This is a genomic window from Gemmatimonadaceae bacterium, assembly GCA_035533015.1.
In the GTDB taxonomy this organism is placed as follows: Bacteria; Gemmatimonadota; Gemmatimonadetes; order Gemmatimonadales; family Gemmatimonadaceae; genus JAGWRI01.
The window spans coordinates 1-56,875 of record DATLUQ010000062.1; the positions used below are offsets into that span (position 1 = coordinate 1).

At 68.0% G+C, this 56,875-nt stretch carries 53 protein-coding genes (1 of these 53 cut by a window edge); 25 read left to right on the forward strand and 28 right to left on the reverse strand.

Annotation, left to right across the window (positions count from 1 at the left end; translation table 11 throughout):
• Positions 1-260 (forward strand): hypothetical protein (locus VNF92_13120; GenBank protein HVA58816.1); only part of this gene is annotated, 260 nt, incomplete at its 5' end.
• Between the two features lie 180 nt (positions 261-440).
• Positions 441-2,900 carry an ADOP family duplicated permease gene (locus VNF92_13125; protein HVA58817.1) on the forward strand — a complete coding sequence of 820 codons (2,460 nt, stop codon included), beginning with the start codon at positions 441-443 and terminating at the stop codon, positions 2,898-2,900.
• A gap of 45 nt (positions 2,901-2,945) precedes the next feature.
• Here the strand turns inward: VNF92_13125 and VNF92_13130 are convergent, their stop codons facing one another.
• Together VNF92_13130 and VNF92_13135 are read right to left on the reverse strand one after the other, a co-directional pair.
• On the reverse strand, positions 2,946-6,110 hold the full coding sequence (locus VNF92_13130) for a glycosyl hydrolase (protein HVA58818.1): 3,165 nt from the start codon (positions 6,108-6,110) through the stop codon (positions 2,946-2,948).
• A gap of 191 nt (positions 6,111-6,301) precedes the next feature.
• A complete protein-coding gene (locus VNF92_13135) occupies positions 6,302-8,017 on the reverse strand; it encodes a carboxypeptidase-like regulatory domain-containing protein (GenBank protein HVA58819.1) in 1,716 nt (571 codons plus the stop codon).
• Positions 8,018-8,212: 195 nt separating this feature from the next.
• On the opposite strand from VNF92_13135, the gene VNF92_13140 reads away from it, so the two are divergent.
• Positions 8,213-9,619, forward strand: a complete 1,407-nt coding sequence (locus VNF92_13140) for an amidohydrolase family protein (GenBank protein HVA58820.1) — start codon at positions 8,213-8,215, stop codon at positions 9,617-9,619.
• Positions 9,620-9,824: 205 nt separating this feature from the next.
• Here VNF92_13140 and VNF92_13145 read toward each other — a convergent pair whose 3' ends face one another.
• The 6 genes from VNF92_13145 to VNF92_13170 all read right to left on the reverse strand — a co-directional run bounded on the left by VNF92_13145 (position 9,825) and on the right by VNF92_13170 (position 14,373).
• Entirely contained in the window at positions 9,825-11,051 is a 1,227-nt protein-coding gene (locus tag VNF92_13145) for a GGDEF domain-containing protein (protein ID HVA58821.1), read from the reverse strand.
• Between the two features lie 99 nt (positions 11,052-11,150).
• Positions 11,151-11,954, reverse strand: coding sequence for a DUF1080 domain-containing protein (locus VNF92_13150; protein HVA58822.1), 804 nt, complete (start codon positions 11,952-11,954; stop codon positions 11,151-11,153).
• Between the two features lie 65 nt (positions 11,955-12,019).
• On the reverse strand, positions 12,020-12,253 hold the full coding sequence (locus tag VNF92_13155) for a thioredoxin family protein (protein HVA58823.1): 234 nt from the start codon (positions 12,251-12,253) through the stop codon (positions 12,020-12,022).
• Between the two features lie 20 nt (positions 12,254-12,273).
• On the reverse strand, positions 12,274-13,317 hold the full coding sequence (locus tag VNF92_13160) for a permease (GenBank protein HVA58824.1): 1,044 nt from the start codon (positions 13,315-13,317) through the stop codon (positions 12,274-12,276).
• The gene (locus tag VNF92_13165; GenBank protein HVA58825.1) at positions 13,308-13,631 is read right to left on the reverse strand and encodes a metalloregulator ArsR/SmtB family transcription factor; all 324 of its coding nucleotides are present in this window, start codon (positions 13,629-13,631) and stop codon (positions 13,308-13,310) included. The genes VNF92_13160 and VNF92_13165 overlap by 10 nt, the downstream gene beginning before the upstream one ends.
• 166 nt (positions 13,632-13,797) lie before the next feature.
• A complete protein-coding gene (locus VNF92_13170; protein ID HVA58826.1) occupies positions 13,798-14,373 on the reverse strand; it encodes a hypothetical protein in 576 nt (191 codons plus the stop codon).
• 305 nt (positions 14,374-14,678) lie between these two features.
• Between VNF92_13170 and VNF92_13175 the strand changes: the two genes are divergently transcribed.
• From VNF92_13175 to VNF92_13190, 4 genes are read left to right on the forward strand one after another with little or no spacing between them, the layout of a single operon-like run.
• Positions 14,679-15,245 carry a TlpA disulfide reductase family protein gene (locus tag VNF92_13175; GenBank protein ID HVA58827.1) on the forward strand — a complete coding sequence of 189 codons (567 nt, stop codon included), beginning with the start codon at positions 14,679-14,681 and terminating at the stop codon, positions 15,243-15,245.
• Positions 15,245-15,973: a cytochrome c biogenesis protein CcdA gene (locus tag VNF92_13180; protein HVA58828.1), complete on the forward strand. Its 729-nt coding sequence runs from the start codon at positions 15,245-15,247 to the stop codon at positions 15,971-15,973. The genes VNF92_13175 and VNF92_13180 overlap by 1 nt, the downstream gene beginning before the upstream one ends.
• Before the next feature lie 10 nt (positions 15,974-15,983).
• Positions 15,984-16,883 carry an alpha/beta hydrolase gene (locus tag VNF92_13185; protein HVA58829.1) on the forward strand — a complete coding sequence of 300 codons (900 nt, stop codon included), beginning with the start codon at positions 15,984-15,986 and terminating at the stop codon, positions 16,881-16,883.
• Positions 16,884-16,911: 28 nt separating this feature from the next.
• Complete coding sequence (locus VNF92_13190) at positions 16,912-17,448, forward strand: matrixin family metalloprotease (GenBank protein ID HVA58830.1); 537 nt, start codon at positions 16,912-16,914, stop codon at positions 17,446-17,448.
• Here the strand turns inward: VNF92_13190 and VNF92_13195 are convergent.
• Genes VNF92_13195 through VNF92_13205 form a run of 3 tightly spaced genes read right to left on the reverse strand, consistent with a single transcriptional unit; the run spans position 17,429 to position 19,870 of the window.
• Positions 17,429-18,580, reverse strand: coding sequence for a PDZ domain-containing protein (locus tag VNF92_13195; protein ID HVA58831.1), 1,152 nt, complete (start codon positions 18,578-18,580; stop codon positions 17,429-17,431). The two genes, VNF92_13190 and VNF92_13195, sit on opposite strands and share 20 nt — an antisense overlap.
• Before the next feature lie 20 nt (positions 18,581-18,600).
• Positions 18,601-19,314 carry a hypothetical protein gene (locus tag VNF92_13200; protein HVA58832.1) on the reverse strand — a complete coding sequence of 238 codons (714 nt, stop codon included), beginning with the start codon at positions 19,312-19,314 and terminating at the stop codon, positions 18,601-18,603.
• Complete coding sequence (locus VNF92_13205; GenBank protein HVA58833.1) at positions 19,295-19,870, reverse strand: sigma-70 family RNA polymerase sigma factor; 576 nt, start codon at positions 19,868-19,870, stop codon at positions 19,295-19,297. Before VNF92_13205 ends, VNF92_13200 begins: the two co-directional genes overlap by 20 nt.
• Before the next feature lie 230 nt (positions 19,871-20,100).
• On the opposite strand from VNF92_13205, the gene VNF92_13210 reads away from it, so the two are divergent.
• Positions 20,101-21,501, forward strand: coding sequence for a serine hydrolase (locus VNF92_13210; protein HVA58834.1), 1,401 nt, complete (start codon positions 20,101-20,103; stop codon positions 21,499-21,501).
• A 75-nt stretch (positions 21,502-21,576) separates the two neighbouring features.
• The gene (locus VNF92_13215; GenBank protein ID HVA58835.1) at positions 21,577-21,924 is read left to right on the forward strand and encodes a metal-sulfur cluster assembly factor; all 348 of its coding nucleotides are present in this window, start codon (positions 21,577-21,579) and stop codon (positions 21,922-21,924) included.
• Between the two features lie 41 nt (positions 21,925-21,965).
• On the opposite strand, the gene VNF92_13220 is transcribed toward VNF92_13215, so the two are convergent.
• The gene (locus VNF92_13220) at positions 21,966-23,150 is read right to left on the reverse strand and encodes an HRDC domain-containing protein (GenBank protein HVA58836.1); all 1,185 of its coding nucleotides are present in this window, start codon (positions 23,148-23,150) and stop codon (positions 21,966-21,968) included.
• Between the two features lie 177 nt (positions 23,151-23,327).
• Between VNF92_13220 and VNF92_13225 the strand changes: the two genes are divergently transcribed.
• On the forward strand, positions 23,328-23,954 hold the full coding sequence (locus tag VNF92_13225; GenBank protein HVA58837.1) for an isoprenylcysteine carboxylmethyltransferase family protein: 627 nt from the start codon (positions 23,328-23,330) through the stop codon (positions 23,952-23,954).
• Positions 23,955-24,016: 62 nt separating this feature from the next.
• Here VNF92_13225 and VNF92_13230 read toward each other — a convergent pair whose 3' ends face one another.
• Positions 24,017-24,280, reverse strand: a complete 264-nt coding sequence (locus VNF92_13230) for a ferredoxin family protein (protein ID HVA58838.1) — start codon at positions 24,278-24,280, stop codon at positions 24,017-24,019.
• Between the two features lie 106 nt (positions 24,281-24,386).
• Here VNF92_13230 and VNF92_13235 point away from each other — a divergent pair, with 106 nt between their 5' ends.
• A complete protein-coding gene (locus VNF92_13235) occupies positions 24,387-24,869 on the forward strand; it encodes a (2Fe-2S)-binding protein (protein ID HVA58839.1) in 483 nt (160 codons plus the stop codon).
• Entirely contained in the window at positions 24,859-27,231 is a 2,373-nt protein-coding gene (locus tag VNF92_13240) for a xanthine dehydrogenase family protein molybdopterin-binding subunit (GenBank protein ID HVA58840.1), read from the forward strand. The genes VNF92_13235 and VNF92_13240 overlap by 11 nt, the downstream gene beginning before the upstream one ends.
• On the opposite strand, the gene VNF92_13245 is transcribed toward VNF92_13240, so the two are convergent.
• Positions 27,191-27,502, reverse strand: coding sequence for a YhbY family RNA-binding protein (locus VNF92_13245; GenBank protein HVA58841.1), 312 nt, complete (start codon positions 27,500-27,502; stop codon positions 27,191-27,193). The genes VNF92_13240 and VNF92_13245 overlap by 41 nt on opposite strands.
• A 45-nt stretch (positions 27,503-27,547) precedes the next feature.
• Positions 27,548-28,225, reverse strand: coding sequence for a M23 family metallopeptidase (locus tag VNF92_13250; protein ID HVA58842.1), 678 nt, complete (start codon positions 28,223-28,225; stop codon positions 27,548-27,550).
• A 155-nt stretch (positions 28,226-28,380) separates the two neighbouring features.
• Between VNF92_13250 and VNF92_13255 the strand changes: the two genes are divergently transcribed.
• Positions 28,381-28,557, forward strand: coding sequence for a hypothetical protein (locus VNF92_13255; protein ID HVA58843.1), 177 nt, complete (start codon positions 28,381-28,383; stop codon positions 28,555-28,557).
• A 67-nt stretch (positions 28,558-28,624) separates the two neighbouring features.
• Here VNF92_13255 and VNF92_13260 read toward each other — a convergent pair whose 3' ends face one another.
• Positions 28,625-29,188 (reverse strand): thioredoxin family protein, encoded by a 564-nt coding sequence (locus VNF92_13260; GenBank protein ID HVA58844.1) that lies wholly within the window; start codon positions 29,186-29,188, stop codon positions 28,625-28,627.
• A 114-nt stretch (positions 29,189-29,302) separates the two neighbouring features.
• On the opposite strand from VNF92_13260, the gene VNF92_13265 reads away from it, so the two are divergent.
• The 8 genes from VNF92_13265 to VNF92_13300 all read left to right on the forward strand — a co-directional run bounded on the left by VNF92_13265 (position 29,303) and on the right by VNF92_13300 (position 36,734).
• The gene (locus tag VNF92_13265) at positions 29,303-30,265 is read left to right on the forward strand and encodes an FAD binding domain-containing protein (protein ID HVA58845.1); all 963 of its coding nucleotides are present in this window, start codon (positions 29,303-29,305) and stop codon (positions 30,263-30,265) included.
• 39 nt (positions 30,266-30,304) lie between these two features.
• Positions 30,305-30,838, forward strand: a complete 534-nt coding sequence (locus VNF92_13270) for an FHA domain-containing protein (protein HVA58846.1) — start codon at positions 30,305-30,307, stop codon at positions 30,836-30,838.
• A 203-nt stretch (positions 30,839-31,041) separates the two neighbouring features.
• Positions 31,042-32,475 carry a Fe-S cluster assembly protein SufB gene (gene sufB, locus VNF92_13275; protein ID HVA58847.1) on the forward strand — a complete coding sequence of 478 codons (1,434 nt, stop codon included), beginning with the start codon at positions 31,042-31,044 and terminating at the stop codon, positions 32,473-32,475.
• A 115-nt stretch (positions 32,476-32,590) separates the two neighbouring features.
• The gene (gene sufC / locus VNF92_13280; GenBank protein ID HVA58848.1) at positions 32,591-33,355 is read left to right on the forward strand and encodes a Fe-S cluster assembly ATPase SufC; all 765 of its coding nucleotides are present in this window, start codon (positions 32,591-32,593) and stop codon (positions 33,353-33,355) included.
• Positions 33,352-34,665: a Fe-S cluster assembly protein SufD gene (sufD, locus tag VNF92_13285; GenBank protein HVA58849.1), complete on the forward strand. Its 1,314-nt coding sequence runs from the start codon at positions 33,352-33,354 to the stop codon at positions 34,663-34,665. The genes sufC and sufD overlap by 4 nt, the downstream gene beginning before the upstream one ends.
• A 25-nt stretch (positions 34,666-34,690) precedes the next feature.
• Entirely contained in the window at positions 34,691-35,152 is a 462-nt protein-coding gene (locus VNF92_13290) for an SUF system NifU family Fe-S cluster assembly protein (GenBank protein HVA58850.1), read from the forward strand.
• Positions 35,149-35,493, forward strand: a complete 345-nt coding sequence (locus VNF92_13295) for a Rieske (2Fe-2S) protein (GenBank protein ID HVA58851.1) — start codon at positions 35,149-35,151, stop codon at positions 35,491-35,493. Before VNF92_13290 ends, VNF92_13295 begins: the two co-directional genes overlap by 4 nt.
• Positions 35,490-36,734: a SufS family cysteine desulfurase gene (locus VNF92_13300; GenBank protein HVA58852.1), complete on the forward strand. Its 1,245-nt coding sequence runs from the start codon at positions 35,490-35,492 to the stop codon at positions 36,732-36,734. Before VNF92_13295 ends, VNF92_13300 begins: the two co-directional genes overlap by 4 nt.
• Before the next feature lie 15 nt (positions 36,735-36,749).
• Here the strand turns inward: VNF92_13300 and VNF92_13305 are convergent, their stop codons facing one another.
• From VNF92_13305 to VNF92_13315, 3 genes are read right to left on the reverse strand one after another with little or no spacing between them, the layout of a single operon-like run.
• Positions 36,750-37,793, reverse strand: a complete 1,044-nt coding sequence (locus tag VNF92_13305; GenBank protein ID HVA58853.1) for an ABC transporter ATP-binding protein — start codon at positions 37,791-37,793, stop codon at positions 36,750-36,752.
• Positions 37,790-38,605, reverse strand: a complete 816-nt coding sequence (locus VNF92_13310) for an ABC transporter permease (protein HVA58854.1) — start codon at positions 38,603-38,605, stop codon at positions 37,790-37,792. Before VNF92_13310 ends, VNF92_13305 begins: the two co-directional genes overlap by 4 nt.
• Positions 38,592-39,548: an extracellular solute-binding protein gene (locus VNF92_13315; GenBank protein ID HVA58855.1), complete on the reverse strand. Its 957-nt coding sequence runs from the start codon at positions 39,546-39,548 to the stop codon at positions 38,592-38,594. The genes VNF92_13310 and VNF92_13315 overlap by 14 nt, the downstream gene beginning before the upstream one ends.
• 77 nt (positions 39,549-39,625) lie before the next feature.
• Here VNF92_13315 and VNF92_13320 point away from each other — a divergent pair, with 77 nt between their 5' ends.
• A complete protein-coding gene (locus VNF92_13320) occupies positions 39,626-40,591 on the forward strand; it encodes an ATP-binding cassette domain-containing protein (protein HVA58856.1) in 966 nt (321 codons plus the stop codon).
• Complete coding sequence (locus VNF92_13325) at positions 40,584-41,876, forward strand: ABC transporter permease (protein ID HVA58857.1); 1,293 nt, start codon at positions 40,584-40,586, stop codon at positions 41,874-41,876. The genes VNF92_13320 and VNF92_13325 overlap by 8 nt, the downstream gene beginning before the upstream one ends.
• Here the strand turns inward: VNF92_13325 and VNF92_13330 are convergent, their stop codons facing one another.
• Entirely contained in the window at positions 41,877-43,199 is a 1,323-nt protein-coding gene (locus VNF92_13330; protein HVA58858.1) for an MFS transporter, read from the reverse strand.
• Between the two features lie 143 nt (positions 43,200-43,342).
• Here VNF92_13330 and VNF92_13335 point away from each other — a divergent pair, with 143 nt between their 5' ends.
• Complete coding sequence (locus VNF92_13335) at positions 43,343-45,262, forward strand: ABC transporter ATP-binding protein (protein HVA58859.1); 1,920 nt, start codon at positions 43,343-43,345, stop codon at positions 45,260-45,262.
• Positions 45,263-45,417: 155 nt separating this feature from the next.
• On the forward strand, positions 45,418-49,200 hold the full coding sequence (locus VNF92_13340) for a carboxypeptidase-like regulatory domain-containing protein (protein HVA58860.1): 3,783 nt from the start codon (positions 45,418-45,420) through the stop codon (positions 49,198-49,200).
• 73 nt (positions 49,201-49,273) lie between these two features.
• On the opposite strand, the gene VNF92_13345 is transcribed toward VNF92_13340, so the two are convergent.
• The 8 genes from VNF92_13345 to VNF92_13380 all read right to left on the reverse strand — a co-directional run.
• Positions 49,274-49,720 (reverse strand): BrxA/BrxB family bacilliredoxin, encoded by a 447-nt coding sequence (locus tag VNF92_13345; protein ID HVA58861.1) that lies wholly within the window; start codon positions 49,718-49,720, stop codon positions 49,274-49,276.
• 12 nt (positions 49,721-49,732) lie between these two features.
• Positions 49,733-50,095, reverse strand: coding sequence for a co-chaperone GroES family protein (locus VNF92_13350; GenBank protein ID HVA58862.1), 363 nt, complete (start codon positions 50,093-50,095; stop codon positions 49,733-49,735).
• 29 nt (positions 50,096-50,124) lie between these two features.
• Positions 50,125-51,243: an aminotransferase class I/II-fold pyridoxal phosphate-dependent enzyme gene (locus VNF92_13355; protein HVA58863.1), complete on the reverse strand. Its 1,119-nt coding sequence runs from the start codon at positions 51,241-51,243 to the stop codon at positions 50,125-50,127.
• A gap of 10 nt (positions 51,244-51,253) precedes the next feature.
• Complete coding sequence (locus VNF92_13360; protein ID HVA58864.1) at positions 51,254-51,775, reverse strand: hypothetical protein; 522 nt, start codon at positions 51,773-51,775, stop codon at positions 51,254-51,256.
• 75 nt (positions 51,776-51,850) lie between these two features.
• A complete protein-coding gene (locus tag VNF92_13365) occupies positions 51,851-54,358 on the reverse strand; it encodes an ATP-binding protein (protein ID HVA58865.1) in 2,508 nt (835 codons plus the stop codon).
• A 42-nt stretch (positions 54,359-54,400) separates the two neighbouring features.
• Positions 54,401-55,477 carry an SRPBCC family protein gene (locus VNF92_13370; protein ID HVA58866.1) on the reverse strand — a complete coding sequence of 359 codons (1,077 nt, stop codon included), beginning with the start codon at positions 55,475-55,477 and terminating at the stop codon, positions 54,401-54,403.
• 21 nt (positions 55,478-55,498) lie between these two features.
• Positions 55,499-56,365, reverse strand: coding sequence for a signal peptidase I (lepB, locus tag VNF92_13375; GenBank protein HVA58867.1), 867 nt, complete (start codon positions 56,363-56,365; stop codon positions 55,499-55,501).
• 204 nt (positions 56,366-56,569) lie between these two features.
• Positions 56,570-56,875 carry the 3' portion of an SWIB/MDM2 domain-containing protein gene (locus VNF92_13380; GenBank protein ID HVA58868.1) on the reverse strand. The gene runs 63 nt beyond the window's last position, so only the last 306 of its 369 coding nucleotides appear in the window; its start codon lies off the right edge, out of view; it ends in the stop codon at positions 56,570-56,572.

Sequence of the window (56,875 nt, forward strand, 5' to 3'; positions counted from 1 at the left end):
AGTTTTGTCGGCACAACTCCCAGGAGGCGTGCCCGTTCAACTGTAAGCGCGCGCGCGACGCGACCGAGCCGCGCTTCCAGCCCCGCGCGGCGACCTGGGACAAGGATGCGGCGACGCTCGCGCGTGAGAAGGTCGCGATGAGCGAAGATCGATTCCGCACCGCGCTCAAGAGCTCGCCGGTGAAGCGCGCGATGGTGGAGGGCCTCAGGCGCAACGCGGCGGTCCTACTCGAAGGCACGGCGTCGGCCGTCTCGAGCTGACCGGTCGCGAGGCTGCTCCGCCGAGACGCGGCAAACCACCCGCGCCTCTCCGCTGTCGAACCCTCGGCACCAGACCGCCGCCGCCGCCCGCACATCGGGTCGCGTCGCATGCACGGAAGCGAAACCGTCCGGCGGCCGCGCGCGTACTGACGCCCAGAGCCAACAGAGGACTCGAGGAGCATGAGAAAGATGCGCCGGATGGCCCCCTTTCACATGGTGGTGGTAGTCATGTTGGCGGTGGGCGTGGGAGCCACCACGGCCATCTTCTCGGTGGTGAACGGGGTGCTGCTGCGACCGCTTCCCCTTCCCAACCCACAGCAGCTGGTGCTGGTGGGCGAGCGCGCGCCGCAAATCCCACAGCTGTCGGAGAAATACCAGCTCTTGAATACGCCATCGGCATTTCTCGCCTGGCGGGAACAGGCAAGCGAATTCGAGGCGATGGCGGCGCTGCAGAGCACCTCGGTCACCCTCGTCGGACAGGGAGTGCCGCAAGTCCTGGATGGTGTGCGAGTAACGCCGAATTTCTTCGACGTGCTCGAGACCAAGCCGGAACTCGGACGGTTCTTCGCCCCCGCTGACGCCGCCGACAGCAGCCGCCCGATGGTCATCACGGACGCGCTGTGGCGGTCGGCGTTCAACGGCGACCCGCGCGTGATCGGGCGGACAGTGGGCGCGCCGGGAGGTGAAGCGCGCGTGATCGGCGTGTTGCCGGCCAACTTCCGCATCGGGGGCAGCGAACTCGGGCCGATGGCGGCCGGCAAGCCGACCCAGTTCTTCCTTCCCTTCGAGTTCGGGCCCGACATCGGCGGTGACCTGACATCCGTCTGGTCGAACTTCAACTTCACGGTGATCGGGCGCATGAAGTCCGGGGTAACCGCCGGACAAGCGCTGGCGCAGCTCAACGCGATTCAGGCCCGCCTGGCGGCCGACGCGCCGGACAAGGCGCCGAATATGACCCTGCAGGCGACGATTACGCCGGTGCTCGATTACGCCACGCACGGCTCGCGACAGGAGTTGTGGCTGCTGCTGGGCGCGGTGGGCGCGGTGTTGCTGATCATCAGCGTCAACCTGGGCGGACTCTGGGTGAGCCGGGTGGTCGACCGGCGGCGCGATTGGGCGATCCGTATCGCGCTCGGCGCCCAACCCGGACGGCTGGCGCGCCAGGTGTTGGGCGAGGGACTCACCCTCGGACTCATCGGGGGCGCGCTCGGGATGGCGTGCGCCGCGGCCGGCTTGCAGGGGCTGCTGGCACTGGCCCCAGACGACATTCCCCGCCTCGACCAGGTACACGCGGATTGGCGGGTGTTGGCGGTGGGCCTCCTGCTCTCGGCGGGCGCCGGAATGCTGACCGGACTCGTTCCGGCACTGCGGGTGGGGCGCGGCGATCCGCAGGACACGCTCAAGGCCGGGAGCGCGGCGACCACGGCCGGGCCGGCGGGCGTGCGCTCGCGGCAGGGATTGATCGCGCTGCAGGCGGCACTTTCTACTTTGCTAATAGCCGCGGCCGGACTCCTGGGCGTCAGCCTGTACAGGTTGATGACCAGGCCCGCGGGATTCTCCACCGAACAGGCGGTCGAAGCCCGGGTGGTGGTCAGCAGCTATGGCGACGCGGGACGCGACCGGATTCTGCAGCAGATCACGACGGCCGTGGGGGCGATCCCGGGCGTGCGGGCCGCGGGACTCACGTCGCACCTGCCGCTGCAGGGCGAGACGTGGATCGACGGGGCGGGCGCGCCGGGAAAGGCGTATCCGACGGCGCAGCAGCCGAGCGTGAACGTGCGCTTCGTCGGCGGGGATTACTTCTCGACGATGCGCATTCCGCTGATTGCGGGGCGCAATTTCCGCGAGAGCGATCGGCCCTCCGGATGGCCGCCGAAGAGCCGGGCCGACGAGGAGAAGATGCACGAGGGTGTGATCATTTCGGAGGCCACCGCGCGGCTGATCTGGCCGGGACGCGACCCGCGCTCCCTCGTGGGGCAGCCGATCGCGTTCAACGGGCTGACGCCGACAATCGTGGGCGTGGCTGCCGATGCACTCGACGGGACATTGACGTCGGCCGCCCCGGCGGTAGTCTATCAGCCGTATTGGAACTGGGACCCCGGGGCCTTTTCGTTGGTGCTGCGCGCCGCGCTGCCGTTGAGCGCGATCGCAACGCCCCTGCGCCAAGCAGTCTGGAAACTAGCGCCGAACGCGGCGATTCCGGAGATCGAGCCGCTGGGATCGCTGCGGGCCGCCGCGACGGCGCCGCAGCGCTATCAGTTCACGCTATTGATGACGTTCGCGGGCCTGGCCCTGCTCCTGGCGGCGATCGGGGTGTACGCGCTCGTGGCACACAGCGTGGCGCAGCGCAAGAAGGAACTGGCGATCCGGCTCGCGTTGGGCGCGCCGGCTGGCGCCATTCGCGGGCTCATTGCCGGACAGGCCCTGGCGCCCGTAGGGCTGGGAGCGCTGGCGGGGTTGGCCGCGGCGTTGGCCGGCGGGCGCCTGCTGCGGAGTCTGCTCTACGGGGTCGGCGCACACGACCCGGTATCGCTCGGCGCGGCCGCGGGCGTGGTGCTGCTCGCCGCCGCGCTGGCCTGTCTGCTGCCGGCGTGGCGGGCGACGCGGGTCGACCCCGTGCTGGCGATGCGCGCGGACTAGCTTCTCGGCCCCGCCGGTCGGCGGAGAGCTGCGCCGGTTCGCCATCTACTGCGCCACCCCGAGTTTCGCCATCGCCGCGCGCAGCTTGGCCTCGCCCGCCTGCGCCTCCTGCGCCATGACGTGGTAGACGGCCGCTTCGGCGGCGTTCGGCGCGGCATACGCCATGTCGATTTGCCCGGCGAGAAGCCCGAGGTGGGTGCGCAGCTTCGGCTCGAAGACGAGGTCGCCCTCGCTGGAAGTGATTTTCAGTTGGACGAGCGAATCAATCGCGCCGGTAAGCGGGGTGAGCGCCGTCGAATCGCGGCCGGCCCTGGCCAGGCTGTCGCGCACGGTGATCGCCCGGTTGAGCGCGGTGTCGAGCGAGTCGAGCGTCGCGTGAATCTGCAGCTGGAGCGCCAGACGCTGCGCGAGCGCGTCGGGCCCCACGTGAATCCGCGGATCGAGCGACACCTCGAACGGCGCCGTCAGCTTCTCGCCGCCGTAGGCGAGCACGACCCGATAGCTGCCCGGCACCACGACCGGGCCGTCGACGTTGTTGTCGACATCGGCGTCCTCCGGCGCGTTGAATCCTTTCACCTCCGCTGCGTCGGCATAGCGTAAGTCCCACTGAAAGTGGTTCATGCCTGGTTGGATCGCGGTGAGATGCTTGAGGGCGTCGGCCCGCTGCTCGCTCGTTGACTCCGAATCCTCGGCGGCCTTCGACTTCTTCGTTTCGGACGTGTCTTTGAGGTGCAGGTGGAACTCGCGGATCAGGGCCCCGGACGAATCGGTGAACGAGAGCTCGACCGGCGTCGAACCGTCATAGGTCTTGGGAATCTGGAAGAAGATCCGCGCGCCGAACGCCGGATTTTCACCGGCGTCGTGCGGCGCGCCCTCGTCTCCAGGCCCGCCGTATGCGTGGCTCAGCCAGGCACGCTCCGGCGTGAACAGCGCCGCGCGGTCGGCGGGCGGCGCGGCGCGTCCGGTCATCTGCTCCAGCAACGTCAGATTGTCGAGAATCCAGAACGCACGCCCGTGGGTCGCGATCGCGACGTCGCCCTGCCGCGTGTCGATGGCGATGCCCCGCACCTGTACCGGGGGAAGATTGAGCGAGAGCGGCCGCCAGCTCGCCGCGCCGTCGAGGCTCACGTACACCGTGGTCTTGGTGCCGAGGAAGAAGAGGTTCGAGTCGGCGGGATCCTGACGGATCACGAACCCGTACGCGTCCTTGGGCAGCCCGGCCGTGATCGGCGTCCAGTGCCGCCCGAAATCAGTGGTCTTGAATAGGTACGGCGTGAAGTCGTCCCACATGTAGCGCTGCGCGGCCAGATACGCCGTGCCGCGGTCGACGTGCGAGGGCTCGACGGAGCTGATGTCGCACCACGTGGGAAGCGCGGGCGGCGTGACGTTCGTCCAGTGCGCACCGCCGTCCGTGGTCACGTGGACGAGGCCATCGGAGGAGCCGGCCCAGATCACGCTGTCGTCGCGCGGGGAGACGGCCAGCGCCGACACCGACGGATATACCTCCGCGCCCGACTGATCGATGTCGATCGGGCCGCCGCTCGGTGCCTCCGTCGCGGGATCGTTCCGCGTGAGGTCGGGGCTGATCGTCTTCCACGTGGCGCCATGGTCGTCGCTGCGCATCACGTACTGCGACCCGACCAGGAGCTCATCCGGATTGTTGGGCGAAAAAAGAATGGGATGCGTCCAGGCCCAGCGGTACTTGAGCTCGGCCGAGGACGCGGCGTCCTGATAGTAGGGCCAGGGGCTGATGCTCTTGAACTCGCCGATCGCCCGATCGTACGTCATGAACAGACTGTAATAATCGGCCCCGTACGTGATGTCCGGCCTTCCGGGCTGGGGCACGCTCGGCGTGCTCTCCCCGCCCGCCGACATCTTCCAATCGCTCAGCGAGATCTCGCCGTTGGGCGACGCGCTCGGCCCTTCCGTGGAGCCCTCGTCCTGCTGCGCCCCGTAGAGGTGGAACGGAAACCGGCCGTCGATGTTGACGTCGTAGAACTGCCCGGTCGGCTGGTTGTCCTCCGTGCTCCAGGTCTTGCCACCATCGGTCGAGACCGTGGCCCCGCCGTCGTTCCCCTCGAGCAGGATGTTCGGATCGCTGGGGTTGATCCACACCGTGTGGTTGTCGCCGTGCGGGGGGCTGAGAGCGGTGAACGTCTTGGCGCTGTCACGCGACACATAGAGCGCGTCGACCTCCGGCATGTACACGGTGTTCGCATCCGTAGGGTCGACGAAGATCGCCATGTAGTAGAACGCGCGCTGGCGGAGCTTCCACTCCGTGTTCACGCGCGTCCAGCTGTTGCCGCCGTCGTCCGACCGAAAGACGCCGCCGTCCTTGGCCTGAATGGTCGCGTAGACGACGTTGGGCGCGCTGGCGGCAACCGCGATCCCGATCTTGCCCAGCAGCCCGCTTGGCAACCCGGGATTGCGCGAGATGTTCGTCCAGTGCTCGCCCCCGTCGTTGGACTTGTAGATGCCGCTGCCCGCGCCGCCGCTCGAGAGGGACCAGGGCGTCCGGTAGGCCTGCCAAGTCGCCGCGTAGAGCACGTCGGGCGCACCGGGCTGCATGACCAGATTCACCACCCCCGTGCTGTCGTTCACGAACAGCACCCGCTGCCAGGTCTTGCCGGCATCGTTCGTCTTGAAGACGCCGCGGTTGGGACCGGGAACGAATACGTGGCCCAACGAAGAGGCATAGACCACGTCGGGATTCCTGGGGTCGACGATCAGGTTGCTGATGGTGTGCGTGTCCTCAAGGCCCGCGGCATGCCACGTCTTCCCCCCGTCCGCCGAGCGGAAGACACCGTCCCCGGTGATCATGTCGCCGCGGATGTCGCTCTCGCCCGTCCCCACGTAGATCACGTCCGGGTTGGACGGCGCCACCGCGATGGCTCCGATGCTGTTGCTCGAGCCCGGCAGCGTGCTGTCGGAGATGTTCCTCCACACGTTGCCGTAGTCGGTGCTCTTCCAGACGCCGCCGTCCACAGCTCCCATGTAGAAGAGGTTCGCCTTGCCCGGCACGCCGGCGACGGCGACCACCCGGCCGCCCACGTAGGGCCCCACGCTGCGCCAACGCAGTGCGCTGACGGGCGCGGAGATCTTTGTACCCTGGGCGTGCGCGCCCGCAGGGAGTGCGACCGCGGTGAACGTCACGATGATCGCGCGAACGATCCCTCGGCGCGACCAGCGAACAGCAGAGCGGCGTCTCATGATTCGGCCTCATTCCAGGAGAGAGCGGACGCGACGTTTGTTTGGCCGCGAGGGGTCGGCGAAGAGTGTCCGCGATGCATAGGGTCTGGGACCTGGGAAGGTGGAGATCGGCGTGTGACGGGGCAAGGCGAACGGAACCGCGGCGCCGCGCGGTGTCGCCGGGGCACATCTCCCACGCGGTGCGGCGGCGGTTACTTCGCGTGCGGCGCCGCCAACTGGACGGTCGCGAGCGCGACCGAATTCGCCTTGGGCACCGTGACCGTGGTCGTGAGTTGCGGGCTCAGCGCACTCCCCACGACGAGCGCCACCGGTTCGCCCCGGGGCGGATCGCACACCGCCACCCGCCCGTCGCTGTCGGTCAGCCCCTCCGACCGCCCTTCACGTGCGATCGGAATCCCCAGCACCCGGTACGAGGCTTCCTTCCAGGTCGCGACCACGCTGTCGCGCGGCACGTTCCATCCATCGCCATTCACCACGTGCACCAGCAGCACGGTTGCGGGCATCGGACCGTTGGGATCGCCGCACACGCCGCGCGCCGCCACGACGGCCGAGTCCAGATGGACCACCGCCGGCACCGTGTCGGTGAACGCCGCGAACGCGGAGTCCGTCGGGGAATTCTGCGCCACGCCCCCGATGGCGAGCTGCCGTTCGGCCGCCCGCACGGCGTACCGTCCCGGCAGCAGCCCGTCAAGGCGGAAGCGGCCCAGGGAGTCGGTGGTGGTCGTGTCGTTCGTGCCGGCGAGCCAGACGCGCACGCCAGCGGTGTCGACCCCGCGTATCGCGCCGGGGCGGTCGTGGTCGCCGCCCGTTGCGGCCGTCACGTACCCGTGCATCGACGCAGTGGGCGCATCCCAGTGGCTGCCGTCGGGCCACTGCGCGCCGATCACCACGCCGCCGCTGACCATCACGCGCGTCCGCGTGCCGCCAGACGACCGCGAACCCGCCGCGAAGCCCCGCGACACCAGTTCGGGGGAGGCGATCGACCACGAATCGATGAATACGACGCCGTTCGGCATCGCGCGGAAGGAGATCGCGCCACCGGCTCCCGCGGCGCGCTGCCAATCCGGGAGGCCTGTGTACTGGAATTCGAGCGTCCGCACCGCGGGATGCGTCCGGTCGATCCACAGCACCCCGCGGACGTCCACCAGCCGGTCGCGCCCCGGCGCCGGCTCGAACGCGAGCCCGATCTCGCCGGTGTGGGCCGCGGCGGAGTCGGCGATGGAGAAGCAGTGCGTGGCGGCAAAGCTGTCGTCGAGCAGAACGTCCACGTCCGGCGCCCCCAATTCGGAATCCGTGCCGCGTTCCAACCGATAGCCGTGCGCGGCGAAGTAGGCGGCCGTCGCGATCGGTACGTACGGGCGCGACGTGCGCGCCGACGCCCGCCGTATCTGCTGCCAGGCCACCGACGCCCGGTCCTCGCCGAACAGGCGCTCGTATTCGATCAGCTGCATATCCCCGGGCCGCGAGGCGCGCGCAGCCACGGACGCGAGCAAGGCGGCGCCCGCTTGCTCCCACAGGCCGAGCGCCTGTTCGCGGTCGTTGCGGTCCGGACACTGCTCCCCCTCGCTCACCGTCACCTTTTCCAGCAGCGAGGGCAGGGGTTCGAGCGTGAAGTTCACCTCCAGCGTCGACCCGGCGCTGACCAGCTGCTTGGAATCGACGGGGTGGAAGCCGATGCGCACCACCCGCAGGCGCACCGTGCCGGGGGGCAGCGCCAGCCAGAAGGCGCCCGCGGCGTCGCTGAGCGCGCGGGCCAGCGACACCCCGTCGGCGCCGAGCGCGGATACGACGGCGCCGGGCACCGGCTGGTGGCTCAACGCATCCCGCACCGCCCCGTGCGCTTGCTGCGCCAACGCGGGGCGGGCGCAGGCCACGAACAACACGGCGACCCAGCTCCGCAGACGCATTGGGTCGAATATGAGCGCCCATCGAGGGCGCGCAAGCGACGCTGTCCCGGCTCCGCAGTCAGGCCGGCCCCGGCGGATCGGGCGAAGCGAAACGAGCGCGGCCATTGACAGCGGGCCGCCTCCCCTCAGCTTTTGCCTCCTGCACGCAGCGGGCGCGGTTCGTCTGCAATTCTCGGTAGCGGTCTGGAGGGTTCGATGAAAACGATTGCTTCGCTGACTCTGGCTCTGACGATTTTCGGCGCCGCGCCCGCGGTGGTACGGGCGCAGGCCCGCGGAACCGGTTCCGCCACCATCGCGACGCCGATCGTGCTGCACGCGGCGCGGCTGTTCGAGGTCGTACCGGGGCGGATCGTCAGCCCCGGCGAGGTGCTGATCCAGGGCGACCGCATCCAGGCCGCCGGCACGTCGGTGCCGCATCCCGCCGGCGCGAGAGTCATCGACCTCGGGGACATGACGCTGATGCCGGGACTGATCGACGCCCACGTGCACCTCTTTCTGCACCCGGCGCCGCCCTCGGAGGGCATGCAGACGGTGGACGAGTCGGCGCCCGAACGGACGATCGAGGCGACGCTGGCCGCGAAGGCCGACTTGATGGCGGGCTTCACCTCCGAGCGCGAGATGGGCACCGAAGGCGCGGGCCCGGCGGACGCCGCCGTGCGCGATGCCATCAACCGGGGGCTCATTCCGGGCCCAAGGCTCCGCATCAGCGGCATGGCGATCTCGATCCTCGGCGGCCACGAGGACGCAATTGGTTTCAACCCGGCGCAACACGTCCTGGGGAATGCCGACTACGCCAACGATACCGAGCAGCTCATCGAGACGATCCGCGAGCAGCACAAGGAAGGATCGAGTTTCGTGAAGATCTACGAAACGGGGCCCGACGAAATGGTGCCGGACGGCTCGGCTCCCTGCATGGGTAATCCGATCTGCGCGCAGCTCGGGATCGGCGAGCAGGCGGGCGACCCGCAGTTCTGGGATTTCCATACGCCATATCAGTATACTGAAGAACAGCTCCAGGCAGCCGTGGCCGAGGCCGCTCGGCTGAACACCAACGTGGGCGTGCACTGCCAGGGCGAGCCGGCGGCGCGGTTTGCCGTGGAGGCGGACGTGGCGTCCATCGATCACGCGACGCAGCTCAGTGACGGGACGATGCAGATGATGAAGGAGAAGGACATCCCCGCCGTGCCGACGTTCACCATTTTCGAATACTTCGCGGATCACGCGGGGAGCGCAGCGGCGGCCGCGCGCGAACACGCCATGCTGGAGTACAAGATCCGCGAGTTCAAACGGCAGGTCGCGGCGGGGACCCCGATGGCTGTGGGGTCGGACGTGGGGCCGTTCCCGCACGGGACGCAGGCGAGGGAATTCGAGTTGATGGTGAAGTACGGGATGACCCCGCTGGCCGTGCTCGAGGCCGATTACCGGAACGATCCGCGCATTCTGACGTGGCAGAACGAAGTGGGACAACTGACGCCCGGATACTTTGCAGACGTGATTGCGGTGCCCGGGAATCCGCTGCAGGACATTACGGCGGTAGAGCGCGTGCAGTTCGTAATGAAGGGCGGCGTCGTGTACAAGGGCGAGGGCGTTCACGCGCCCTGAGGCGCCGTGCCGCGTGCGCACAGACCGGCGGCCTCCGAACTCGTTGTTGGAGAACGCATTCGCCCGCCGGTCGCCAAGATGATCTCAATACGATTATACCGGCACCCCTCCCAAGCGCCATGCCTACGGAACGCCAAGGCCGTGCGGGAGGCAAGGGGCGACGTTCTCACCCTATGAACGAGCGCCCTACCACCCCGATCCGGACTCAACTCTCGATGCGATTCCGGCCACCCTGCTTCGCGCGATACAGCGCCCGGTCTGCCGCCTTCACGACGTTCCCGGGCTCGGCCGAGCCGCGTGAATGCGCGGCGCCGATGCTCACCGTGACGGCGGTTTCCCGTCGCTTCGAAACCCCAGCGCGGGGGGTCTTCGGCTTCCGTCGGGGGCGCTTGGGGCCGCGGATGGTGAACGCCGCCTCGGCCACCGCCTCGCGCAGCGTCTCGAGATGCGGTGCACTCTCTTCAGCGGTCTTCCCGGGAAAGAGTACGGCGAACTCCTCCCCGCCGTAGCGGAATGCTCGGCCACCGCCCCGGACCCGACTCAGGCAACCGGCCACCATGCGCAGCACCTGGTCGCCGGTGTCGTGACCGTAGGTGTCGTTGAACGCCTTGAAGTGGTCCACGTCAACCATCGCTACCGTGTACGTGCCGTCCAGCCGCTTCAACATGTCGTCGAATGCCCGCCGGGCCGGAAGACCGGTGAGCTCGTCGCGGTACGCCATGGCGTAAGCCGTCTCCACGGTGGCAACCGCGAGCACGAGCCCCGCGTTGGACAGGTACAGCGTCGCGCGTCCGCCGGCCGGCCCCGCGCCCACCGCGATCACGCTCGCGACCGCCGCCCACAGGAATCCCCGGCTCTCGAATTCGGGCCGCCATAAGGTGCGGACGACGAGGACGGCGAGCGCCGCCAACGCGACGATGGCCGCGGGCTGCCCGAGCGGCAGCCACGAGAGCGTGCGCGGCGGCAGGATCGCAAAGTCGAAAGCGCGGGCCGTAGCCTCCGGATACACCGCGGAGAGCAGCCAGACGCCGAGCACCGCCACCGCCGGGACGGCGAGCAGGCCGAGGCGCTGCAGCCACACGATCGTGAACAGGCCGCGTTCGTCAAGCAACGCCAACACCGCGAGCGTGGCGGGGAGCAGCATGGCCACCGCGCGCACGACCGCCGGCCCGGCGAACGGTGTGGCCGAGTCGAATGGAATGAGCCAGCGCAACGCCCCGTCTGCGAGCGCAAGGGCGGCGAGGGCGAGCAGCAGGCGACCGCGCCCGAACCGCCAGGCGAGCAGCGTGGCCGCGACGAGGACGACGATCGGATAGGCACGGACGACGGGCGCCGCCGAGGGAGCCGCCGCCCCCCAATGGACCAGCGCCAGCGCGGCGGCGAGCAGGATGCCCTCGGGGAAGACGAGGGCCATCAGCTTCTGCGTCAGCATGGGCGCGAGAATGACGACCGAGCCGTGCGAGAGGTGACGCGTCCTCGGCGCGGGCGCGGGGGGCGCGCCCTTGCCGGCCAGATCAGTACTCGGCGACCGCTACGGCATGTGCACCTGCGCCGTATCCGGCAGCACCCGCACCCAGATGTTGCGGAAGCTGATCGGCGCGCTCGGATCGCCGTGCGCCTGGAGCTTGATCGGCTCCGGCCCGTGCGCCTTGTAGGACGGCTTGCCGATGTAGAGCGTCGGCCCCAACAGCGCCACGTGGTTCTGCACCAGCACACCATTGTGGAAGGCCGTCACGTACGCCGGTGTGTCGAGCGAGCCGTCTTGCTTGAACGTCGGCGCCGTCCATATGACGTCGTAGACGTTCCACTCGCCCGGCTTGCGCATGGCGTTCACCAGCGGCGGATACTGCTTGTAGATGGCCGCCGCCTGGCCGTTCACGTACGTGGCGTTGTTGTACGAGTCCAGAATCTGGATCTCGTACCCGTCGTCGCCCGGACCGGTCGAGGCGAGAAAGACGCCGCTGTTGCCGCGCGCCTGCCCCGAGCCGGTGATCCCCGCGGGCACGCGCCACTCAAGGTGCAGTTGGTAGTTCGTGAATGAGCGCTTGGTCTCGATGTTATCAGCCTTCTTGTTCACCGTGAGCACACCGCCGTGCACGTCCCATGCTGCCGGCGAGTGGTCCTGGGCCGAGACCCACTGGGACTCATCGTGGCCGTCGAAGAGGACGACGGCGTCGGATGGCGGATCGAGATCGGTGCGGCCCGGCGTGACGACGGCCGGGACGGGCTTCCAGACCTCGGTCTCTTCGGGGCGGGGCTTGGTGCCCTGCGCGCTCGCCGACGGGGCGGCAACGCAGACGAACATCAGGACGGCAAGGGTGGCGGGCGCCTTCATGACGGGAATCTCCAGATGGAATGGCGTGCGCGCGGGGGCGCGTGCATCCTGCATGCGGACCGCGTTCAGCGCAACCACCCTTCCACCTTGGCCCGGCTCGGCACGCCCCCGGCGTGCACCACCTTCCCATCGATCACCACCCCCGGCGTGGCCAGGACGCCGTACCGCATGATGTCCTGGATATCCTCCACCTTCTCCAACTCCACGTCCACGCCGGCCTCCCGCGCGACGGTCTTGAGCAAGGCGATGGTGTTCCGGCAATTGGGGCAGCCCGTACCGAGCACTTTGATGTTCGTCATGACGTTCTCCATGTCTCCGTTCACAGCACCGCGTTGAACACGTAACCCACGAGCAGGATGCCCGCGGCCACCACCAGCACGAACGTCGCGATCAGGCGCACCTTGAGCACCTTGCGCAGGATCACCATCTCGGGGAACGAGAGGCCGATCACGCTCATCATGAAGGCGAGCACGGTCCCCAGCGCGGCCCCCTTGGCGAGCAGTGCCTGCACGATGGGAATCACCCCGGCTGCGTTGCTGTACATCGGCACGCCCACGAGCACGGCCAGCGGCACCGCCCACCACACGTCCCGTCCCATGAACGAGGCCATGAAGGCCTGGGGCACGTAACCGTGGATCACGGCGCCGATCGCGATGCCGGCGAGGATGTACGGCCAGACTCTCCCGACGATCTCGTGGACGGCGGCGAACCCCGCCGCGAGGCGCTCGGCAAGCGTCAGGCGCTCGTGCGCATTCTGCGTCTCCACGCGAGGCATCTCGCGCACCCAATCTTCGAGCGACGACTCCATGCGCAGCCGTCCGATCACCCAGCCCGCCACGATCGCCACCGACAGCCCGAGGCCGAGATAGAGCAGCGCGATCCGCCAGCCGAACAGCGCCAACAGCAACGACAGCGCCACCTCGTTGACCATCGGCGCTGAGATCAGGAACGAGAAGGTGACGCCGAGCGGCACGCCCGCCTGCACGAACCCGATGAACAGCGGCACCGCCGAGCAGGAGCAGAACGGCGTGACGATGCCGAGGCTCGCCGCCATGACGTTGGCCACGCCTTCCCGGCGGCCGGCCAGCAGTGCGCGGGTGCGCTCGGGGGTGAAGTACGAGTTCACCATCCCCATCACGAACACCACGCCGGTGAGCAGGAGCAGGACCTTGGGCGTGTCGAAGAGAAAGAACTGCAGCGACCCGCCAAAGTGGCTCGACGGGTCCATGGGCAAAGCGGCCACCAACGCCGCCGAGGTCGGCCCCAGTGCGAGATACGCGGCCAGCCAGACCAGTGCCGCAGTCCCGACGAACGCTCGCGGATGGGTGCCGGGCCAGCCGGTGCCGGCCGCCGTCACGCGCATGGCAGCCTCGTGCCGACGTCGAGGTCGGCAACCTGAGCCTCGGTGAGGAGTGCGCGCACCGTATCGAGTACGAGCCGCTGCTCGGGCGCGGGCGCGTCGATCACGCGGTAGCGCACCCACAGTCCGTCTCGACGGTCCTGCACGAGGCCGGCTGCCAGTAGATAACGCAGATGACGCGACGCCTTGGACTGCGAGAAACCCAGGATCGCTTCCACTTCGCACACGCACAACTCACCGTGGCGGAACAGCAGGGCGAGGATGTCGAGTCGCGTGCCGTCGGACAGTGCCTTGAATGTCTGACTGAGACTTCGCATGACCGGGTTCCTCCTGCGAAGGAGTGAACCCGTCTACGCGATTACACGGCATCGGCACGCTCCCGACGTCCTGTAGGCACTTTCCCGATGAATCTTGACTTCCTGGAAGCAACGAACGGCAGGATGGCGCAAAGCCTCCTGTGCATCCGTCCCGCCGCCCCGCGGATCAGGCCGCCTCGATCTCCGACGCGTCGACCAACGCTGCCTTTGCGTGCACACGGCCGCGTCCCAGATACGCGCCCATGGCCACGCCTGTCCCGAGCACGGCGAGCGAAGCGGCGAGGCCAGGCTTGATCGTCATCACGAGCACGATGGCGAGCGCGAGCCCGGTATTCGCGCCAGACAGCAACGCCATGATCAGATCCCGAGCCCCGTCATTCGGAAGCTCGCGCCCGGCACTCTGGAGTCGCCCGACGGTGGCTCGTGCCTCGGCCGCGCCGCGCCGGCCCACCACGGCGCCGCTCGCCAACAGCAAGAGCGCGCCGGCAAACCCCGCTTGCACCCACCCCTGGCGCCAGTGCCAGTGGCTGGCAGTCATGTACGCACCGGTCGCCATGAGCGTGATGACGGCAATCGGAAAGACGCGCGCCGTCGAGCCCATGAGCCGCGCCCAGTCCATGGATTCGCGGAGCGTCGCCGCGGCCGCGCGGCGAGCCGCCGCGAAATGCACGATACTGGATGCTGCGGTCGCGGCAAGGAGTGCCAGCAGATGGAAGAACAGGGCGATCTGGTAGCCGGTCATCGATGGTCGGGTGGGGGTGGCTGGCGCGCGAGACTCGGGCGGATGCGGCGATATTTTGCCTTCTTCTGGAACTCCACGCAACCGGTATGGCAGCCGGACCACCTCAGGGGTTGAAACCGAACCCAGCAAACGGCTCCTCGGGGTCGAGCCCGGCCTATGCCAACCCGCCCCGCACCCCTACCTTGGGGATGTGCCCCGGACACTTGCCGCGGGGCGGCGGGCGTGTGACATTACTATATAACCAGTAGAGAATATAGGCATATCGACCGGCCCGCCGGCCGGCACCCAAACCGATTCGAATCGCCATGCGCGTCCCCAAGTTCCGCTTTCGCTTCCACTGGGAAGCCCTGCTCTGGCTCGCCCTCGGCATCTTCGTGGGCCACCGCCTCTGGCCCCAGGTCGCCGCCGCTGCCGGTGTGTCCTCGTCCGATGTCGCCGCCGCTCCGGCCTTCCAACTCACCACCCTCGACGGGCACGTGGTGACCAGCGATCAACTCCGCGGGAAGGTCGTCCTGCTCAACTTCTGGGCATCCTGGTGCCCCCCCTGCCGGTTCGAGATGCCCGGTTTCCAGTCGGTGTATGACCGCAACAAGAACAAGGACTTCGTCGTGGTCGGCGTCTCGATGGACGCCGGGAGCGTGGCCAGCGTGCAGAAGTTCCTGGCTGAGAATCACATCACCTACCCCGTGGCCATGGCCACCGGCGACGTGGTCGAGAGCTATGGGGGCGTGAACCTGCTGCCCACCTCCTTCCTGATCGACAAACAGGGTCGCATCCGCAACGAGGTGCACGGCATCTTCGCCGCGGTGGCGCTGGAGCAGGCGGTGCAGCGCCTGCTCGCCGACTCGACCGCCGACGCAGCCGGCACGTGATGAACGACCCGGCCTCGGTATCCCTCGGGCTGGCCTTCGTCGCCGGGCTGGCGTCCTTCCTCTCGCCCTGCGTGCTGCCCCTGGTGCCGAGCTACGTCACGTTCGTCACGGGCATGACGCTCGAAGATCTGACGGTCGAGGGAAGCGCCCAGGCCCGGCGCGCCGCCGCCGTCCACGCGGCCCTGTTCGTGCTCGGGTTCACGCTCGTGTTCGTTGCCCTCGGCGCCACGGCCACGGCGCTCGGCGGCATGCTGCGCCGCTCGCTGCCGCTTCTCCAGCAGGTAGGCGGCGTGGTGATCGTGCTGTTCGGGCTTTACCTGCTTGGCGTGCTGCGATTGCCGGCCTTGATGCGCGAGCGCCGCGTGCAACTCGCGTCCAAACCTGCGGGACGGTTCGGCTCCGTGGTGGTCGGCATGGCGTTCGGCGCGGGATGGACGCCGTGCGTGGGACCGGTGCTCGCCTCCATCCTGCTGTACGCGGGAATGAAGACGACGATGGCGAAGGGCATGATGCTGTTGGGCGTGTACGGGTTGGGGCTCGGGGTCCCTTTCTTCATCGCTGCGGTGGCGCTCAACTGGTACCTGGCCGGCGCGCAACGGCTGAGGCGCTGGCTGCGACCCATCGAGATCGGGGCCGGCGTCGTGATGATCGTGGTCGGCGTGCTTCTGTTCACGGGCAAGTTCACCGTGCTCTCACAGTTCTTCGCGGGGTTCGGCCTGCCGGGGTAGCTTTCGCCGCGTGACGTCTGCCCGCGAACGCTTCTTCGCCTTTCGCCGCACGATCCCGCATCCGCCCAAGCTCGACCGCCAGACCGTGCGAGCGGGTGGGCTCGCGCTCGCCGTGTTCACCTCACCCCCCGTTGGCGACGCGCCGCCCCTGCTGTGCGTGAACGGCGGCCTGATCGTGGACCACGCCATGCTGTGGCCAGCGCTCTCCCCGCTGGCCGCGGGCCGACAGCTCATTCTCTACGACCAGCGCGGGCGCGGCGCCTCGCAGCCGCCCGCCGATCCGCTCGCCGCGCGGATCGAGGACGATGCCGGCGACGTCCCCGCCCTCCGGCGCGCCCTCGGCATCCGCGAGTGGGACGTGTTCGGCCACTCATGGGGTGGAGGCATCGCCATGCTCGCCGCGGCGCAGGACCCCGCCGGCGTGCGGCGGCTGGTACTCGCCGATTCGGTGGGGCCTACCAGCGCGTGGATGGCGCCGCTGCGCGCTCAAGCCATGGCCCGTTCCACCGACGCCGACCGCGCCGCCCTGGCCGGCATCAGCGACGAGATGCTGGGCGAACCCGATCCCGATATCCACCTCGCGCACCTGCGTGCATCGTATGCCGCCTGGTTCGTGGATCAGCGCTTCGCGGCCACGTTCCCGATGCCCAAGACAGCGAGCCCCACCGGAACGCCGGTGCTCGCCCGGCTGCGCCGCGAGGGCTACGACTGGCGCCACGACGTGCGCGCCATCAGCGCGCCGACGCTCGTCATGCATGGCGACGGCGATGTGCTGGCGCCGGCAGTTGGGCAGGAACTCGCGGCCACGATTCCCGGCGCCGCGTTCACGCTCCTGCCGCACTGCGGACATTTCCCGTTCTGGGAGGCGCCGGCCGAGTTCTTCTCAGCCATTTCAAGCTTTCTTGCGTAGTTCAGGCGTGCACCTTCTGGCGACCCTCATGCTGGCCGCACTCGCCGCGGCGGTTCCCCCGATGGCCCCTCCGGGACCGATCTTCGTCTGGGTCCAGCCGTCCACCACGCTGGCGGGCTGGCGGGCCGATGACACCCTTCAGGTCGAGCGCGCCCTCGCCGCGTGGAGCGGCATCGTGCCGTCGGTCCGCTTCGCGATCACCGACGACTCGGCCGACGCCACGGTGCGGGTTACCTGGGTGGACCGCTTCGCCCACCCGATGACCGGCGAATTGCGCGTCGTGCGCAACGAGAGCGGCGACGTGATCGATGCCTCGGTGCGTCTGGCCGTGCACCATCCCGACGGACGGCCTGTATACGGCGACGCGATGAGCGCGCTGGCGATGCACGAGTTGGGGCACCTGCTCGGTCTGCCCCATTCGTCCGACCCTTGGAGCATCATGGCGCCCACCGTGCGCGTGCGTGCGCTATCGAGCCAAGACAGCATGGCCCTCCGCCGCGCGTTCGCGGCAGAGGGCCATCGCCTGCTGCCGGATGCGAGTGTGACTAGTCGTTCGAGATCCTGACCGTCCGCGTCTTCCGGTCGCGGACGATCTGCAGTTCCACCGACGCGTCGCCAGCGTGACGCTCGAGCGTACGCCGGAGTTCGCCCACGCTGGCAACCGCGACTCCGGCGGCCTTCACTATCACGTCGCCCTCGCGAAGCCCGGCATCGGCCGCCGGCGTGCCCCGCGGCGCCTTCAGCACCAGAACGCCTTTGTCCACGCCGAAGGCACGGCCGAGGTCGGCGCTCACCGTGTTCATCATCGCGCCACCCAGCGCCGCCATGTCGGGGTCGAACCGGTAGAACGACAGCGGCGGGGCGGCGGGGGCGGGGGCCATCATCCCCTCCACCACTGCCACGCGCGGCGCGGCGAGCGCCACCGATTCGGTGGGCGCTGCGGGCGCCGACGGTGCGAAACCGTTCACTCGCAGCGTGAACGTGCGCGGCGCCTTGCCCACGACCACCGGATAGTCGCGCGCTTCACCGTCTCGCTCGAGGCGCACCACGACTCGGCGGTTGGGCTGGAGGAGCCCCGTCATGGAGATGGCCTTGCGGGTCACGTCCTGGCCGTTGAAGGCGAGCAACAGATCGCCGCGCAGGATGCCCGCATGCTCGGCGGGCGAGTCGGCGTCCACCGACACGACCTCGGGATACGTGAGATAGCGCACGTAGAAGGCGCCGCCGCGCACGTCGGTGATTGGCGCGCCCGCGAACGTCACGCCGATCCACCCCTTGGGCGCCACGTCGGACGGAATGTCCATGGCCACCGAGTACTGCCCGGCGTCATGCTGCCCCTCGGACATCGCCTCGCGCTGCGCTTCGGCGGCCCGCTGGAGGCTCAACTCCACCGTGCCGCGTTCAATGCCCGCCAGACGGCTCACCATGTCCGACATCTCGGTCGCCATACGCTCCCGATCGTCGGGCGAGATGGGTGTTCCGAGGTAGACCCGCTGCAGCGAATCGAGGCGGTCCATCAGATCGATCACGACCACGCGGGTGGAGTCCTCGATGCACTTTCCATTGATGCATACCTGCGCGCGCGGCCTGGCGGTCGGGCGCGGAGCATGTTGGGCCAGTGCCGACGCGGCGGCAAACGGCGCCAGCGCCATGACCATCGCGAGCGTGCGGTTGGAATTCGTCAGCGAACTGCGCATTGCGACACCCTTTCCGGACATCAGAAGCTGTTGACGCGCATCCCGGCGGGAAGCGCGGTATTGAGCTGGCGCAGCGTGGCTTCGCGCTGGCCGAGCGTGGTCAGGTAGTAGTCGTTGATCACCGGATCGTACGGCGCGTCGTTGAGCGCCTGGCGCATGGCGTGCGACACCTGGTCGAGCGCTGCCAGTCGCGTACGCATGGACGACGGGCTCTCGATGCCGTGGACCGCGGTGTCGTTCTGGGCCAGGAATGCCGACGCGTTCTGGTAGACGAGTTGCGCACGGTCGCGGGCCGCCCGGGCGTCCGCCACAGACTGGAAAGCGACGCCCTGCGAATCGCTCGCCGCGGCCATCAGCGCGGGCGTCGCGACCGGCAATCCGGGCAGCGGCGCGGCGCCGGCCGTGACGCGACCGATCACCGTACCGCCAGCCACGAACAACAGCGCCGCGGCGACCTGCAGCCAATGGCGGCCGTGCCGACCGCCGGAAATGGCCGCCAGCCCCACTGCCGGCCTGGCGATCAGCCGTTCGGCCCGGAGCGCCGGAGCCAGCGATTCCCAGTGCGTGAGCGGAAGTCCGATGCTCGCGCGCTCCGCTGATGCCAGGTCGACGAGCCCGCGATGAGCATCTCGCTCGGCGGCGCAGTCCGCACACCCACCGAGGTGGGCGAGTTCGGCGGCCGTCGGCTCTTCGTCGGCCAGCGCCGCGAGGCGTTCAGGAGACAGGTGCGACATGTTCCACTTCCCTTCGTTCGGGTGCATCGACCAGATGCGCGAGCAGTTTGCGGAGCTTGGCCCGCGCCTTGAACAGTTGCGACTTGGAACCGCCGGCAGTGATGCCGAGTTCTGCCGCGATTTCTTCGTGCGTGTAACCCTCGACGTCGTGCAGCAGGAACACCGTCCGGGCGCCCGGCGAGAGCTGGGCCGCCGCTTGTTCGATGGACGCCATGACGAAGGTCCGGTCGGTGTCGGGCGTCACCGCCACGGCGTCGTCCTCCATGTCAACTTCGATCTTCGCGAGCCGCCGGGTCCGGCGCAGCGCGTTGAGCGTTCGGTTCACCGCAATGCGATGCGCCCACGTTGCAAACTGCGAGTCGCCACGGTACGTGGGCAACGCGCGAAAGATCTGGATCCAGACCTCCTGCGCGATGTCCTGCGCCGTGTCGTGATCCGGCCCCGCCAGCCGGCGTACGACCATGTCGATGCGCGGGGCATGCCGGGCCCACAGGGCCCGCATCGCCGCTTCATCGCCCTGGATGGCGCGTCGGATGGTGGCGTGCTCGTCGCTCATGAGTTCGAAGAATTGGTCAGCCTGCCGTATGAAAATGGTTTACCGGGCCAAACGCCATCCGGATCGAAGATCAAATGTTTTTTCAGCGCCGGCGCGGTGACCGAAGCCGTCTCTTGTTCGTTTGACTACGTGCGGCCATGTTGCGCGGCGCTCCGACGGGGCCGGTCCCGCAAATTGGAGCATCCCGCCCCGCCTACTGTATCAGCGTTGTTCATCGGCCCAGGAATCCCGTGCTGCTGCACTCCCTTCTCACCGCCATCGTGATCGCCGGTTCCAGCCACCCAACCCCGCTGCACGTGCCGGGTGATGGGCTGCCGACCGCACAGCCGGCGGAAGTGGGCATGTCGGCCGCGAGGCTGGCCAAGATCAACGACGTCATCGCCCGCGGAATCCGCGCTGGCGTCTACCCCGGCGCCTCGGTGTTCGTGGGCCGGCAAGGCTTCGGCGTCGTGGAAGAGGGGTTCGGCCACCTCACCTGGAGCCGCAACAGCCCCCTGGTGGTGCCCGACCGCACAATCTACGACCTGGCCTCGCTCACCAAGGTGATCGGCACCACGACGGCGATCATGGTGCTGTACGACGAGGGCAAGATCGGGTTGGATGATCCGGTCTACAAGTACCTCCCGGCCTTCTCGGGCGGGGAGAAGGACCGCGTCACCGTGCGCATGCTGCTCGAGCACCGCTCGGGACTGCCCGCAGGCCGCGATCTGTGGCGGACGGCGCATTCGCCGGAAGAGGCGCGCGAACAGGTGCTCGAGACGCATCTCTATACCCGGCCCGGCGCGGAGTTCGTCTACTCCGACCTCGGCGCTGATGTGCTCGGCTTCATCGTGGAGCAGGTGAGCGGCGAGCCGCTCGACCAGTTCCTGGCCGAGCGCGTGTTCGAACCCCTGGGAATGCACGACACGGAGTTCCGGCCCGATCGCGCTTTGGACGAGCGCGTGGCCCCCACCGAGCCCTGGTCGCGGCGCGGCTTTCCGCTGCAGGGCGAGGTCAACGACGACAACGCCGACGCTCTGGGTGGAGTGGCCGGCCACGCGGGGCTGTTCAGCACCGCGTCCGATCTCGCGATCTTCGCCCAGATGATGCTCAATGGCGGCACGTACGACGGCGTGCGCATCGTATCCGACAGCACCGTGAAGCTGTTCACGACGCGCGCGCCCGGCGCCGGTACCCGCGCCCTGGGGTGGGACACATGCGCCGGCGAGGGCGGGTGCGGCGACTATCTGAACCAGAGCGCGTACGGGCACACCGGGTTCACCGGCACCTCGATCTGGATCGACCCCGACCGGCAGATGTTCGTGATCCTGCTGACCAATCGTGTGTACGAACCTCGGGTGCGCCACAGCTTCAAGGCGATTGCCGACGTTCGGGCTGATCTCGCCGACGCGTCGGTGGCGGCGGTGGAGAACTACGCCGACGGTCCGATGGTGATGCCGGCCGAGTGGCGAACGGTCCGGCAGGCCGGTTGGAACCGAGTGGTGCGCAAGCCGCGGAGAAGCGCGTGGCGGAAGTCGGCCGCGTCCAGAGTGGCGGCAAAGACCAGACCAGCCGGGCGGACCAAGGCGAAGGCGGTCGCGAAACCAAGCGCCACGACTACCGGCACCAAAGCGAAGACGGCCGGCGCATAGCCGCCCTTTTCGCCGACGCCTTCCATCCCGCTCCTGGTTCCGCGATCTTGCGGCGGAACCGGAGGAGCGACGAGCATGGCCGAATCAACCGAACCGACAGCCCCGGGAACCGCCGGCCAGGCGCTGGCGCCTACCGACGAGCAGGTCAAGCTCGCCCTTCGCAAGGTGAAGGATCCGGAGCTGAATCTGAACATCATCGACCTGGGCCTGGTCTATGATGTGCTGGTGGAAGACCAGACGGTGGTGGTCAACATGACGCTCACGTCGCCCGGGTGCCCGGCGGGCCCGCAAATCATGAACGACGTGGAGCGCGCTGTGCGCGCCATGCCCGGCGTGGCCGACGTGGTGATGAATCTGGTGTGGGAGCCGTATTGGACGCCGGAGAGGATCGAGCCGAGGGTCCGGGCGTACATGGGGTTGTGAGCTGCAAACGGGGCCGAATCAGCCCGCGCTGTTCGCAGTTCTCAATCCCGATACGGTGACTCCTCCACCGGTCGCCTCGCCCGATGCGGCGTGAGCGCCTCGAGAAACGACGGTTCCAACACCTCGCGCTGCCAGCGGCGCAATTCGGTCACGTCGGCGAGTTCTTCGGGCGTCTCGGGATTGCGCCGCGCCACCGCCTCGATCCGGTCCTTCGCACACAACACGCCGGGGTCCAGGTCCAGCCGCAGGGCCACCGCGTCGCGCGCCGTCTTGAGCGCCGACACCCGCGCGTCGAACTCCGGATCGCGGTCCCAACGACGCGCCTTCGGGAATCGGGGCAGATCGGCCTCGTCCACCGCCTTGCCGCGTGCTATCGCATCGATCAGTTCCTGGCCCTGCCGCTCGGCGATGCCGCGCGGCATTCCCTTCACGCCGGCAAGACCGCGCCTGTCCGTGGGCTGAAGGCGCGCCAGTTCGAGCAACGGCTCGTTGCCTATCACCCGAAAGGTCGCCCGGTCCAACTCCGAGGCCACGCCATCGCGCCAGCGCGCCAATTCGCGAAACACCGCCAGCTCGCGCCGCGTGAGGTCGCGCGCGCCCTTGATGCGCAGAAAGGCCAGGCCCTCCTCGTCGGGGGACCAACGAACGCTCTGCACGATCGCGAACTCTTCCTCCGCCCATGTGAGCCGGCCGGCGCGCTCGAGGTCGGCCTTCATGCGGTCGCGCAGCTCGAGCAGGTGCATCGTGTCCTGCGCCGCATACTCGAGCATGCCCGGCGTGAGCGGACGCAGCGACCAGTCGGCGCGCTGGTACTTCTTCTCCAGCTTCACGCCGAAGTACCGTTCGAGTAGCGCGGCGAGGCCGAAGGTGCGAATGCCGAGCAACTGCGCCGCCACACGCGTGTCGAAGATGCGCACCACGTCCCAGCCGTAGTCCTGGCGCAGCAGGCGCAGATCGTAATCGGCGTCGTGGAACACCACCTCCACGTCGCTGCGCTCCATCAGGGCCCCGAGTCCGTCCAACTGTGGCACAGCCAGCGGATCGATGATCGCCGACTGGTCACGCGTGGAGATCTGGAGCAGATAGATTCGATCGATGAACCGGTGGAAGCTCGCCCCTTCGGTGTCGACGGCGATCTCCCGCGCGGTGGAGATTTCACGCAGGAACCGGGCCGTCTCTTCGGGCGTGTCAAGAAACAGCGGGGTGTGGGGCTCGGGTTGCGCCACGCGCGTCCTCGATTGGGGTGAACTGCGGACAATCTAGCGTACTCCTCAATCGACCACGTCCCCTCCATGCCCCATGCCCGGTGAGTGGACGAACTCTCTGCCGCTCCGGCCGCAGGCGGCGCGAGCCCCGGCTTCCGCTGTCGCGGTTGCTGACCCCGACATTAGATTCTCTGAACGATGACGGCCAACGTGAATTGGAGCGGCACCAAGCCCACGATTTCAGCCGCCGAACGCCGGAAACTGGCCAGGTGGGGCGCGTTCCTCTTCCGGAACCGCGGATGGCTGCCCGTGCCGTTCATCCTCATCCCTTTGCTCGTACCGGGGCACTCGAGCACCGCGCAGTGGTGCGTCGGAGCCGTGATCATCGCCTTGGGCGAGGCCATCCGTCTGCCCGGGGTCGCGGCCGCGGGCACGGTGACGCGCCGCCGGTCGCGCGACGTCCAGCGGCTGGTGACCTACGGCGTCTTCGCCTGGACGCGCAACCCGCTGTACCTGGGCAATTTTCTCATCTGGACCGGCTTCGTGGTCGTGTCCGGGGTGTTCTGGTTCCTGCCGGTTGCGCTCGTGCTATTCGCGGCGGAGTACGCCCTCATCGTTCAGTATGAGGAGGGCGTGCTCGAGTCGATTTTCAGTGCGGAGTACCTGGCCTACAAGCGCGCCACGCCACGGTGGATCCCGCGACTACCGGCGGAGCGAGGGCACGGCCCCCACGCATGGGGCGAAGCCTGGCGGAGTGAGGCGAGCACCTTTCTGGCGTACGCAGTGCTGGCCCTGGCTTTCGTGCTCAAAGCCCGGATCTACTGAGACCCCTCCGCTGAGAACTCGAGGTTGAGAGCCTCGAGTTGTCGGTCTTGTGCCGCCGGTTCCTACCGCTGCGGTCGTCCCGGCGGATCGGCTCCCTCGAACACCGTCTTGTTCTTCTCGATGTACGATTTGAGCTGGACGGGGACGTCTTCCTCGGGAAAGATGGCGGTCACCGGACATTCGGGCTCGCAGGCCCCGCAGTCGATGCACTCGTCCGGGTGGATATACAGCTGGTCCTCGCCCTCGTAGATACAGTCCACGGGACAGACGTCCACGCAAGCGCGGTCCTTGACTCCGATGCAGGCTTCTGTGATCACATAGGGCATGAGTGCCTCGAAAATGGCTGCGAAGCAGACGCGATTCGACTAAGATAATCGGTGGCGCCCGGGCCAACAGGGTACGCCGTCCATTCCGCCCCGCCACCCTCTGCCGATGCGGCTCATCGTCAACGGAAACGCGTACGATCTGGCCGTTGCCGGCCACGAGATGCTGCTCGGGGTCCTGCGCGGACGGTTGGCCCTCACCGGCACCAAGCTGGTGTGTGGACGCGGGGAGTGTGGGGCGTGCACCGTGCTGCTCGACGGCAAGCCTGCCTATGCGTGCCTCACCTTGGCAGCCGGCTGCGAGGGCACGGCAATTACCACGATCGAGGGAATGAGCGCCTCCGCCCCCGCCCCCGACCAGCTCCACGCTCTCCAACAGGCCTTCATCGCCCACGACGCACTGCAATGCGGGTTCTGCACGCCGGGGCAGATCATGGCCGCGGCTGCGTTGCTCGCCGAGAACCCCCACCCCACCGAAGAGGACGTGCGGCACGGGATGAGCGGCAACCTCTGCCGCTGCGGCGCCTACCCGAAGATCGTGCGTGCCGTGCTCGACGCCGCCCGTCGGCTGGCGGACGCCCGTGGCGCCTAGAAAGCACGCGGCCAAGCCGCCGGTTCCCGCTCCGCCGGCGGACGCGCCGCGCGCCACGCGTTTCGTCGCCACCAAGGTCGAGATCGAGGGGCGCGAAGAAACGAAGATCGTCGAGCTCCCCGACCGCAACCCCGAGCCGTGGGACGCCGGAACCCCCCTGCACGTAGTGGGTCAGCGGATACCGCGCATGGACGCGGTGGAGAAGGTCACCGGCACGGCACGCTACACGGTGGACGTGCACCGCCCCGGCATGCTCTTCGCCGCCGTGGTCCGTGCCGCGGTGGCGGCCGGCCGGGTCGCCGGCCTCGATGCGTCTGCTGCGCTCGCCATGCCCGGGGTGCGCGGAGTGCTCACCCTGGACGACGTCCGCGGCATTCGCGCCGACGGGGGCCAGCTGCTCGACGACACGATCCACTACGCCGGCCAGCCGGTGTGCGCGGTGTGTGCCGACACCTTCGGGCTCGCCAACGCGGCCGCCGCGGCCGTGAAACTCACCGTGGAGACCGCGCCCCACGCGGTGACCGCTGAGCAGGCGCTGGCCGACGGCGCCCCCAAGGTCCGTGCGCGCGGCAACGAGTCGCCGCGCTCGCCGCGCGTGATCCAGCGCGGCGACGTCGAGGCCGGACTGCGCGGCGCCGAGATCACGATCACGCGCGAGTACCGCACGCCGGTGGCGCTCCACAGCGCGCTGGAGCCGCACGGCGCGGTAGCCGAGTGGGAGGGCGGCCGGCTCACCGTCTGGGAATCCACCCAGGGGATCTTCAATACACGGCGCGACCTGGCGGCGGCGTTCAAGCTCAGGCTGAACCAGGTGCGAGTGATGAAGGACTACATGGGTGGCGGGTTTGGCGCCAAGAACGGCGCAGCGGCGGCCAGCTATATCGCCGCTGCGCTCGCTCGCCAGGTGGGGCGTCCGGTGCGCTGCGTGTGGGACCGGGAGGGCGAACAGACGGACGCCGGCCACCGCTCGGCCACCGTCCAGCAGGTGACCCTGGGCGCGCGGCGTGACGGCACGCTCACGGCGATCGCGGTCGAGGCGACGATTCCCCTGGGCATCGGCGGGTGGGAGGCCGGCCCCGGCCGGATCTACCATGAGCTGCACGCCTGCCCCAACGTGCGCACCAGCGAGAAATTCGTATACACTAATGAAGGAGCGATGGCATCGTTCCGCGCGCCGGGACACACCGAGGGCGCGTTCGGGTTGGAAAGCGCCCTCAACGCCCTGGCCCGGGAGTTGCACCTCGACCCGCTGGAACTGCGGCGGCGCAACTACGCCCGCCGCGACCAGGTGCGCGACCGTCCCTATTCGGCCAAGCGGCTCGACGAGTGTTATCGCCAGGGCGCGGCGCGATTCGGCTGGACCGAACGCGAGGCGCGACGCGCAACCACCTCGGCCACGCGCATCCGCCGCGGGTTCGGCATGGCCGCCTGCACCTGGGGCGCCGGCGGCGGTCCGCCCGCGTACGCCACGGTGCGTCTCGATCGCGACGGCAGCGCGGAAGTGCTCACCGGCGCGCAGGACCTGGGCACCGGGTCCCGCACCGTGATGGCCCAGATCGCCGCCGAGGTGCTGGGCGCCCGCGTCGACGACGTGCGCACGGTCCTCGGAGACACCGAGCGGCTGCCCTTCGCGTCCAACTCCTGGGGCTCGATCACCACCGCGTCCGTGGGGCCGGCGGTGCGCGCCGCCGCCGAGGAGGCGCGCGACCGGCTGTTCGAGGCGGCGGCGGCGATGCTCGACGCCGGCGTGAACGAATTGACGGCGCGCGATGGCGTGATCGGGGTGCGCGGCAGCGAACGCACGATCACCTTTGCCGACGTGTGCGGCAGGCTGGGCGACGTGATGATCATGGGGCACGGCAGCCGCGGCCCGAACCCCGACGGCACGGCAATCTCGGCGTTCGGCGCGCACTTCGCCGAGGTCGAGGTGGACGTCGAGACCGGCCGCGTGCGCGTGGTGCGCATCGTCGCCGCGCACGACAGCGGGCGGATCGTCAATCCGACACTCGCCGAGAGCCAGCTCGAGGGCGGGGTGCTCCAGGGGTTGGGCTATGCGCTATTCGAGGAACGGGTGATGGACGCGCGCCTCGGACTCCCGATGAATCCCACGCTGCACGACTACAAGATTCCGACCATGGCCGACGTGCCGGTGATCGAGGGATTCTTTCTCGACGAGGCCGATGTGGTGGCCAATCACACCGGCGCCAAGGGGCTGGCCGAGCCACCGATCATTCCCGTGGCACCGGCCATCGCGGCCGCGGTAGCCGACGCGATCGGGGCGGAGATGGCCGAGATTCCGATGACGCCGTGGAGGGTGCTTGCTACCTTCTCCACGGCGGCGGGGCGCCAGCCTTCTTTTTGATCTCCGGATTCTCCCGGTACAGCGTTGCCGTCCGGCCGATCACCTGCACCACCTCGGCCGAGAGCATCTTGGCCAGGTCGGTCGCCACCTGCTTGGGCTTGGCGTCGGCGGCGCGGTTCAGTTGAACCTTCACCAACTCGTGCGTGCGCAGGGCATCGGCCACCGACTGGACCAGCGCCGGCGTGGCGCCCTGGTGTCCCAGGTGCACCGCGGCGGCGAGATGATGCGCTTCGGCGCGCAACTCGGCGCGTTGTTTGGACGTCAGAGCCATGATCGGTGCAGGCTGAGGTTCGGCAGCCGGTGGCGCGAGCGGCCGCTAGTGGCCAACGATGCGGGTGCCACGTTCGGAAAGTAATGGGAAGGGGTCGATCGCCTCGCCCTCCCAGTACTTGCCGTCGGGGGGCATGCGGAGAATCTGGAAGTGGAGGTGCGGTAGATTCTCCGGGGCGTCGCCAGTCGTGCCCACATAGCCGATGGTGTCGCCCTTGGTCACCAGATCGCCGGCGCTGAGCCCGCGCTTGTAGCCCTCGAGGTGCGCGTAGTAGTACACGAACTGGCCGCTGCGATCGATCGTATAGGCGGTGATGCCGCCGAGGGTATTGCTGGATAGCCGGAGCACCCGCCCGTCGTCAGCCGCCAGGACTGGCGTGCCTCGTGGCGCCATGATGTCGATGGCGTGATGGAACCGCCCCCCTTCGCGCGGCGAGTCGAAGGAGTCCTGGAGCGCATCGGCCGAGCCCCCCGCCACCGGAAGGATGAGGGCGTGCGAGACGAGCGTCGCATCGGCGGCCGCTGCGGTGAGTGCGAGCCGCGGCGCGACCAGCCGGCTGGCGGCGTCTGAGGGGGCCGCGTCGCCCGCATCGGCGTCCCCATTGGCCGCCGAGGGCCCCATGGCCGCCGCTGCGACGCGGCCCTCCGGCTCGGGCACCACGGCGGGCGCGAGGGTCTGAATGCACCCCGACGCACACAGGGCAGTGGCCAGGATGATGGGCATTCGCGAGCGCGTGGACATATCGGCGTAGAACGACGCGCCGGCCTCGACTCGGGCAACGACAGGACGCTAGCTCGCGGAAATCGGCGGGTGGTCGCGCCTCCGGAATTGACACGCTATCTTAGGTCGTTCCACCGAATCGCGCTGAAGAGGAGCACATGCCGCACCAGGACCGCCACATCGAAGTCAAGAAGAATCAGGGATGGGGAACCGTACTCCTGACCGTCGTCATCGTCGCGGTGATCCTCAGCGCCGTGACGTACATCCACAAGACGACCTACAAGTCGTACAACGATCTGACCTTCCACGCCAAGGGTAGTCAGGACAACAACTGATCGCGCCGGATCTCGGCGCCGGACGATGAGCGGCGGGCACGGAGCCCGCCGCTCTTCCATTACCGGCTCACAAATCCTGCGCGACGCGGCTGGCCACTCCGCGTTCCATCATCGACAACACCTCGTCGAGAATCGCGTGCCCGTGGTCGCGGGCGTACCAGCGGCGGACCTCGCGATACCGATCGTCGTTGGACAGCGCCTTTCCGGGACCGAGCACCCACGCCTGCAGCTCCGTGGGGCGCGGACCCCACCAGCCCAGCTCCCTGAAGTTTCGGTCGAGCAGCAGAACCACCGGAATGGAGCGCGATTTGCCAGTGAGGTGGGCCTCCATCACGTCGAGATTCGCGTCGCGGCCGAGGAGCCGCAGATCCAGCCCCGGTGCACCCTCCACCAGCCGCTGCACGACGGGCACGATGTTCACCGCATCGCCGCACCAGTCCTCGCTCAGCACCACCAGATGCCAGGGCCCGCCGAGTCGCGCCGCGCGGGCCGCGAATTCGTCGGGCACCCGGGCGTGCTCGTAGACAGCTCGCCACAGGTCGGCGTTCCTCTGCGCCGTGGGCAGCCATGCGTCAAAGGTCGGCGCCGATTCCCAGCGCGCCACGTCCAGCTCGAATGTCGTCGAAAGCATGAGAACCTCATCAACCTTGCTCGGGCGAGCGAATGCCCGCCATCTTCTATTTAGCGACCTGCGCAAGCCGTGTCCGTCGGCGCGCGCTTCATTTCAGTTGAGATTCGAATCGCCGTGCATCCCTTCACCTACCATCGCGCCCTGTCGCGCGACGACGCGGCAGCCCAACTGGCCCACGACGGTTCAGCGCCGATGGGCGGCGGCACGGACCTGCTCGTGGCAATCGAGGAGGGCGTGACGTCGCCGGCGAGGGTGGTGGACCTGCGCTCCGTTCGCGGCGCCGACGAAATCGCAGTCGGGCCCGACGGTTCGCTGCGCATCGGCAGCTCGGCGCACGTGCACGACGTGGCCCGGCATCCTGCGGTGCGGGGACGGTGGGCGGCATTGGCCCAAGCATGCGAGAGCGTGGGCACGCCCGCCCTTCGGCACATGGGGACGATGGGCGGCAACCTGTGCCAGCGTCCCCGCTGCTGGTACTTCCGGCGAGGGGTGTCCTGTTTCAAGAGCGGTGGCGACGCCTGCCCCGCTGTGGACGGGGAGAATCAGTACCTCGCGATCGTGAACGGAGGCCCGTGCCACGCCGTGCACCCGAGCGACCCCGCGGTGGCCCTCGCGGCGCTCGAGGCGACGATCGAGATCACGGGCGCCGCGGTCACGCGCTCCGTGCCCATCGGCCAGTTCTTCGTGGCGCCCGGCGGGCCGCTGGACCGCGAGACGGTGGTGGAGGCGGGCGAATTCGTGAGCGCCATCGTGCTGAGCACCGAATCGGCAGGCGGCGTGCAGCACTATCACAAGCTGATGCAGCGCGAGGCGTGGGACTTCGCACTCGTGAGCATCGCCGCGGTGCGGCGCGAATCGGGCGCAGTCCGGATGGCGATGGGCGGCGTGGCGTCCGCGCCCTGGCGCGTGAATTCGTCGGTGGAGGAGGACGTGGCGTCGGGTGGGCTGGACGACGATTCGATCGCGTCACTGGCCGAGCGCGCCTTGTACGACGTCACCCCGCTGTCCAAGAACGGTTACAAGGTGGAATTGGCGGGCGCCCTACTTCGCCAGGCGATGCGCGAACTCGGCACCTGAACGTTGGCTGCTCGTCCCCCTTCCCCCTGCCCCCCTCCCATGCTTCCCGAATCGCTCCCCCCGGCCGCCTATCTGGTGGACGTGCGCTGGGGCCTGGCCTATCCCCTGCACCGCGTCGTCACGGGAATCGGACGCGACATGGCGAACCCGATTCTGGTGCGCGACCTCGCCGCTTCGCGCACCCACGCCGAAGTGCGGCGAACGGACAACGCGTACGTGCTGCAGCCCATCGCCACAGCCGAGACCAAGGTGAATGGCATCGCGCTGACGGGACCGCGGCCCCTGGCCGACGGTGATGTGGTGGAGGTCGCGTACACCCGGCTGCGGTTCACGCACAAGCCACCCACGGGGGACGTGCTCCCCGCGCCCGCGCACGCCGCGATGGACCCGGATCTGGCGGGCCAGAAGACCCAGATCCGGGAGATCGTGTCGCCGGAGAAGCTGCAGGAGGTGCGCCGGAGGCTGATGCGGCCCGTCGAGCTGCACTGGTGGGTGCTCGTGGCCGCCGCACTGGCGGCGGCGCTGGCCCTGGCATCGCTGATTCTGCTGGCGACTCGCGTGTGGCCGGGCTGAGGTGCGAGAAGGTCACAAACATGCTTTTGTTTACAGGTTCGCTTTCACCGCGGCGGATAACCGAGTAATTTTGTCTGCATCGGAACCACGCGCCAGATGCGTATGTTCCGGAGTTGCGAGCCGCCCACCGGGCCAGTGAGCCGTCGGTGCCTCAAGATATTTTGATACAACGGCTTGCGCACGGCATCGGCATTGGAGTGAGCATGAGTTCGTCCATCGATTCCCTGGTCGCCAAGGAATATCAGTACGGCTTCGTCACCGACGTCGAGGCGGACACGATTCCGCCCGGTCTGAGCGATGACGTGGTGCGTCTGATTTCGCAGAAAAAGCACGAGCCGGAGTTCATGTTGAACTGGCGGCTCAAGGCGTTCCGGCGCTGGCAGACGATGCGCGAGCCGCATTGGCCGAACGTCCATTACGAGCCGATCGACTACCAGAAGGCGAGCTACTACTCGGCGCCCACGTCGGTCAAGCCCAAGCAGTCCCTGGACGAAGTGGATCCGGAACTGCTCAAGACCTACGCCAAGCTCGGCATTCCGCTGCAGGAGCAGAAGCTGCTGGCCGGCGTGGCCGTGGACGCGATCTTCGACTCGGTGTCGGTGGGCACGACGATGCGCGAACAGCTCTCCGAGCATGGGATCATCTTCTGCTCGTTGGGCGACGCCATCCAGAACCATCCGGACCTGGTGGAGAAGTACCTGGGCTCCGTGGTGCCCTACAGCGACAATTTCTTCGCGGCGCTCAACTCGGCGGTGTTCTCCGACGGGTCGTTCGTGTACGTGCCCAAGGGGGTGCGGTGCCCGATCGAGCTGTCCACGTACTTCCGCATCAATGCAGCCGACACCGGCCAGTTCGAGCGGACGCTGATCGTGGCCGATGAGGGGGCGTACGTGAGCTACCTCGAGGGGTGCACGGCGCCCAAGCGGTCGACGAACCAACTGCACGCGGCGGTGGTGGAGCTCGTCGCGCTCAAGGGCGCGACGATCAAGTACTCGACGGTGCAGAACTGGTACGCCGGGGACAAGGAAGGCGTGGGCGGCATCTACAACTTCGTCACCAAGCGGGGCAAGGCGTTCGAGAACGCCAAGATCTCGTGGACGCAGGTGGAGACCGGCTCGGCCATCACGTGGAAGTATCCGAGCGTCATCCTGCAGGGCGACAACTCGGTGGGCGAGTTTTACTCGGTGGCGGTGGTGAACAATTACCAGCAAGCCGACACGGGCACCAAGATGCTGCACCTGGGCAAGAACACGAAGAGCAACATCGTGTCCAAGGGGATCAGCGCCGGACACGGGAACAACTCGTATCGCGGCCGCGTGTACGTGGCGCCCAAGGCCACCGGGGCGCGCAACTACACGCAGTGCGATTCGATGCTCGTGGGGAACCAGTGCGGAGCGCACACGTTTCCGTACATCGAAGTGAAGAACAACACCGCGCAGGTGGAGCACGAGGCGAGCACGTCGAAGATCGGGGAGGATCAGATCTTCTATCTCAAGCAGCGCGGACTATCGGCCGAACAGGCCGTTTCGATGATCGTGAGCGGCTTCTGTAAAGAGGTGTTCAAGGAGCTGCCCATGGAGTTCGCCTTGGAGGCACAACAGCTCCTGGGGATCACGTTGGAAGGAAGCGTCGGGTAACGGGAGAGTAGGACGGCAGGACCGTGAGAGGGTAGAACGGTTGACTGCGTCACGCCGTTCCCGTCCTGCCGTCCTACTGTCCTGCCCTCCTACAATTCTTCAGCCAATACAGACCATGCTTGACATACACGGCCTCCATGCGGCGGTAGGCCAGAAAGAAATCCTCAAAGGAATAGATCTGACCGTTCGCGCCGGCGAAGTGCATGCGGTAATGGGCCCCAACGGCTCGGGCAAGAGCACGCTTGCCCAGGTGCTGGCCGGTAACCCGATGTACGAGGTTTCGGCGGGGACGGTCACGTACGAGGGCCGCGACCTGCTCGAGATGCAGCCCGAAGAGCGGGCGCAGGCCGGCATCTTCCTCGCGTTCCAGTACCCGGTGGAGATCCCGGGCGTGTCGAACGCCTATTTCTTCCGCGCCGCCTATAACGAAATCCGGAAGGCGCGAGGTGAGGAGGAGGTCGATCCGCTCGAGTTCGCCGGTATCATGGACGAGAAGCTCAAGTTGGTGGAGATGGATCCGGCCATGCTCAGCCGGTCCGTGAACGCCGGCTTCTCTGGCGGCGAGAAGAAGCGCAACGAGATCCTGCAAATGGCGGTGCTCGAACCCAAGCTCGCGATCCTGGATGAGACCGACTCGGGGCTGGACATCGACGCTCTTCGCATCGTGGCCGACGGTGTGAACAAGCTCAAGCGCCCAGACAACGCGACCATCGTCGTCACGCATTATCAGCGGCTGCTCAACTACATCGTGCCCGACTACGTGCACGTCCTGGCCAACGGGCGCATCGTGAAGTCCGGGGGTAAGGAATTGGCGCTGGAGCTCGAGGAGAAGGGCTACGATTGGATCACGGGCGGCACGCCGGCGGGAGTCGGCGCGTGACGCACGCGGTGGAGTACGTGGAGCAGTTCCGGAAATTCGCGGCAAACGGCGGGGGCGAGGCGCCGGAGTGGGTGCACGCGCTGCGCAGCTCCGCGCTCGAGCGGTTCACGCAGCTCGGCTTCCCGACCACGAAGAACGAAGACTGGCACTTCACGAGCGTGGCTCCGATCGCGGAGCGGCAGTTCCTACCGCTCACGGCGGTGAGCGGCGACGTGCGGCGTACCGACCTCGAGCCGTATCTCTTTCCCGACACCGACGACTGGCATCTGGCGGTGTTCGTGAATGGCCGGTTCGCGCCCGAGCTCTCACATCTGGAGAATCTGCCCGACGGGGTGCGCGTCCTGCCGCTGGCGCGCGCCTGGACCGAGATGCCGGACCTGGCCCGCCTCGTGGGCAGCGTGGCGCCGTTCGATGGGCAGACGTTCACGGCGCTCAACACCGCATTCCTGAACGACGGCGCCGTGGTGCACGTGGCGGGCGACCGCGTGGTCGAGCATCCGATCCATCTGATGTTCGTGACCGACCGCCACGCGGCCAACGGCGTATCGTATCCACGCAATCTGATCGTCGCCGAGCGTCATGCCCGGGCGACGGTGATCGAGAGCTATGTCGGGCTCGGCGACGCCGAGTACTTCACCAACGCGGTGAGTGAGGTCGTACTCGAAGCCGGCGCCACCCTGACCCACACCAAGCTCCAGCGCGAATCGGTGCGGGCGTATCACGTCGGCACGATCGAGACCCGGCAGGGGCGGGACAGCCATTACGTCTCGTTCTCGTTGGCCACCGGCGGCGCCCTGGCCCGCACCAACATCGGCACCCTGCTCGGCGGCGAGGGGTGCGGCGCCACGCTCAATGGGCTCTACATGCTCGACGGCGCACAGCACTCCGATCACCAGACCCGTATCGAGCACGCGCAGCCGAACTGCTTCAGCCGGGAGCTGTACAAGGGCGTGCTGGATGGCGAGTCGCACGGCGTGTTCAACGGCAAGGTGTACGTGCACCCGATCGCACAGAAGACCGACGGCAAGCAGACCAACAACACGCTGCTGCTGTCGGAGCGTGCGCAGATCGACACCAAGCCGCAGCTGGAGATCTTCGCCGACGATGTGAAGTGCACCCATGGCGCCACCGTGGGCCGGCTGGACGACGTCTCGCTGTTCTATATGAAGAGCCGCGGCATCGGGGCCGAGGAAGCGCGGAAGCTGCTGACCTACGCGTTCGCAGCCGACGTGCTCGAGACGATCGAGAACGACGCCGTGCGGGACGGGCTGGAAGCGATGACGATGGCTAGGTTTACCGGGGTGGTGTAGCACCCCGCTGCCAACTGTAGCTCCTATGTCCCTCGACTCGCTGTATCAGGAAATCATCCTCGAGCACAACCGCAAGCCGCGGAATTTCCGCGTCATGCCGGATGCGAATCGCAGGGTCGAGGGCAACAATCCCCTGTGCGGCGATCAGGTGACGCTCTGGCTCAAGCTCGACGGCGACCGCGTGGCGGATGTGAGCTTCCAGGGACTCGGCTGCGCGATCTCCAAGGCCTCGGCCTCGATGATGACCGCCGCCGTGAAAGGCAAGACCGTGGCCCAGGCGAGGACGCTCGCGGAGCAGATGCACGACATGCTGACCGGCAGGCTCGATGTCGAGAAGGAACGCGAGTCGCTGGGATCGCTGGCCGCGTTGAGCGGTGTGTCGCGGTTCCCCATGCGGGTCAAGTGCGCGAGCATGGCGTGGCACGCCCTTGAGTCGGCGCTCGACGAGGGCAACGCGGCGGCCATCGTGCCGGGCTCACCCTCGTGAGCGACTTCCAGCCGGTGGCCGATCTTGCCGACCTGCCCGAGGGCGGGCTCATGGCCGTGAAGAACGCGGCGGGCGAGGCCGTCTGTCTGGCCAACGTGAAGGGTCACGTGTCGGCCATGGTCGATTGCTGCACCCATGCGGAGTTCCCGTTGTCGGACGGGGTAATCCACGCCGACGGGACCGTGGAGTGCGTGTGGCACGGCGCACGGTTCGACTGTGCCACAGGTGCGGCGTGCAAGGGCCCGGCGGTGGATGCCGTGATGACGTACGACGTGCGGGTCGAAGATGGGAAGATCCTGGTGGGGCCCAAGCGGCGCATCGGCGCCGAGGTGGCCGGATGACGACCCTCAAGGCCGTGGCGGCGGCGCAGGCCGAGTTCGCATCCCGACGGGCCGACTTCCCGCTGCTCGCGAAGAACCTCGGGCTGCACTATCTGGACTCGGCGGCCACGGCGCAGAAACCGGCCGTGGTGCTCGACGCCATTCGCGAGTACTACGAGACCGACTACGCCAATCCGCATCGCGGGGCGTACGATCTGTCGGCGCGGTCCACGGAGCGGTACGATCGCGCGCGGAAGCGCGTGGCGAAGTTCATCGGCGTGAAGGATGCCGACACGGTGATCTTCACGCGCGGCACCACCGAGTCGCTGAACCTCGTGGCGAGCGCCTGGGGGCGGGTGAACGTGAACGCCGGCGACGAGATCGTGATCACCGGCCTGGAGCATCACGCGAACTTCGTGCCCTGGCAGCAGCTGGCGATCGAGCGCGGGGCCGTGCTGCGGATCTGCGAGTTGACCGACGACGGGCGCATCGACCTGGCGCAGCTACGAGCGCTGGTGGGTGAGCGGACGCGGGTCGTGGCGTTCAGCCATGTGTCGAACGCGTTGGGGACGATCAATCCGGTGAAGGAGATCGCGGCCATCGCGCGGGCCGTCGGAGCACTCGTGGTATGCGACGGGGCGCAGGCAGCCCCGCATCTCGCGCTGAGCGTCGATGAACTGGGCGTGGATTTCTACGCGTTCAGCGGGCACAAGATGTGCGGCCCGATGGGGATCGGCGGGCTTGTGGGACGCCGTCCGATCCTGGAGTCGATGCCGCCGTATCAGATGGGCGGCGACATGATCGAGTTCGTGTACGACGACCGGAGCACGTGGAACGTACTCCCGCACAAATTCGAGGCCGGGACGCCGAACGTCGCGGGTGCGGTTGGGCTCGCGGCGGCTTGCGAGTATCTGGGCGGGATCGGAATGGCGGCGGTGCGGGCCCATGAGCAGGCGCTGCTGCAGATGGCGCAGGACATGCTCGGGGCGATCCCCGGCGTCAAGATCTACGGGCCGGCGTCAGTGGCCGATCGGAGCGGCGTGGCGAGTTTCACGCTCCACGGGGTTCATCCGCATGATCTGGCAACGATTCTGGATCAGGATGGGGTGTGCGTGCGGGCGGGGCATCACTGCGCACAGCCGTTGATGCGAAGGCTCAAGGTGCCGGCGACGGCGCGGGCGAGCGTGTACGTGTACAACGACGGTCGAGATATTGCCGCGCTCAGGGATGGTGTCACGAGGGCCAAGGCGCTGTTCGGCTGACGAGGCCCCGCTCCGTCAACACAGATGCACCGCGGTGGCCTTGAGCGCGGCCACCACCGGGACGCCAGGCGCCAACCCCAGTTCATCCGCCGAACGCGTGGTGATCGCCGCCACCAACTCCACGCCCCCCGCCGCGACGGTCACGTGCGTCAGGACGCCGAACGATGCGAGTTCCACCACCCGCGCGTCCAACTGATTGCGCATGGATGACTCCCGCCGCTCGGGAGAAAGCGCGATCTCGTCGGCACGGATCACGGCGTGCGCTTCGCCCTCGGGCATGTCGCTCACGGCGTGAAGCACCAGGGCGCCGCTCATGAATTCCACCACACGATCGGCCCCGTTCTCGCTCTCCACGCCGCGCACGCGGCCCGGCACCACGTTCTCGGCGCCGATGAACTCGGCCACGGCGGGCGACGCCGGACGCCGGAACAGATCGTCGGGCGAGCCCACCTGCAATACGCGACCCCGTTCGAGCAGCACCACGCGATGGCCGAGCCGTCCCGCCTCGTTGAAGTCGTGGGTCACGTGCAGCACGGTCATCTCACGCTCGGTGTGCAGCGCGCGCACTTGGCGCCGCACGACGATGCGCGTCCGCGGATCGAGCGCCGCGAACGGCTCGTCGAGCAGCAGAATGTCGGGCTCCGTGGCGAGCGCTCGGGCGAGCGCGACGAGCTGACGCTCACCCCCGCTCAGCGACCGCACGTCGCGCCGGAGCAGCGCGTCGAGGCCAAACCGCTTCACCATCTCGGCGGCCAGCCGCGCGTCATCGGCCCCATAAGCCACGTTGTCGGCTACGGAGAGATGCGGAAAGAGGTACGCGTGCTGGTACACGATGCCGATGCGCCGCAATTCCGGCGCCTGCTGGGTGACGTCGGCGCCGCGCAGCGAGACGGTGCCCGATACCACCGGCACGATGCCGGCGATCGTTTCGAGAAGCGTCGTCTTGCCCGACCCGGCCGGACCGATCACCACGCCATAAGTGCCCTGGTCGATATCGAACGACATCTCGCGCAGAGCGAATCCGCCCACCCTGGCGGTGACGCGGTCGAGCCGGATCATCCTCGGCGCTCCGGAAGCGAATCGGGAGCGTGCACCGTACGCAGCACGGTGATGGGGACGAGGGCCAACAGCACGAGCACGGCGGCCACCGGCAACGCGCTCTTGAGTCCGTAGGCGGTGAACCGCTCGTAGCTGAGCACGCTCGCGACCTTCGGATTGTAGGTCAGGACGATGATTGCCCCGAATTCACTGATCGCTCGGGCCCACATCACGACACCGGCCGCGAGGAGCCCGCGCGCCGCCAGTGGAAGCGTCACGCGCCGCACGGCGCGCCAGGGCGTGTCACCCAGCGTGCGGGCCACCGCTTCGAGCCGTGGATCCACCCGGTCGAACGCTTCGCGCGCTGCGCTCACCAGCAGTGGCGCCGACACGAACATCATCGCGCACACGATGCCGGTGCGCGACCCCGTGATCTCGAGCCCGGCGGTGAGCATCGCCTTGCCCAGCGGGGTATCGCGGCCGAGCAGCAGCAGGAGCGCGATGCCAGCCACGGGGTGCGGCACGACCAGCGGCAAGTCGAGCAGCGCCGCAACGAGGCCTCGGCCGCGAAATCGCTTGCGCGAAAGCGCGTACGCCAGCGGCACACCCCCCGCGGCGCCGAGCAGCGTGGCCAGCGTGGCCGCGACGAGGGTGAGCCAGAGCGAGGCTCTCAGCTCGGCGTCGCTGCCGAGGGCGCGCAGCCCCTGCAGCCCCCAACCGCCGACGATGCCGGCGAGCGGCGCCACGAGAAAGAGCAGCAGCAGCGACCCGCACGCCGCGGTGACGATCGTCGCCGCACGCTGTACGCCGCGGCCACGCTCAGGGCGTGACATGCGCCGTGACCTCGGGTGGAGCGCCGGTGCCCACCAGCCGCGGATTGGCAAGCATGGTCACGAACGCCTCCGCCATGTCGCGCCGGCCCGTTGCGCCGAGCAACTCGGCCACCCAACGGCGAGCGGCTGCGGGATGCGGCGCGCTGTCCGGAATGGCGAGCGCGTACAGGATGGGCTTCCCCCGCATCGTCACGGTGTCGCCGTTCGCCCCACGGACGCGTACCGACGCCGCGGCATACTGGCCGGCCATCGTGGGATCGCTGAGATCGATGGTGACGGGGAGCGACACATACGGGAAGTGATGCGCCCGCGCCACCGATTCGTAGTCGATGATGTAGTCCACTTCGCCGGCGTCGAGCAGCGCCGCCAGCTCGGCGGCGTTGGGCCGCATGTACCGTGGGCCGGCGTTGGCGAGGACGCGGGCGGCCAGTCCGGGACGGCGCATCGTCCGTTCGGCGAGCTGCAACATGATCAGGGCGCGGTAGCCCGCCGGCGCGATGGAAGGATCGGGACGGCCGATCGACACGCCCGGCGCGGCCAGCACGTCGGGCCAGTTGGCGGTGTTGATCCTGGCGCTGCCGCGCGACCGGTCGTTGTAGGCGATCACCATGCGGTTGTTGGCGAACGCCAGATACCAATGGACGTACTTGGGCATCAACGACGCAAGCACCTCGTAGTCGGCCAGCACCAGCACGTCGGGAATGCGGTGCAGCTCGGTGAGCTTGCGGGCGTGGTCCAGCGACCCGCCGATCTCGATCTGCGAAACCGTGCCGGTCGTTGCGGCGTAGGTATCGGCGAGCGTACGAAGTGGGCTGGCGAGGCTGGCCGCGGCGTACACGACCACCGTGTCGCGGCCGGCGGTCGCGGTGCCGGGTCGCGCCCCGTCACACGCCGTCGCCGCGGCGACGAGGAGCAATGCGAGGATCTGTCCGTTTCGAGTCATGATCGCTAAGTATGGCTCGGGCCCGCCCCCGTGCGCTATAATGGTCCAGGCTCCTTCCCTTTCCTCCCCTCCCGTCCATGTCTGATTTCGCGATCGACATCCGCCACGTGGTCAAGCGCTACGAGGAGCACGTCGCGGTGCGCGATTTCTCGCTCCAGGTGCCGCGCGGCGTGGTGTACGGCCTGCTCGGCCCCAATGGCGCGGGAAAGACCACCACCATCCGCATGGTGCTCGACGTCATCGAACCCGACGAGGGCTCGATCACCCTGCTCGGCCAGCCCGTGCGCGGCACGACAGTGCTGGATCGCGTGGGCTACCTACCCGAAGAGCGCGGCCTGTACAAGAAGATGCAGGTACGCCGCGTTCTGAAGTTCCTGGCCGAACTGAAGGGCGTGGACGGCCGCACGGCGGACGGGCGCATCGACGAGTGGCTGGAACGGCTGCAGCTCCGGACGCCCGAGAAGGACTGGGGGCTGGCCAAGATCGACGAACTCTCGCGCGGCATGCAGCAGAAGGTGCAGTTCATCAGCACGCTGTTGCACGACCCCGACGTCGTGATCCTGGACGAGCCGTTCAGCGGCCTCGACCCGATCAACGCCCAGGCGCTCAAGGACACGGTGATCGAACTCAAGCAGCGCGGCAAGACGGTGATCTTCAGCACGCACATGATGGACAACGCCGAGCGCATCTGCGATTCGGTGTGCATCATCGCGCGCGGCGAGAAGGTGCTGGACGGCCGGGTGGCCGACGTCAAGGCGGAGCACGGCGTGCGCAACGTGGCGCTGGCGCTGGATGGCGGGGCGCGCGATGCCGTGATGGCGGTGCTCGCCGACCGGTCGCTGGTGGCCAGGTACGACGATGAGAACCAGTACTTCGAAGTCGAGATGGCGGCGGGCGCCAATCCGCAGGATCTGCTGCAGCGCCTGGTGCGCGGCGGCGCGGCGCTCAGCCGGTTCGAACTCATACAGCCGTCGCTGCATCAGATTTTCCTCGATCGGGTCGGCGCCACGGACGTCGAGCCAGGGATGAGTGGCCATGGGTAAGACTCTCGTCGTGTTCAAGCGCGAGTACCTGGAGCGCGTACGATCCAAATGGTTCATCGTGGTCACCGTCCTCGGACCCGTGTTCATGGGCGTGATCACGGTACTCCCAGCCGTGCTGGCGGCGCGCGCGAGGTCGTCCCCGACATTGGCCAACGTCATCGTGCTCGACGCCACGAGCACGGACCTGGGGGCGCGCGTCGCCAAGTCGCTCGCGGCCACGGCGCCCACCAGTGCCGCACCGCGCGTGGAGACGCTGACGGCCGAGCAGTTGCCCGCCGCCGTGGATAGCGCCACGCAGGCGGTGATGCGCAAGGATGCCCAGGGCTATCTCGTGCTCGACGCGGGGACGATCGCCGGCACGTCCGCCACCTATGCGGGGCGGAACGCCGCGTCGCTGACCGATGTGGCCACCATCACGGCGATGGTGCGGCAGAACCTGCTCGACATGCGGTTGGAGAAGGAGGGCATCGACCCCGGCCGGGTAGCGACGCTCACCGCCGTGAAGCTCAACATGAAAACGGACAAGATCAGCGACAAGGGCATCGAGGCCGGCGGCGGCATGTCGAGCGTCGTGTTCGGATATCTCATCGCGTTCATTCTGTACTTCATGATCGCGATCTACGGACAGAACATCCTGCGCGGCGTCATGGAAGAGAAGACGACACGCGTGGCCGAGGTGGTGATTTCGAGCGTCAAGCCGGATGCGCTGCTGGCCGGCAAGATCCTCGGCGTGGGATCGGTGGCGCTCACACAGGTCTTCGTCTGGATTGCTGGCGGCGTGGCCATCTACGCGTTCCGTGGCCAGATCTTCGCCAAGTTCGGCATCCCGGCCGCCACCACGATGAGCGTCACGATGCCCACCGTACCGCTCGCCGTCGGGCTGGCGCTGCTGCTCTTCTTCATCTTCGGTTTCATGTTCTATGCGTCGCTGTTCGCCGCCGTGGGCGCGATGGTGAGCAACCAGGAAGACGTGCAGCAGGCGCAGATGCCGGTGATGCTACTGCTCGTCGGTTCGGTGATCTTCATGACACCGGTGCTCGCCAACCCGGCGAGCACGCTCGCCAAGGTCATGTCGTGGCTCCCCTTCTCGGCGCCGATCATCATGCCGATGCGGATGTCGCTCATCTCCATCTCGTGGACGGAGTTGGCGGCGACGCTGGCCGGCTTGGTGGTGGCGTGCCTCGTCGCGATCTGGGTGTCGGCCCGGATCTACCGGGTGGGACTGCTCATGTACGGCAAGCGGCCGTCATGGGGCGAGTTGGTGCGCTGGATCCGCATGGCCTGATCAGTCGTCCCGCGTGGCGATCGTGGTACGGTAGGCGGGCATGCCGTACAGCAAGACCACGATGGCCGCCGACATACCGGCCACGTTGGCGATGGCCAGCGAATAGCGTAGCGCCGCATCGGCGTGGAACACGTGATCGGTGATCAGCGCCACCAGCGTCGGCCCCAACGTGGACGACACGAGGCTGAGGACGAGGAAGTAGAGCGCCGATCCCTGCGCGCGCATGCGCGCCGGCACGATCTCGGCCGCCGACGCGCCGATCGCCCCCCACGGGAAGGCGGCGAAGAAGTTCACCACCACGAGCCAGGCCACGCAAAGGCCGGCCGTCGGCATCAACGGGTACGCGGTGGCCGAGACGAGCATTCCCACCGCACCGATCACTCCCACGCGGAGTGGTCCGTCAGTGTGCCCGCGACGCACGTACCAGTCGGCCACACGCCCGCCCGCGAGCACACCGGCAACGCCCACGGTCATGGTCAGCGCGCCCTGCACGGCGCCTGCCCGTGTTGCCGTCCATCCGTACGTGCGAATGAGAAAGGTGGCCAGCCACCCGGCGATGCCGTAGTTCACCATTGCCGAGAACGAGAAGCCGAGGCTCGTGCAGGCGAAGCTGCGCCCATGGCGACGCACGTAGGCAAAGAGCTCGGCCGTACTCGCGCCGTGCGCGTCGCGCTTCCTCGGCGGCTCCCGGACCGTGAAGAACAAGAGCGAGACCACCAACCCGGGCAGGCCTACGGCGAAGAACACGAGTTGCCACGGCCGCACCGCCCCGACCAGCGGCACGATCACCTGCCCGTGCGCCTCGAGCAACCCGACCATCGCCCCGCCGATCACATATGCCAACCCAGATCCCAGGAATATGCCGAGCGAGAACACGCTCATTGCCGTCCCCAATCGCTCGGGCGGGAAATAGTCGGGGATGAACGACGTCGCGGCCGGCACGAGCGTCGCTTCGCCCACGCCAACGCCGATGCGCGTGGTGAGTAAGCGACCAAAGCTGCCGGCCAGTCCGCACGCCGCCGTCATCACGCTCCAGATCGCCACCCCCCAACCCATGATCGCCTTGCGACTCGCCCGATCGGCCAGCCAACCAAGCGGCAGCCCCAAGACCGTATAGAACACGGAAAATGCGAGCCCCATGAGCAGGCTCACCTGGGTGTCCGAGATGGCGAGGTCGCGCCGAATGGGAACGACCAGCAGGCTGAGGATCTGCCGGTCCACGAACCCGCCCACGTTGGCCAGCGTGAGCACCCCCATCACATACCATGCGTAGCGCGTGGAATGCTGGGGGGGGGCTGCGGCGGTGGATTCCGGTTGGGACATTGGTGGGGAACGGGGTATGGGGCCCGGCGCTCGCTCAAGCTAGGTCGAGAGCTGCCCGGCACCAAGGGAGGCAGCGGGCCCCGCGGAGGGTATCCGGGCGACCCGTCGCCGGGTTCCGCGGGTGGCTATCTTGGGGGGTGACCATGCCCCGACTTCCCGGTCGTCACGCCGAAGGTGGCGGCCGCCGCGCACGGAGTGGCGCCTCGGCGGCCGCCGGCGCTTCAGCCGTCAAGAAACCCCTCGATCCCAAGCGTGCCTGGAGAGAGGCGCGTGAGCTGATCGCCGAACACCGGCGGTCGCTTGTCATCGGGTTGTCGCTGATGGTGGTGAGCCGGCTGGCGGGGTTCGTATTGCCCGGCAGCTCCAAATATCTGATCGACACGGTGATCGGCAAGCACCGGCCCGATCTGCTCATGCCGCTCGCGCTGGCTGTGGCCGGCGCCACCCTGCTACAGGCGATCACCTCCTTCTCGCTGTCGCAGGTGGTGAGCGTCGCCGGACAACGGGCCATCACCAACATGCGCAAGCGGGTGCAGGCCCACGTGCTGCGACTCCCCGTGTCGTACTTCGACTCCACGAAGACGGGCATCGTGATCTCGCGCGTCATGACCGACGCCGAAGGCGTGCGGAACGTGGTGGGCACGGGGATCATCCAACTGCTCGGTGGGCTGATGACGGCGCTGATCGCCATCACCGTCCTGTTCTATCTGAACTGGAAGCTCACCACGGCCACGCTGATCGTGCTGCTGACGTTCGGGGGGATGATGGCGTACGCCTTCCGCATGCTGCGGCCCTTGTTCCGTGAACGCGGCGCGATCAACGCCGACGTCACGGGCCGGCTGGCGGAGTCGATAGGCGGTATCCGCCTCGTGAAGGTGTACGTATCGGAACGGCGCGAGCGGAAGCTGTTCGCGGAGGGAGTGCACAAGCTGCTGCGGAACATCGCGCAGACGATCACCGGCACCTCGGCGGTGGGCTCGGGGACGACGGTGATCAGCGGCGTGATCGGCGTGCTGGTGATGGTGATCGCGGGGCGCGACGTGCTCAACGGCAAGATGACGCTGGGCGACCTGTTCATGTACGTGTACCTGGTGGGCCTGGTGGCGGCACCGCTGGTGCAGATCGCATCCATCGGCACGCAGATCTCCGAGGCATTCGCGGGGCTCGACCGCATTCGCGAGATCATGAACACGGCCACCGAGGACGCCGACGATGTATCGCGTCAGGCGGTGGACGACGTGGTCGGCGACGTGGAGTTCCAACACGTCTCGTTCGAATACGACCAGGACGTGCCCGTGCTGCGCGATGTGACCTTCAAGGCGCCCGCCGGTTCGACCACGGCGCTGGTGGGCTCGAGCGGGTCGGGCAAGAGCACGCTGATCGGGCTGGTCCAGGCGTTCTACCATCCCAAGGCGGGGCATATCCTCATCGACGGGCGCGACCTCCAGCGGCTGCGGTTGCACGACTATCGGGCGCAGCTGGGCGTGGTGATGCAGGACAATTTCCTGTTCGACGGAACGATTCGCGACAACATCGCCTTCGCCAAACCCGGCGCCACCGACACGGAGGTCGACCGCGTGGGGCGCATCGCGCACGTGGACGAGTTCGTGAGCCGGTTCGAACACAAGTACGACACGGTGGTCGGCGAGCGCGGGGTCAAGCTGTCAGGGGGGCAGCGCCAACGTGTGGCGATCGCCCGAGCGATTCTCGCCGATCCGCGCATCCTGATTCTCGACGAGGCGACGTCGAGCCTGGATAGCGAGAGCGAGGCGCTGATCCGTGATGGGCTGCGTTCCCTGCGCCGCGGGCGCACGACGTTCGTGATCGCGCACCGGTTGTCGACCATCGAAAGCGCCGACCAGATCCTGGTGCTGGAGCACGGACAGATCGTGGAGCGCGGCAGCCACGCGGAGCTGATGGCGCTCGCCGGCCGCTACCGCCAGTTGCACGACCGGCAGCACGGCCTCGAGACCGATCAGTACATCAATCCGGGCGAGGATTTCCTGCCCGCAGCGCCGTCGCCCCGCGAAGCCATAAAGCGTGGGCCCCAAACGTCCGGGTGAGACCCGGCCGTAGCCTGTTTGACGGATTCTTTCAGGATTCGTTAACAGGCGATTTCAGAGGCGAGAACGGTCAACGCCCCCTCGGCAATCCGCGTACGAATCACTAGAACGCGGTGCGCGCGTGCACCGGCCGTGAACGCCACCCCCGACTGCCCATGAAGAGCGCTCTCTGTATCGCCGCCCTGTTCCTCGCGGCCGCATTCTCCACCGCCTCCGCCCAGGGCGGATCGGTGGACATCATTCGGGGCCGCGTGACCGGTCCCGACGGACACCCGCTGGCCAACGTCACCGTCAACGTCCAGTCGATGACCGATGAGACGACCCGGTCGTCCCGCACGGGTGCGGACGGCCGGTTCACCGTGCTGTTCGCCGGCGGCGACGGCGACTACATGGTGAACTTCCTGTCGATCGGCATGGTGCCACTCAGCTTCGAGGTCCAGAAGACGAATGATGACGACGCGGTGATCCTCGCCAACGGCAAGATGGAGGCGGCACCGACGCAACTCGACGCGGTCCGCGTGAATGCGAATCGAGCGCGGCCCACCGTCGGCGACGAGAACCGGCCCGATATCGGTGGCGTGGAGCAGTCGATGAATTCGCAGGGCATTCCGATCGGGGCGCTCGGCGACCTGTCGGCGATGGCCGCCTACCTGCCAGGCGTGACCGCGATGTCCAACGCCGATGGGACGATGGGCTTCTCCGTGCTCGGGCTCGGCTCCGACCAGAACAACATCAGCCTCAACGGGCTGACCTTCGGAGGCACACTACCGCGCGACGTGCAGGTCAATGCGCGGCTGTCCACCACGACCTTCGATCCGTCTCGCGGCGGATTCAGCGGCGGCCAGGTCTCGGCTCGGACGTTCAGCGGGTCCAACTACATCAACCGCAGTCTTCACGTCACATTCGACAACCCGGATCTGCAATGGGCCAATCCCACGTCGCGGGCGCTGGGACAGCAATATGACGACGTCATCGCCAGCGGCGCGTTGAGCGGGCCGCTCATCTGGAACAAGCTGTTCTACAACACGTCGTTCCAATTCGGACGCCAGAGCAGCAACCTGCAGACCCTGCTCAACACGAACCAGTCGGCGCTCCAGAGCGTCGGCATCTCGCAGGACTCGGTCAATCAGCTGCTGGCGTACATGCAGGGCGCAGGGATTCCGGCCACGGTGGGCGCCGTGCCGTCCGACCGGCTCAACAATTCGGCCGGGGTATTCGCCCAGATGAGTTTCTCGCCCACGGGCACCGACACCTGGGGCATGCTGTTCAACGGCTCGTGGAACCAGTCGGGCGCCGCCTCGCTGAACACCTCGTCCGTCCCGGCCCACGGTGGCCAGTCGACGCGCCGGTCCGGGACGCTGCAGGTGACCCACGCCGGGTATTTCGGCTACGGATTCCTCGACGAGACGAGCGCCTCGCTGTCGGCCACCGCGTCGGATGCCAGCGCCTACCTGTTGTTGCCCGGAGCGAACGTGCTGGTGAGCTCCGTGCTGCCCGACGGCGCGTCCGGGGTCTCGACGCTCCAGTTCGGCGGCAACTCCGGCTATCCGCAGACCTCCACGAACTATCAATGGGAGTTCTCCAATGCGACGTCGTGGTTCAGCGACGACAATACGCACCGGATCAAGCTCACCGAAGACATCCAACTGAGCCGCTACATCCAGAACCAGAACGCGAACTCGCGCGGTACGTTCACGTTCAATTCACTGTCCGATCTCGAGGCCGGCATCCCCGCGTCGTTCACCCGCCGGTTGGCGCCAGCGTACAAGAGCGGCGACGTCGCAACGTACGCGATGTCGCTGGGCGACGCGTGGCGGCCGGTGGACGTGTTGCAGGTGCAGTACGGATTCCGCGCCGAGGGGAGCGAGTTCAGCACCACCCCGATGTACAACCCGCTCGTCGACAGCCTGTACGGTCTGCGCAACAACGTCGTGCCGAACGACATCACGATCAGCCCGCGGGTGGGCTTCAGCTGGCAGGTGGGGTCGGCGCCGCAGATCGAGGGATTCCGCGGGGCCTTTCATCCGCCGCTCTACGTGATCACGGGAGGCGTGGGTGAGTTCCGCAACAACCCGACCGCGACGTTGATCGCCAACGCGGTGGACCAGACCGGCCTGCCCAGCGCCGCCCAGCAGATCACCTGCGTGGGGAGCGCGGCGCCCACGCCGGACTGGGCGGCGTACGCCCAGAACGCGGCCAACATTCCGACCACGTGCGCCGGCGGCTCCACGGGCGTGTTCGCCAACTCGGCGCCCAACGTGGCGTTGTTCAGCCCGGACTACCGCACGCAGCGCAGTTGGCGCGGCAACCTCGGCATTCGCGGGCTGCTCACATCGCTGTTCAACGGCAACCTGACCTACACCTATTCGATCAACGACGACCAGCGCGGCTCGATCGACCGGAACTTCTCCGACGTGCCACAGTTCAGCCTGGCCAATGAGGACAATCGGCCGGTGTACGTCTCACCAGCCAGCATCGTGCCCTCCACCGGCGCCATCGCCGCCGGGTCGAACCGCGCGTCGTCTGACTTCTCGCAAGTCTCCGAAGCGGTGTCCGACCTGCGGTCGTACACCCAGGAACTCCAGTTCGGGATCTCGCCGCGCACGTTCAACTCCATCTTCAACTGGAGCCTGACCTACGTATACCGCGACACGAAGCAGTTGAGCCGCGGATTCGGTGACAACACGGCGGGCGATCCGTTGGCGCTCTTCTGGGGCAACACCGGGCCGCAGCATCAGGTCAACTTCAACACGTCGATCACACTCGGCGGCGCGGTGAATCTGACGACGTTCATCCGCGTCAGCTCCGGCAACCGGTTCACACCGAGCGTGGCAGGCGACATCAACGGCGATGGCTCCTCCAACGACCGGGCATTCATCTTCAACCCGGCCACGGCGAGCGACTCGGGCCTGCGCAGCGGCATGCAGTCCCTGCTCGGCAGCCTGTCGGGGAGCACGCGGCAGTGCCTCACCGCCCAGCTTGGCCAGATCGCCGGCCGCAACAGTTGCAGCGGACCGTGGGCGGTGCAGATGAGCGCGCTCAATATCCAGCTGGTGTCGGACCGCGTGCGGCTGCCCTCGCGGATGACCGTGGCGCTCAGCCTTGCCAACCCACTCACCGGGGTCGACGCGCTGGTGCATGGCGGCAGCAACCTGGCCGGGTGGGGGCAGCCTCCGGTGGTGGATCCGACCCTGCTCTACGTGCGTGGGTTCAATGCGACCACGAATGAGTTCCAGTACGAGGTCAATCCGCGGTTCGGCAACGCGCCCGCGGCACAGTTGGCCTCGTGGGCTCCATTCACCGCCACGCTGGACGTCAAGCTCGCGGTCGGACCCGATCGGAATCTCCAGCAGTTGGAGCAGTTGCTGCGCGGGAGCGGACCGGGTGGACGCGGGAATGGTTTTGGCGGGCGCGGCGGGCGCGGTGGTGGTTTCGGCGGTGGCCGGAGCGGCGCGCCCCCAGGCCGCCCCACCGAAACGCAGATCAAGGCCCGCTACGTGCGTGGCTATCCGAACCCGATGGACCAGATGCTGCGCCAGAAGGATCCGCTCAAACTCACCGACGTGCAGACCGACAGCCTCATCAGGATGAACAAGCAGTTCACGGCGGCGGTGGACTCCATCTGGACGCCGATCTCCAGGTACCTGGCCGCGCTGCCGCAGGAGTTCGACGTCACGGAGGCGTTCACCCACGTGAGCACCGGGCAGAACGCCACCATCGATCTGCTGCTCGCGTATGCGCCGCGGGTCAAGGCATTGTTGACGCCGGATCAGTTCCGGCAGCTGCCGACCTTCCTGGCGGCCTTCCTGGATCCGCAAACGCTGCGCGAACTACGCCCGGGCATGGCGTTCGGATTCGGCGGGTTCGGCGGTGGCGGCGGCGGGATGGGAGGGGGCGGGGGTGGTGGCGGTGGTGGGCGCGGCGGCCGCGGGGGCTGAGCGCGAACGGATCACTGAGGACTGCGCGAACCGCACCCGGCCTGCTGCCGGGTGCGGCAGGGCAGGACCACCGTCACCCACAGTGCTCGTCGAACGCGCCCACGAGATCCTTCGCGATCTCCGCTGCCGGCCGCCCTTCGATCTGCCAGCGCTCCAGCATGAACACCAGCTTCCCGTCCTTCAGTAACGCGATCTGCGGCGACGACGGCGGGTACCCGGTGAAATAGCTCCTCGCGCGGGCCGTGGCGTCGGCATCCTGGCCCGCGAACACGGTGGCCAGGTGCGCCGGCTTCACCGCGTGACGGATCGCCATCGCTGCTGCCGGACGCGCATTGCGCGCCGAGCAGCCGCACACGGAATTCACCACGACGAGCGTCGTGCCCGTGGCGTCCTTGACCGCGGCGTCCACTTCCTGCGGCGTGCGCAGTTCACGGAAGCCAATCCCGGTGAGTTCGGCGCGCATCGGCGCCACCAGTTCTTCGGGGTACATGGTCGGGGCCGTGCGAAGATTCAGACTCATGATTCCACTCCGTTAGGATTCGTCGCGCACCAGCGCGAGTATCGCTTGCTGCGGGACGACGAGGTACCGCTCGCCCTCGAACGTGATCTCCACCGCCGCCTTGCGGAAGAACAGCGCATAGTCGCCTTCGCGCGCCTGCATCGGTACGAATCGCGTCTCGCGCATGGGCGCCCGCCAGGGCTCGTCGGACCCCGCGTCGGGACTCGGTAGCGGAAGGCCGGGACCGGTGGCCACGATCGTGCCGCCCTGCACCGCTTGGTTGTCCACGGCGGTCGGCGGCAGGTACAGCCCGACGTTCGTCCGCTCCTCGCCTTCTTCGACCTTGACCAGCACGCGGTCGCCGACGACGATCAGTTCCTTGTCCTTGCGGTGCATGGGGGGAATATAATCGTCCCCGCCGATCTCTACGGCGAGGGCTGGTCCAACACGGCATCCAGCCGGTCGAGCGCCTCGGCCAGATTGGCGCGGCCGAAGCCGAGGCGCACTTCGTGGCTGGCGGCATCGAACACGGTGCCTGGCAGGAGCAGCACCCCGGACCGCTCGAGCACGCGCGCGCAGAAGGCATCGACGTCCCCCGCGACCAGCGTAGGAAAGGTCACCGAACCGGCCTGCGGCGGCACCCAGCGCAGCAGGCCGGACCGCCGCGTGAAGAACCCGCGCAGGAGCCCAAGATTGGCCGTGACGATAGCGCGGTTCCGCGCCAAGATCGCCTCGCCGGCACCCAGCGCCACCGCGGCCAGCAGTTCGCTCGGGGCGCTGTTGCAGATCGTCGTGTAGTCCTTGATCTCTGCCGCGGCAGACAGGATGGCCGCATCGCGGGAGGCCAGCCACCCGATCCGCAGCCCGGCCAACCCATAGGCCTTGGACAGGACGCCCAGCGATACCCCACGCTCATAGGCGTCGCACATCGCGGGGAGACGGTCGGCCGGCGCGTATTCCAGCCCGCGATAGACCTCGTCCGACAGCACCACGAGGCCGTGACGGCGGGCGAAGGCAACGATGGCCTCGAAGATGGGCCGGGCGAAATGGTGGCCCGTGGGGTTGTGTGGCGAGTTGACGATGAGCAGCCGCGTGTTGGGGCGGACCAGGCGCGCGAGGTCGGCCGGATCGGGGGCCCAGGTGGTCGGGTCGGCCTGCCAGGCCGAGACCTCGGCGCCGGCGGCTCGGGGGAGTTCGAACAGCGATTGGTAGCACGGCCACTGGACGATGGCATGGTCGCCGGGGCCCAGCGTGGCGTTCACGAGCGTGAAGACGCCTTCCTGGGCGCCCGCGTGGACCAGCACGCCACCCGCCGGCAAGGCCTCGTACAGGGCCGCGATGGCGGAACGCAGGGTGGGATGGCCGCTGCTTTCTGTGTAACCCAGACGAAGGGCGAGCAGCCGCTGCGTGGCCTCCCTTCCCGGGCTCATGGCCAGCAGGTCGCCAACGCTCAGCGTTTCGCAGTCGGATCCCGACAGCAGGTAGGGGGCCGAGAATTCCCGATCTGCGAAGTACCGCTCGAGCCGGAACGCGACGGGGCGCATGGTGGCGGCGCTAGGAACCGGCGGCGCGTTCGCGCTCGTGCTTCTCGTGCAGTTCCGTGGCGACGATGGTCCGGCGCACGACCGTGACGATGACGGCGAGGAGCGCCGCCCATGCGCAGATCGCCAGTTCCCGCGTCCAGAAGGCGGTCACCGCCATGCCGGGCCAGTCGTCGAACCCGGCCCTCGCGGTGCCCGTGGGTTCCCGGTGGGCCCAGATGAGGAGCACGCTCGTGGTCATCTCTCCCACCACGACCGCGAAAGCGAAGGCGGGAGCCCGCCAGAACCACTTCTTGAGCGGGTAGTTGGCCAGGTGGGCGGTCGCCATGGCGCACACGAATGCAACCCCGAGGGCCAAGGTGCCGCCAAAGTAGAGCCAGCTCGCGGTCCCGTGGGTGAGAGCGACCGACCGGTACAGACGGAGCACGATCCCCGTGATGAGGCCCGTTTCAACGAGGTTGAAGGAGAGCCGCCGGAAGGCCTTGGACTCCTCCAACCGTAGCTCGATGGGGTGACGCGGGAAGAAGGTTGCCATGAGCGCTCGCGTTCCTCGTCTTGGACACTCGTCGAGGAGAAAGGGATCGACACGGGGGCCGCCCGCGTCTGGAACTTACGGGATTCGATCCGATCCGTGAACCGGCGTCGTCCGGGCGTCGTCGAACGGCCGTCCTTGAATGACGGCCGTCACCGATGCTTCGAGGCGCTCGAAGGTGAATGGCTTGGCCAGCATCGGCTGCCGCATGGCCACGCGGTTGGTGGCCGTGACCACGTCGCCGGTGATGAAGACCGTTCGCCGGGCCAGGCCCGGCCGTTCCAGATTCAACCGGCTGTGGAACGCCAACCCATCCATGCCCGGCATGTGGATGTCGCATACCACGGCGTCCACATTCGTGTTGCGCATGATGTCCAGCGCCGCCTCGGCGCTGGGCGCCGTGATCACCGTGAATCCGCGCGTCTGCGAGTACGCCAACACACCGGCGCAGAGGGCGGCTTCGTCGTCCACGAACAACAGGCGGATGCCGGCGATGGGCGAGCGCAGAACGAGCGGCGACTCCGGGGCGACCCCGCTGGCCACGGCCGCTTGGGCCGCCGGGAGCGACACGCGGAACGTGGTGCCGCGCGGTGACGAGTCGGCGAGTTCGATGCGGCCCTTGTGTTCGGTGACGATGCCGTAGCTCACGCTGAGGCCAAGTCCCGTGCCTTCGCCTTCCTTCTTTGTCGTGAAGAACGGCTCGAACACGCGGGACCGGACGTCATCCGGAATGCCGGCTCCCGTGTCGCTCACCTCGAGCACCACCTCGCCGCCTGTTGATCGCGTGGCGACGGTGAGCGTGCCGCCCTCCGGGGCCATGGCCTGGGTCGCGTTGGTGATGAGATTGAGGCACACTTGCTGCAGCTGTCGCGCGTCGCCGATCACGGCCGGCAGCCCTTCGTCGAGCGATTGCTGTACGGCCACGTGGTGGGACGACACACGATCGGCACGCATCCGCAACGTGCGGGCCACGACGAGGTTCAGGTCCAGCGGCTCGTGCCTCGGCTCGCTGCGGCGGGCGAAGGCGAGCAGGTCCTTGACCACGGCACTGGCGCGCAGCGTCTCGGCGCGAATCACCTCGACCTGTTCGCGAACGGCGCCGTCCACCTGCGGATCGCGCAGCAGGAGCTGGGCATAGGCGCTGATGCTGCTCAGCGGATTGTTCAGTTCGTGCGCCACGCCGGCCACGAGTTCACCCACCGCGGCCAGCCGATCCGTCTGCATGAGCCGCATCCGCATATCGCGTTCCGCCGTCACGTCGCGCGCCACGACGAGCACGCTCGGAGGGTCGGCCTCCGGCAGCAAGCTGGCGGCCAGCGACACGAGATGCGCGGGCTCGCCGGCCGTGCGCCCGAAGGTGATCTCCAAGCGGGCCGGGCGTCCCTGAAAGGTCGCGGCGAGCGCTTCATCGAGGGGCGCGCGATCCTGCTCCGCCACCAGTTCGTTGAGCCGACGCCCGACCATGCGCACGGCGTCCACCCCGATGATCCGCGCCGCCGCGTCGTTGGCTTCGCGAATCCGGCCACTGCCCAACACCGTGAACACGGCATCGGGCGCAGACCGGAACAGGGTGCGGAACCGCCACTCGGCGCGGCGAAGCGTCTCCACCAACTCGGTATTCTCCAACGCCACGTTGAGCAGGTCGCTCATCGCTTGCACGCGCGACAGCGTGACCTGGTCGAACGGATTCTCGTTCCGCCGGGAGAGCACCACCGCGCCCACGCGCTCGCCGCGCCTCGAGATGGGAAGCACAGCCAGGCTGCGCGGGCCGTCCCCGATCGCCGGGTGCACCGCCAACCCGGTAGGCCCGGCGCCTCTCGTCCGGTCGTCGCTCAGCCACGCACGCCCGGTCCGGACGACCTGCCCCATGACCGTATCGGACGCCCGCACCTGCGAGCCCACCAGCTCGACCAGCCCACCGCGCGCGATCGGGAGGCGCACGATGCCATCCTCACCAATGAGACCGATCGCCGCCCCGTCGGCCTGCGCGACGTCGCTCGCCGCGTCCACGAATCGTTCGAGCACCCGCCGCGCATCGAGCTCGAGTGCGATCTGTTGGCCCAGGCGCCACATCCGCTGGAGGACTCGCTGCGCATCCTCCAGTTCGGCTGTGCGCATCGCGACGCTCGCTTCGAGCGTGGTGGCGAACGTGCGCTCGGCCACGACACTGCGCTCCAGCGCTTCGGCCGCGCGGTGCTGCGCCACGAGCGCGGCGTGCGCGTAGAGCGGGAGCAGCGCATTGAGCGTGGCCACGATGATGGCCTTCTCCGTGCGACCCACGAGCGACAGCGCCTGGGCGAGCCCCGAGGCCGGCATCAGACGGCCGACGATCTCGGCCACCACCAGCAGCGCCGCCGCCGCGGCCATGCCGGCGAAGAGTTCGCGCGACACCCGCCGCATACGCGACGCCACGCCGCCGGCCGCCAGCGCGAACACGGCGAGCGCGATGAGGAACGTGGCGTTCAGGAGTCCCTGGAGATGCCACCACGAGGTGGCCAGCAGCGCCCCGAGCGTGGCGACGCAGGCCAACTGCGACAGGGCGATCAGGGACTCGATGCGGTTGGACAGGGGCGACCAACGGATCATGTGGCTCCCCGCGGCGGAAGACGACCCGAGTCCAACCCGGCGTCAGGTCAGAAACTCGTGGAGCAACGAGTGAAAGTGGTGTACGCCATTCTCGCGCTTGGCGGAGTAGCGGCCCCGGTCATAGACGCGCGACCGCAGGTTGCGTTGCACGATCTCGCAGATCGCGATGTCCTCGTCCTGGATCTCGTCGCTGAACGCCACCAACCGGCTCCACCGCTCGTCGGTCGCCGGGTTGGCCGGAGGATTCGTGGCGAACCATTCGAAGACCACTCGCGTGCGGTCGTGCGCCAGCGGGAGCACCACGTTCGTCTGCATCTGCCCCATGTAGATGTTGAGCATGACATTGGGAAAGATCCAGACGTAGAACGCTTCGGGCACCTCGCTCGCCTGGGGAACGTACTTGCGGTCGCCGCCGGCCGACGGCACCGGGCGCAGCGGGGCATGTTGGAAGGACGAGTACCGGTGCGGCTCTACCCGGTACTGATCGTAATCCAGTTCCTTGTGCAGTCCCGGGTGCACCACCGGCACGTGGTAGCCCTCGAGGTAGTTGTCGACGTACACCTTCCAGTTGCAGGCGAGATCGTACTCCTTGCGCATCACGTAGCGCATGGACTCGCAGTGGAAGGGTGCCACGCGCGCCGGGATGTCTTCGAGCACCTCGGCGAGCGGCGGGGCCTTGCCGTCGAGGTTCACGAATACGAGCGGACCCCACGTGGCCACCGCCACCGGAACGAGGTGCATCTCGTCCGGGTGGAACCCCAGCACCCCTTCCATCTCCGGCGCCCGCAGCAGCGCCCCCGACAGCGAATAGGTCCACCCGTGATAGCGGCACTGCAGCGTCTGGCGGCGTCCACACCCCTGGGCCACCGGCCCGGCGCGATGCAGGCAGACGTTGTGGAACCCGCGCAGACCTTCGCCGTCGCGCACGATCACGACGGAGTCGTTCCCGACCTCGGTGGTGACGTAGTCGCCGACCTCCGCCAGTTGCTCCGCACGACCCACGAGCTGCCAGCTGTGCGCGAACACCCGCTCGCGTTCCAGCTCGAGGTAGACCGGATCGTTGTACAGTCGCGCTGGCACGGTCGCGGCCTTGGCAATGTCGGGGTCGAACGGGAACACCAGGGGCAAGAGAACCTCAGGTCATCGAATCACGTGGAACAACCGCCCCCACCGAATATCGGTGAGGAACGAGAGTGGCCGGTCGCTCGTCTGGCCATCGCAGTCGTTGAGCCCGCCGGGGCTTGGCCGGTACGAGTAGTACACGAACATTGGCCGTCCGCGGATGTTGGCGCGCGGGACCACGCCCCAGTAGCGGCTGTCCTTGGAGCAGTAGCGATTGTCGCCCATCATGAAATAGTCGCCCGGAGGCACGAGGAGCGGGCCCCAATTATCGTGCGTCGGGTCGGCGGGCGCCGAGCCGAAGCGCGTGTTTTCGAGTGCGATCCGCTTCTGCCAGTCGAACAGCGACGACGTCTCGTCGGGCGACGACTGCGCGGGATCGCCCGTGTAGGCAGCGGCGCCGAATCCCTGCCGCCGAGCGAGTCCGTTCACGTATACGACGCCCTTGCGCATGTAGATCGTGTCCCCGGGTGCGCCGATGAGACGCTTCACGAGAGTGGGCGTGGGATCGTTGCCCCGCGCGGCCTCGTCGGCCTGGTACGGCGACACGAACACGACCACGTCGCCCCGGTGGGGACTGGAATAGCCCGGCAGGTGGATGTCGCTGAATGGCAGCGCGGGCCCGTATACCGCCTTGTTCACGAACAGCCAATCGCCCACGAGCAGCGTCGGGATCATGCTCCCCGAGGGGATCTTGTACGCTTCCACGAGGAATGTGCGAATGAAGAAGTAGATCAGCAGTGCCCCGGCGAGCGATTTGGCGTTCTCCCACAGCCAGTGGAGCCAACTCGAGCCAGACTTGCGGCCGCGACTGTTGCGCGCCGCGGCGACGACGTTGGGCGCCTTGGCGGATCTGGACGACTTGCCGGACTTCGAAGACTTGGCCACGCGAGATGGGACGAGAGTGTGAATGGCGGCCGGGGGCCGCCGGTCGGGAGCGCCGCGGCTGGACTCGGCGGCGCACCGGGCACGATGGGAATCTACGACACCCTACGGCGCGGGCCAGGCGGGGGTTCCCGGCGCGATCGCTGACGCCAGACACAACAAAGGGCGCGCCGTGAGCGCGCCCTCGCTGTATCGAATCGAAGCGACCTACTTGAGGTGCTTGCCGACGAGCTTGGTCATCTCGAACATCGAGACCTTGCCCTTGCCGCCGAACACCGCCTTCAGGTTCGCGTCGGCGTTGATCATGCGACGCTCTTTGGCATCCTGCAGGCCGTTCTTCTTGATGTACACCCAGAGCTTCTTCGTCACTTCGGTGCGCGGGATCGGAGTCGAACCCACGACGGTGGCGAGCATCGCATCCGGCTGCACGGGCCTCATGAACGCGGCGTTTGGTTTGCGCTTCGCCTTCTTTTTCGGCGCGGCCTTCTTCGCCGGCTTCTTCGCCTTCTTCAC

Excerpts from the sequence above, each read along its gene's own strand:
- VNF92_13125 (HVA58817.1), top strand. The coding sequence starts at position 441 with ATGAGAAAGATGCGCCGGATGGCCCCCTTTCACATGGTGGTGGTAGTC.
- VNF92_13130 (HVA58818.1), bottom strand. The coding sequence starts at position 6,110 with ATGAGACGCCGCTCTGCTGTTCGCTGGTCGCGCCGAGGGATCGTTCGC.
- VNF92_13135 (HVA58819.1), bottom strand. The coding sequence starts at position 8,017 with ATGCGTCTGCGGAGCTGGGTCGCCGTGTTGTTCGTGGCCTGCGCCCGC.
- VNF92_13140 (HVA58820.1), top strand. The coding sequence starts at position 8,213 with ATGAAAACGATTGCTTCGCTGACTCTGGCTCTGACGATTTTCGGCGCC.
- VNF92_13145 (HVA58821.1), bottom strand. The coding sequence starts at position 11,051 with ATGCTGACGCAGAAGCTGATGGCCCTCGTCTTCCCCGAGGGCATCCTG.
- VNF92_13150 (HVA58822.1), bottom strand. The coding sequence starts at position 11,954 with ATGAAGGCGCCCGCCACCCTTGCCGTCCTGATGTTCGTCTGCGTTGCC.
- VNF92_13155 (HVA58823.1), bottom strand. The coding sequence starts at position 12,253 with ATGACGAACATCAAAGTGCTCGGTACGGGCTGCCCCAATTGCCGGAAC.
- VNF92_13160 (HVA58824.1), bottom strand. The coding sequence starts at position 13,317 with ATGCGCGTGACGGCGGCCGGCACCGGCTGGCCCGGCACCCATCCGCGA.
- VNF92_13165 (HVA58825.1), bottom strand. The coding sequence starts at position 13,631 with ATGCGAAGTCTCAGTCAGACATTCAAGGCACTGTCCGACGGCACGCGA.
- VNF92_13170 (HVA58826.1), bottom strand. The coding sequence starts at position 14,373 with ATGACCGGCTACCAGATCGCCCTGTTCTTCCATCTGCTGGCACTCCTT.
- VNF92_13175 (HVA58827.1), top strand. The coding sequence starts at position 14,679 with ATGCGCGTCCCCAAGTTCCGCTTTCGCTTCCACTGGGAAGCCCTGCTC.
- VNF92_13180 (HVA58828.1), top strand. The coding sequence starts at position 15,245 with ATGAACGACCCGGCCTCGGTATCCCTCGGGCTGGCCTTCGTCGCCGGG.
- VNF92_13190 (HVA58830.1), top strand. The coding sequence starts at position 16,912 with ATGCTGGCCGCACTCGCCGCGGCGGTTCCCCCGATGGCCCCTCCGGGA.
- VNF92_13195 (HVA58831.1), bottom strand. The coding sequence starts at position 18,580 with ATGCGCAGTTCGCTGACGAATTCCAACCGCACGCTCGCGATGGTCATG.
- VNF92_13200 (HVA58832.1), bottom strand. The coding sequence starts at position 19,314 with ATGTCGCACCTGTCTCCTGAACGCCTCGCGGCGCTGGCCGACGAAGAG.
- VNF92_13205 (HVA58833.1), bottom strand. The coding sequence starts at position 19,870 with ATGAGCGACGAGCACGCCACCATCCGACGCGCCATCCAGGGCGATGAA.
- VNF92_13215 (HVA58835.1), top strand. The coding sequence starts at position 21,577 with ATGGCCGAATCAACCGAACCGACAGCCCCGGGAACCGCCGGCCAGGCG.
- VNF92_13225 (HVA58837.1), top strand. The coding sequence starts at position 23,328 with ATGACGGCCAACGTGAATTGGAGCGGCACCAAGCCCACGATTTCAGCC.
- VNF92_13230 (HVA58838.1), bottom strand. The coding sequence starts at position 24,280 with ATGCCCTATGTGATCACAGAAGCCTGCATCGGAGTCAAGGACCGCGCT.
- VNF92_13235 (HVA58839.1), top strand. The coding sequence starts at position 24,387 with ATGCGGCTCATCGTCAACGGAAACGCGTACGATCTGGCCGTTGCCGGC.
- VNF92_13245 (HVA58841.1), bottom strand. The coding sequence starts at position 27,502 with ATGGCTCTGACGTCCAAACAACGCGCCGAGTTGCGCGCCGAAGCGCAT.
- VNF92_13250 (HVA58842.1), bottom strand. The coding sequence starts at position 28,225 with ATGCCCATCATCCTGGCCACTGCCCTGTGTGCGTCGGGGTGCATTCAG.
- VNF92_13255 (HVA58843.1), top strand. The coding sequence starts at position 28,381 with ATGCCGCACCAGGACCGCCACATCGAAGTCAAGAAGAATCAGGGATGG.
- VNF92_13260 (HVA58844.1), bottom strand. The coding sequence starts at position 29,188 with ATGCTTTCGACGACATTCGAGCTGGACGTGGCGCGCTGGGAATCGGCG.
- VNF92_13270 (HVA58846.1), top strand. The coding sequence starts at position 30,305 with ATGCTTCCCGAATCGCTCCCCCCGGCCGCCTATCTGGTGGACGTGCGC.
- sufB (HVA58847.1), top strand. The coding sequence starts at position 31,042 with ATGAGTTCGTCCATCGATTCCCTGGTCGCCAAGGAATATCAGTACGGC.
- sufC (HVA58848.1), top strand. The coding sequence starts at position 32,591 with ATGCTTGACATACACGGCCTCCATGCGGCGGTAGGCCAGAAAGAAATC.
- VNF92_13290 (HVA58850.1), top strand. The coding sequence starts at position 34,691 with ATGTCCCTCGACTCGCTGTATCAGGAAATCATCCTCGAGCACAACCGC.
- VNF92_13300 (HVA58852.1), top strand. The coding sequence starts at position 35,490 with ATGACGACCCTCAAGGCCGTGGCGGCGGCGCAGGCCGAGTTCGCATCC.
- VNF92_13305 (HVA58853.1), bottom strand. The coding sequence starts at position 37,793 with ATGATCCGGCTCGACCGCGTCACCGCCAGGGTGGGCGGATTCGCTCTG.
- VNF92_13310 (HVA58854.1), bottom strand. The coding sequence starts at position 38,605 with ATGTCACGCCCTGAGCGTGGCCGCGGCGTACAGCGTGCGGCGACGATC.
- VNF92_13315 (HVA58855.1), bottom strand. The coding sequence starts at position 39,548 with ATGACTCGAAACGGACAGATCCTCGCATTGCTCCTCGTCGCCGCGGCG.
- VNF92_13320 (HVA58856.1), top strand. The coding sequence starts at position 39,626 with ATGTCTGATTTCGCGATCGACATCCGCCACGTGGTCAAGCGCTACGAG.
- VNF92_13325 (HVA58857.1), top strand. The coding sequence starts at position 40,584 with ATGGGTAAGACTCTCGTCGTGTTCAAGCGCGAGTACCTGGAGCGCGTA.
- VNF92_13330 (HVA58858.1), bottom strand. The coding sequence starts at position 43,199 with ATGTCCCAACCGGAATCCACCGCCGCAGCCCCCCCCCAGCATTCCACG.
- VNF92_13335 (HVA58859.1), top strand. The coding sequence starts at position 43,343 with ATGCCCCGACTTCCCGGTCGTCACGCCGAAGGTGGCGGCCGCCGCGCA.
- VNF92_13340 (HVA58860.1), top strand. The coding sequence starts at position 45,418 with ATGAAGAGCGCTCTCTGTATCGCCGCCCTGTTCCTCGCGGCCGCATTC.
- VNF92_13345 (HVA58861.1), bottom strand. The coding sequence starts at position 49,720 with ATGAGTCTGAATCTTCGCACGGCCCCGACCATGTACCCCGAAGAACTG.
- VNF92_13350 (HVA58862.1), bottom strand. The coding sequence starts at position 50,095 with ATGCACCGCAAGGACAAGGAACTGATCGTCGTCGGCGACCGCGTGCTG.
- VNF92_13355 (HVA58863.1), bottom strand. The coding sequence starts at position 51,243 with ATGCGCCCCGTCGCGTTCCGGCTCGAGCGGTACTTCGCAGATCGGGAA.
- VNF92_13360 (HVA58864.1), bottom strand. The coding sequence starts at position 51,775 with ATGGCAACCTTCTTCCCGCGTCACCCCATCGAGCTACGGTTGGAGGAG.
- VNF92_13365 (HVA58865.1), bottom strand. The coding sequence starts at position 54,358 with ATGATCCGTTGGTCGCCCCTGTCCAACCGCATCGAGTCCCTGATCGCC.